Source organism: Streptomyces sp. NPDC033174 (assembly GCF_055577795.1).
Map to the genome: position 1 here is coordinate 55,160 of NZ_JBVIPQ010000003.1, position 54,232 is coordinate 109,391.

A 54,232-nucleotide genomic window follows, 5' to 3' on the forward strand; every position below is an offset into this window, starting at 1 on the left:
AGACGACCGCCGAGCGCGCCGTGGTGCGCATGCCGGACCAGGCCGACTACCACAATCACGTCGGTGGCCCGCACGCCGGAGCGATGTTCACCCTGGCCGAGTCGGCCAGTGGCGCGATCGTCCTCGCCGCCTTCGGTGCGCAGCTCGGTCGCGCCGTGCCGCTCGCCGTGAAGGCCGAGATCGGCTACAAGAAGCTCGCCATGGGCGTCGTCACGGCGACCGCCACGCTGGGGCGCCCGGTCGCGGACGTGGTCGCGGAGCTCGACGCGGGGGAGCGCCCCGAGTTCCCCGTGGCCATCGCCATCACCCGTGAGGACGGCGCGGTGACGGGCGAGATGACCGTCGTCTGGACGCTGCGCCCGAACGCCTGACGCCACACGGCGTACCGCCCCCGTCCCTTCCCCCCCCCCCGGCCGGGAGGAGGGGCGGGGGCGCCGTCGTTTCCGGGGCCGTGGTCCCTTCCCCGCCACCAGGTAGGCTTCATCGGCACGCGCGATGCCGCGGCGCCCATGGGTCCGACACGGGGAGGAACTGCCTTGCACGTCCAGGAGTGGCTCGAGACCGTACCCGCGGTCAGCATCTACATCCTGGTTGCGGTGGTGATCGGGCTCGAGAGCCTCGGGATCCCGCTGCCGGGCGAGATCGTCCTCGTCAGCTCGGCGCTGCTCGCCTCGCAGCACGGAGACATCAATCCGTATGTGCTGGGCGCGTGCGCGACGGCGGGTGCCATCGTCGGCGACTCGATCGGCTACGCCATCGGCCGCAAGGGTGGCCGGCCCCTGCTGGCGTGGCTCGGGGGCAAGTTCCCCAAGCACTTCAGCGAGACGAACATCGCCATGGCGGAGCGGTCGTTCGAGAAGTGGGGCATGTGGGCCGTCTTCTTCGGCCGGTTCGTGGCGCTGCTGCGGATCTTCGCGGGGCCTCTCGCGGGCGTTCTGCGGATGCCGTACTGGAAGTTCCTCATCGCCAACGTCTTCGGCGGCATCCTCTGGGCGGGCGGCACGACGGCCGTCATCTACTCCGTGGGCGTCGTCGCCGAGGCCTGGCTGAAGCGTTTCTCCTGGCTCGGGCTCGTGGTCGCCGTGCTCATCGGCCTCACGTCCATGCTGATCCTGAAGAACCGCGCCAAGAAGGCCGCCGCGCGGCAGGAAGCCGCCGCGGCGGCCGAGCCGGCGCCGGTCCCGGCCGCCGACTGACCGCACGCCGAGCGCGCGTATCGCTCCCGTACCGCCTCAGTCCTGGTGCGCGGCCCTGTGGTCCCGCACCAGCCCGAGGTACATCGCGGCGTTGAGCTTGATGCCCTCGCGCTCCTCGTCGGTCAGCTCGCGCCGCACCTTGGCCGGGACGCCGGCGACCAGCGAGCCGGGCGGGACGACCATCCCCTGCGGGACGAGCGCCTGCGCGGCGACCAGCGAACCGGCGCCGATCCGGGCCCCGTTGAGGACCGTGGCGCCCATGCCGATCAGGCAGTCGTCCTCGACCGTGCAGCCGTGCAGGACGGCGTTGTGACCGACCGAGACGCGCTCACCGACGGTCACCGGGAAGCCGGGGTCGACGTGGACGGTGCAATTGTCCTGGATGTTGGAATCGGCGCCGAGGACGATCGGACCGCAGTCGGCGCGCAGCACCGTGTGGTACCAGACGCTCGCACCCGCGGCCATGGTGACCTCGCCGACGACGACGGAGGTCGGCGCGGTGAACGCCTCCGGGTCGATCTTCGGCTCCTTGCCGCCCACGCCGCTGACCAACGCCCGCTCTGCCATCGCTCTGCTCCCTCGGATCTTCGTCTCGTCCGTACGACTTTCGCTGTCCGGTCGCGCCGTACGAACCGTAAGCGACGGGCCGGAGCGCCCGGACGTGGGGTGGGGTGAACATCACAGCACGCGGCGCCGATCATCCACGGCCCCGGCGACTACCGTGTGCGGGTGCCCAAGAACAAGAACGCGTTCTCATCTCTCACCGCCTGGCGGCGCCGGGTCCTCGCCCGTGCCGTGCAGGGCGGCTGGCGATGGGTGCAGAACACGGGCGCCGTCACCGCCGAGCACCCGGGAAAGCTGCGCTTCCGCCGCCTGGGAGCGGGCACGAGGCTGGCGTTCCCGCAGGGCACCGTCTTCGGAGAGGCCTGGATCGAGCTCGGCGACCACTGCATCATCGCCGAGCAGGTGACGCTGACCGCCGGGATGATGCCGGACCTCGACCTCGGGCCCGATCCGATTCTCACGCTCGGTCATGGCGTCGTGCTCGGCCGGGGCAGCCATGTCATCGCCGACAGCAAGGTGTCCATCGGCTCCGACACGTACTGCGGGCCGTATGTCTACATCACCTCGACCAACCACAGTTACGACGACCCGCACGAGCCCGTCGGCCGTCAGTGGCCGCGCGCGGAGCCCGTGGAGATCGGCCCGGGCTGCTGGCTCGGCACCGGAGCGGTGATCCTTCCCGGGGCCCGGCTGGGCCGCAATGTCGTGGTCGCCGCGGGCGCGGTCGTCCGCGGAGAGGTGCCCGACCACTGCGTGGTGGCCGGCGCGCCCGCCCGGGTGGTCCGCAGCTGGGACCCGGAAAACGGCTGGCAGCCGCCGCTGCGCACCCCGGCGCCGGTGCCGATCCCGGACGGTGTGACGCCCGAGCAGCTGGTCGCGCTGGCGGAGCTGGAGTCCCTGGAGTCCCAGGAGAGCTGATCAGCCGGTGGCCAGCAGGACGGTCCCCACCAGCGCCAGACCGGCGCCGGCCGCCTGCACGCCCCTCAGTTTCTCCTTGAGAACTCCGCGCGCGGCGAGCGCGGTGACCACCGGATAGAGGTTCGCGAGGACGGCGGCGACCGTGACCGGCCCGTGCTGGGCGGCGACGGAGTACGTGCCGTTCGCGGCGACGTCCGCGAGGCCGACGAAGGCGAGCGCCGGCAGCGCCCCCCACATGACCCGTGTGCCGCCCTCGGGCAGCGCCTCGGCGCCGCGCCGCACGGAGACGAGCAGCGCGCCACCGCCCACCACGACATTGGTGACGCGCTGGACGAACAGGGCCAGGAAGAGCCCGGTGAGAGTGGTCGAGGCCTCGGAGATCAGCGCCATCACCGAACCGAAGCCGAAGGCCGCGACGAGCGTCAGCAGCACCGCCCTGCGGCGCACCGGTGCGCCGCGCAGCTCGGGGCCGCCCGCGAGCACCACACCGGCGACCGCCACCCCGATGCCCGCGAACTGGAGCAGCCCGGGCCGGTCGCCGATCAGCAGACCGACCGAGACCGGTACGGCCACGCCGAGCGAGCCGAGCGGGGAGACCACGCCCATCGGGCCGAGCGCCAGCGCCTTGTAGAAGCAGAGCATGGCCACGGGGCCCACAGCGCCGGCCGCCACCGCGTACCAGAGCCGCGGCCCGGCCTCGGTCCAGCCGCCGGTGGCGATCACGATGGCACCGAGCACGGCCACGGCGATCAGCTGCGAGGCGACGACGACAGTCAGGGCGGGCATCCGTCGGGTGAGCAGCCCGCCACCGAAGTCGGCCAGCCCCCACAGCAGACTGGTGGCCAGGGCGAACAGTGCTGTCATGGTGGCCTCGCAGTACAGTGCGGTGAACGTTGGGGTGCACCACACCGTAGTTCAGTTTATTCAACCCTGTCATCCAAAATATTGGACGGAATGTGTCGGACCTGGACCAGCTCACGCAGTCGCTCGCCCGCAATCTGAAGCGATGGCGTCATGAGCGCGGCTTCACCCTGGACGCGCTCGCCGCCAGGGCCGGAGTGAGCCGGGGCATGATCATCCAGATCGAGCAGGCCCGTACCAACCCGAGCGTCGGCACCACCGTGAAACTCGCCGACGCCCTCGGCGTCTCCATCACGACCCTTCTCGACTACGAGCAGGGCCCGCAGGTCCGCCTCGTCCCCGCCGAACAGGCCGTGCGGATGTGGTCGACGCCCGCCGGCAGCCACACCACCCTGCTCGCCGGCACCGAGGCCCGAGGCCCCCTCGAACTCTGGGCCTGGACCCTGATGCCGAGCGAGGGCAGCGCCTCCGACCCCCACCCCGACGGCACCACGGAGCTGCTGACCGTCACGGCCGGTGTGCTGAGCCTGGTCGTCGAGGGGGAGACGTACTCCGTCCCGACCGGAACATCCGTGGTCTTCGAGTCCAACGTGCCGCACGCCTACCGCAACGACGGCACGGAGACGGTCGAGATGACGATGGCGGTGTCCATCCCGCCCGTACGCTGAGACGGCAACACAGCCCGGGCGCACCGCTGTTAGCGTTCCCGGCATGCGCGCACCCATCGGAGACTTCGACGACGCCACGCCCGCTCCGGACTGCCTGGAGCTGCTCACACCGCCCGTCGCCGCCGCCGTCCGCGGATGGCAGGGCACCGTCCCGGCCGACCAGCTGCTCTACGTGGACACCGACCCGGAGATCGCCGACACGGCGGCCTTCGTCGAGCACCACGGCGAGGAACTGCTCGCCCGGTCCGCGAACTGTGTCGTCGTGGCGGGCAAGCGCGGCGGCGAGACATCCCTCGCCGGCTGCGTCGTCCTCTCCCGGTCGCGCGTCGACGTCAACGGAGTCGTCCGCAAGCACCTCGGCGTCCGCAAGGTGCGGTTCGCGCCCATGGATACCGCGACGGGCGAGACCGGCATGGAATACGGCGGCATCACGCCCGTCGGACTGCCGGCCGATTGGCCGCTGCTCGTGGACGCCGCCGTCGTCGACACCGAATGGGTCCTGATCGGCAGCGGCCGGCGCCGCGGCAAGCTGATCCTCCCGGGCAAGGCCTTCGCGGGGCTGCCGGGTGCGGTGGTCCTCGACGGCCTCGGCGTGGGCTGACTCCCGCTCCCGGCCGCGCGGTCATGACCCTGACCCTGATCCTGATCCGGTTCGCTCACGCACGCCGCGCTCCGGCTCGGCCGCCGGCCCTCGGACCGCGGCGACCACGGGGGAATGACGCAGGGCCAGGGCCATCCGGACCAGATCCCGCGGCCCCTCCGACGGCTCGAACCCCGGTGGAGACGGATCGGCCGCGCTCATGAGCCTGCCCTCCGGATCGGCCGCCCGGGCACGTACCGCCACCGTCACCATCGCCGCGTCCGCCTCCGCCTGCGCACGGACCGGGTCCGAACCGGCCGCCAGGGCCGCCTCGAAGGCTTCCTGCCGGACCCGGGAGCTGAAGTACGGATACAGGGTCAGCAGGCCGTCGTGGATGTCGGACTCCCGCTGTGTGACCCGCAGTTCACCGGAAGACCACCAGAAGAGGCGTACGCCCCGCGCGTGGTGCGGGCAGGCCGGTGCCAACTCCTGCCACAGCGGCTCGAGCCGGCGGTAGGTGAGCCGCGCGGACCACGCGTCCGCGACCCGCTGGCAGGCCAGCGGCAGGCAGAAGCCGACGGCGCTGATCTGGGCACCCGCGGACGCCAGCACCGGCGCGGCGTACGTACTGAGTCCGTCCCAGTCGTGTCCGGCCCAGCGGGCGAACACGGCCGAGAACTTGGCCGTCAGATAGGCGATGTTGAAGAGATAGCCGACGACGATGATCACCAGACCGGTGCGCAGCCAGCCGCGGACCCGCCGCGACCACCGCCAGCACAGGATGGTCATCCCGAAGCCGGCGACCGTGAGCGCCGCGAGATAGAGCACGATCATCTCGCGGATGTACGGGGTGCGGGCGTAGTACGTGTCCAGGTCCCGCAGCCGTTCCACGGGCGCGTCCCCGAGGAGGAACACCACCCACAGCACGAGGATCACGACGCTGTAGCCGGCGATCCAGCGGCGGGAGACGCGTCGCGTCACCTCCGGCGGGCCGCCGCGCCAGTTGACGATCAGCACCAGGCAGGAGGCGCTGAAGGCGCTCAGCAGCGCGTAGACGAGCGGCGCCGAGACATTGGTGATGCCGGTGAGCCGGTTGACCTCCGCGATCGTCGGGGGAGCGGCGAAGAAGAAGACCATCCCGGCCAGCGCGAGCAGCGCGCAGACGGACCGCAACAGCGGATCCCGCCAGGCGCGCGTCAGCGCGGGCAGCTTGAAGGCGAGCGCGATGCCCATCACGGCGGCCGGTATGTAGTAGTCCGAACCGTCCATCGCTCAGCCCCGGGGCCCTCTGTACCCCAGGGAGGCCTCGATCCGGCCGGCCAGACCGTCCTGGCGCGCCGGGCCACGCAGTGTCGAACCGGTGAGCCAGGCCCGGCACTTGCTCGCCAGCATCAGCCCGAAGCTCTCCGCGTCGTTCTCCTCGTCCTGGTCGAAACGGGTGCGGGCCGCGACCTGCCGTACGGCCGCCGCGATGTCGGCGTCCTGCGACAGCACCCGGGACGCGACCGCCGCGCCCTGCACATGGTGGCTGCAGTGTCCGGCATTCATGTGCCACAACTCGTGGCCCAGGATGACGAGTTGATGGTCGGGAGCGGTGCGCTCCTCGATCACCACGAGATCCTGTTCGGCCATGTCCAGCCAGAGCCCACTGGCCGTCGCCGGCGGGAAGGCGGCCATCCGGTACTGGACCGGGCGGCCCCGGCGCCTGCTCATGCCGTCGCACAACGCCCCGTACAGATCGCCCGGCGCGGCCGGCGCCGCAAGGGTGAGTCCCGCGACGAGTTCGTCGCGCAGCCGCCGCATTTCCTTGCCCCTGCCCACTGCTCTCCCCAGGCTCACGACTCGGGCCGCTTGACGCTCTCCAGAAGCATGTCCAGCCACTCCGTCACCTTGTCCCGGTGCTGGTCGGTGGGCAGTTGCGCGGCCCGCCAGGCGATGCCGCGCACACCATGGTCCTGCAACAGCCGCTCCAGCCGGTCCGCGTCGCGCTCGGCGGCCGGGGGCGCCGAGCGGTCGGAGTCGGCGAGCCGCTGGAGGAGCTCCTGTTCGGTGCGTTGCAGGGCGCCGGCCAGCGCCTCGGGATCCTCGGCGGTCAGAAAACCGGCATGGACCGCGAAGAACCGCTGGATCGCGTCGCAGTGCTCCATCGTCGGGCGCCGGTCGCCGTTGATGAGCGCGCCCGCCTGCTGGCGGGACATGCCCGCGCCGTCGGCGATCTCCTGCTGGGTGTACCGGCGGCCGTTGGGCTTCAGCCTGGTGCGGCGCAGAAGGTCGAAACGTTGCAGAAAGCGGGTCTGCAAATCCGGTTCGCCCGCCGGCTGACCGGCGAGCAGCGCCTTGACGACATCAGCGGGCACACCCGAGGCCTCGGAGAGGCGGGTGATGTCGAAGACCTCCGCCGTGGGCAGGGAGACTTTGCCGGCGAGTTCGGTGACGCGGCTGACGGTCGCCGCGAGACGGTCCGTCGCCGTCGACACCGGGAAGCTGTCCGTCACCACTAGCTCTCCTTGTGTCCTGCGCAGCGGGCTTCACGGAGGCTAACGCGACTCTGCCGCAACCGGCCAGGCCTTGCCACAGCTGTGGCATTTTCCGCCGTTCATTGAGAGATGAACGGCTGGAAATGCCACGATAGTTGACGTCGTTGTGTCGGCCGTAGCACCATCGCGACGCGGCGTGAGCGTGGTTGCGAGCCCTGGTTCCGATCGTGGCCCGGCCGCCGAAGCGCCTGTGAGTCAGGGCGAGAAGGGTGACGACTGCATGATGCGAGACGCGGTGGCGGGACGTCCGGCCCGTGCCCGGCCGGCCCATCTGGCACTGGCCGCCGACCCCGACGCGGGGGAGTGGCACGACAGCCGGCCGAGAGACGCGGAGTACCTGCGGGACTACGCCACCATGATGAGCTCCGTCGCCCATCCGTCCGTCCTCTTCGACCACCGCTGGGACGTCGTCCTGACCAACCCGGCCTACGACGCCCTCTTCACGGACATCCGTTCGCACCCGACGGCGATGCCCCACGACAACATCCTTCGCTTCGCCCTCTTCCACCCCGACGCCGACACCGTGCTCGCCGAGCGGGAGACCAGCTGGTGTCTGCCGCTGATGGCGCGTCTTGCCTCCCGGCTCGAGACGCACGGTCAGGACCGGGGCCTGCAGGCCATTCGCCGCGACATCGCCGACGACCCGATCATGGACGCGGCCTACCGGCTCGGCCTCCCGCACTGGATTCGGGCGGTCGGCCCCGAGGGTGTGTCCTTCGACGGGTCCGTACGGCCGCTTCAGCACCGGGACCCCGGTTGGGGGCCGACCTGGTGCAGACTCCTGGACGAGACGTCCCGGAGTCTGCGGGACATGGGGTACACGCGGATCACCTTCGTCCCGCGGCCCCCCGGCGCCGACGCCACGGGCGACGCCGGTCCCCGGCACGAGCCGCGTCCCCGCGCCGCCGCGGTCACTCCGCTTCGGGTCGTTCCCGGCGGGTAGGGGGCGCGTGCCCGTGGCGTGAGCGGGGCAGCGCGGCGGGCCCGGCGGGTGAGCGGGGGTCGCGCGTAGGACCCGGCGGACTCAGCGCCCGCCCCGGGGTCCCTCGCCTGACGCACTCTCACCCGAGCTGCGGAATCTCGATCGCCGGGCAGACGTCCATGACCATGTCCAGGCCGGCCGCGCGGGTCCGCTCGTACGCCTCGTCGTCGATCACACCCAGCTGGAACCACACCGCCTTGGCGCCGACGGCCACCGCCTCGTCGGCCACCGCGCCTGCCAGGTCGCTGTTGACGAACACATCGACGACATCCACGGGGAAGGGGATGTCGGCGAGCGAGGCGTACCCCCGCTCACCGTGCACCGTCTCGGCCTTCGGGTGCACCGGCACGATCCGCTTCCCGAAGCGCTGCAGCACGGCCGCGACGCCGTACGCCGCCCGTCGCCGGTTGGACGACAGCCCCACGATGGCCCAGGTGTCCCCGGACTCCGTGAGGATCCTGCGGACGGTGTCCCTCTCCGTGATCTCCGTCTCGCCGCTCATGCTCTGCCTCCCGCTGCTCGCCCGTGTCTCCGACCTCACCAACGTGCGGCGGCCCTGTGGGATTCCCGGGCGGAGCCGCGCCTCTTCCGCCGACGTAGGGTGGCTGGATGCAGGAGCAGTACCGGACGATCGCCCGCGAGGGCGTGCACGAGACCGAGATCAACCGGTCGCGCTTCATCTGCGCGCTCGCGCCCGTGGCGAGCGAGCAGGAGGCACAGGACTTCGTCGCACGCGTCCGCAAGGAGCACCCGACCGCCACCCACAACTGCTTCGCGTATGTCGTCGGCGCCGACGCCGCTGTGCAGAAGGCGAGCGACGACGGCGAACCCGGCGGCACCGCCGGGGTGCCCATGCTCCAGATGCTGATGCGGCGAGAAGTCCGTTATGTCGCTGCTGTCGTGACCCGTTACTACGGCGGCGTGAAGCTCGGAGCCGGGGGACTGATCAGGGCGTACGGCGGCGTTGTCGGCGAAGCCCTCGACGCGCTCGGCACCCTCACACGGCGCCGCTTCCGGCTCGCCACGGTCACCGTCGACCACCAGCGGGCCGGCAAGCTGGAGACGATCTGCGGGCGACCGGGCGGTCCGTGCGTGAGGTGCGTTACGCCGAGGCCGTGACGATCGAGATCGGACTGCCCGACGCCGACGTGGACGCCTTCCGTGGCTGGCTGGCCGATGTCACCGCCGGCACCGCCGGGTTCGAGCTCGGAGGCGAGGCGTACGGAGACGGCTGAGGCGGCCGTCGCGGCGGGCGGCCGGAGCGGCGGGACCGCAGAAGCCGCACGGGATGTCCGACCCCACCGTTACCCTCAGGGATCATGAGATTCCTGCATACGTCGGACTGGCACCTGGGACGGTCGTTCCACCGGGTGAGCCTGCTCGACGCCCAGAGCGCGTTCCTCGACCACCTGGTGGCGACGGTCCGCGACCGCGAGGTCGACGCGGTCCTGGTGGCAGGCGATGTCTATGACCGGGCGGTGCCTCCGCTCACCGCCGTGGAGCTGTTCGACACGGCCCTGCACCGGCTGGCCGACGCCGGCGTCCCGACCGTGATGATCTCCGGCAACCACGACTCCGCGCGCCGGCTCGGCGTCGGCGCCGGACTGATCGGCCGGGCGGGGATACACCTGCGGACCGACCCGGCCGGTGTCGGCACTCCGGTCGTCCTCTCCGACGCCCACGGCGACGTGGCCTGCTACGGCCTGCCGTACCTCGAACCCTCCCTCGTGCGGGACGAGTTGGGCGCCACCAAGGCCGGACACGAAGCGGTCCTCGAGGCCGCGATGGACCGGGTCCGCGCCGACCTCGCCGGCCGGCCCCCCGGCACGCGTTCCGTCGTCCTCGCCCACGCCTTCGTCGCCGGCGGCGAACCCAGTGACAGCGAGCGCGACATCACCGTCGGCGGTGTCGCGGCCGTCCCCGCGGCCGTCTTCGACGGCGTCGACTACGTGGCCCTCGGCCACCTCCACGGCAGCCAGACCGTCACCGAGCGCGTCCGCTACTCCGGCTCGCCCCTCGCCTACTCCTTCTCCGAGACCACCCACCGCAAGACCATGTGGCTCATCGACCTGGACGCCTCGGGCGGGATCGCGGCCGAGCGCGTCGACTGCCCCGTCCCGCGCCTCCTCGGCCGGATCAGCGGCCGCCTCGACGACCTGCTGGCCGACCCCGCGCTCGCCCGTCACGAGGACTCCTGGATCGAGGCGACCCTCACCGACCCGGTGCGCCCCGCCGAACCCATGGCCCGGCTCACCGAACGCTTCCCACACACCCTGAACCTCCTCTTCGCCCCCGAGCGCACCGACGACGACCCCCTCGCCTCCTACGCGCAGCGCCTCAAGGACCGCAGCGACCGGCAGATCGCCGAGGACTTCGTCGCCCATGTACGCGGGGGCGCGGGACCCGACAGCGCCGAGCGCACCGTCCTGTACGGCGCCCTGGACGACGTGCGCGTCGACGCGGCCGAGCGCGAGGTGGCCAGGTGAGACTGCACCGGCTCACCCTGACCGGCTTCGGACCCTTCGGCGGCACCCAGGAGATCGACTTCGACCAGCTGGCATCGGCCGGGCTCTTCCTGCTCCACGGACCCACCGGCGCCGGCAAGACCTCCGTGCTCGACGCCGTCTGCTACGCGTTGTACGGGGCGGTGCCCGGCGCCCGGCAGAGCCCGGGGGCGTCCCTGCGCAGCGACCACGCGCCGGTCGGCACCGCCACCGAGGTCGTCCTCGAACTGACCGTGGGCGAGCGGCGCCTGGAGATCACCCGCAGCCCCGCCCAGCAGCGCCCGAAGAAGAAGGGCACCGGCTTCACCACGGAGAAGGCACAGAGCCGGCTGCGCGAGTACGACCCGGAGAAGGCGGCCTGGCAGGGCCTGAGCCGCTCCCATCAGGAGATCGGCGAGGAGATCACCCGGCTCATCGGGATGAGCCGGGAGCAGTTCTGCCAGGTGGTCCTCCTGCCTCAGGGAGACTTCGCGCGGTTCCTGCGCGCCGACGCCGAGGCCCGGGGCAAGCTCCTCGGGCGGCTCTTCGACACCCGGCGCTTCGCCGCCGTCGAGGAGCGCCTCGCCGATCTGCGGCGTGCGGCGGAGCAGCAGGTCCGGGAGGGCGACGAGCGGCTCCTCGCCCTCGCGCACCGCATGGCCCAGGCGGCCGGGCCGCTGGCCGGCGGCGCCGTCGAGCAGCGCCCCGGCGAGCCCGGACTCGCCGCGTCGGTGCTCCAGTGGGCGGCCGTGGCCCGATCCGACGCCCGCGAGGCCCTGGACATCGCCGATTCGGCGCTCACCGCGGCGGAGAGCCGGCAGGCCGCGGCCCGGCACCGGCTCGACGCCGAACGGGAGCTCGCCGGGCTCCAGCAGCGGCACGCCGAGGCCCGCCACCGGCGCGGGGAGCTGGACGCCCGAAAGGCCGAACGCGACGCCTGGCAGGCCCGCCTCGACCGGGCCCTCAAGGCCGAACGGGTCGTGCCCGCGCTCGATCTGCGCGACGAGGCCGAGCGCGAGCACCGGGCGGCGAGCGCCGCCCACTCCCGGGCCCGGGCCGGCCTGCCGCCCGAGCTGGCCGACGCGGGAGCGGAGCGGCTCGCCGCGCTGGAACGGCAGCACCGGCAGGACCTCGGCGGCCTCGAAGCCGCCCGCCGCGCGGAGCAGCGCAGCGAGCGCATCACCGACGAGCGGGCCGACCTGGAGCGCCAGGCCCGCGCCGACGAGGAGCTCCTCCAGGACGCGGCCGGGTGGCTGGCGGACTGGGAGACCACCCGCGGCAGCCTCCAGCAGCGCATCCTCGAAGCCCAGGAGGCGGCCACCCGCGCCGAACACCTCGTCGGCCGGCTCGAACCGGCCCGCCGCCGGCTCACGGCGGCCCGCCGCCGGGACGCCCTCGCCACGGACGTCGCCACGGCCGAGTCCCGCCTGGCCGACGCTCGGGAACAGGCCAACGCCGCTCACGAGACGTGGCTCGACCTCAAGTCCCGCCGCCTGCGCGGCATCGCCGCCGAACTGGCGGCGGGCCTCGTCGACGGCGCCGCCTGCGCGGTCTGCGGATCCCCGGACCACCCGGCACCCGCCCGCACGGAGGCCGGCCACGTGGACCGCGTGGCGGAGGAGGCGGCGTACGAGACCCACACCCGCGCGGCGACGGCAAAGGCCACGGCGGAACGCGAACTCGCGGTGGTACGGGAGGCGCTGACGACGGCACGGGCGGAGGTGCTGCACGCGCCCCGTCCGGACACCGCGAACGCGACGGCCGGAGCCCGCTCCGGCGCCGAGGCGGTCGCCCGTGAGGCGGCCTCACCGGATCCCGGTGCGATGACGGGAGGCGGGGCCGCGGTCGCGGACGTGCGGGGCGCCGACGCGCTCACCCGAGCGTCGGACGAGGACGGGTCTTCCGGTGCGCCCGTCGTCGTGGGCCCGCGGGGCGGCGACGCCCTCGCCGGTGCCGCGACGAGCCAGGACTTCGCCTGTCCGTCCTCGGAGGCGGATACCGCCACGGCCGACGCGTCGAAGAACCGGGCCGAGGCCGGTCACCCGGTCGGGGCTCCCCGCGGCGCCGACGCGGCCCATCAGCCCTCCGGTACGGATCCCTCGGCGCCCGGCGCCTCGCGCGGTGACGCAGGTGGCGGTGGAAGGCGCGTGCCGGGTCCTCGTCCGTCGGTGGTGGGCGGCGTCGCGGACGCCGAGCCCACCGTCGCCGAGCTCGCCGCCGAGGTCGCGCGGCTGGAGGAGGCGTACGCCGAGGCGCATGCCGTCGCCGCCGGAACCCATGGCGCGCGGGAGGCGCTCGCGCGGGCGGAGCGGGAGTACGAGCGGCGGGTGGCGGGGCAGCGGGAGGCGGAGCGGCGCGTCGCCGCGCGGACCTCGCAGCGGGAGGCTCTCGACCGCGAACAGGCCGCTCTGCGGGAAGAGCTGACGCGAGCCAGAGGACAGGCGGGCAGCGTTGCGGAGCACGCCGCCCTGCTGGAGCGCCGGATCGTGATCCTGGCCGACGCCGCCGAAGCCGTACGGTCCGTGGAGGTCACCGCCCAGCGCCTCAAGGACGCGGACGACCGGCTCGCCGACGCCGCCTTCAAGGCCGGTTTCGACACCCCGCGGGCCGCGGCGGAGGCCGTCCTCGACGACGCCGTCCGCCGCGAACTCCAGCACCGGCTGGACGCCTGGCAGGCGGAGGCCGCGGCGGTCGCCGACCGGCTCGCCGAACCGGAGACACGGGCCGCCGCCGAGCGTCCCCCTGCCGATCCCGGCGCCGCCCAGGCGGTTCTGGCCTCGGCCGAACGGGCCCTGAGGGACGCCGACTCGGCGCTCGGCTCGGCGCGTGACCGGTGTGCCGAACTGGCCCGGCTGTCCCGGCAGGCCGAGGCGGAAGCGCGCCGCCTCGGGCCGCTGCGGACGGAGTACGAGCGGGTGGCCCGGCTCGCCGGCCTCGCGGCGGGCACCTCCGCCGAGAACGAACGCAAGATGCGTCTCGAGTCGTACGTTCTCGCGGCCCGCCTCGAACAGGTCGCCGCCGCCGCCACCGCCCGCCTCCAGCGCATGTCCGCGGGCCGCTACACGCTCGTCCACTCCGACGCCCGCGCCGGAGGCAGGCGCGCCGGGCTCGGGCTGCATGTGGTGGACGCCTGGACGGGCGTCGAGCGTGACACGGCGACCCTGTCGGGCGGCGAGACGTTCTTCGCCTCGCTCGCCCTGGCGCTGGGCCTCGCCGATGTGGTCACCGACGAGGCGGGCGGGGTCCGGCTTGACACCCTCTTCATCGACGAGGGCTTCGGCAGCCTGGACGACCAGACGCTGGACGAGGTGCTCGACGTGCTCGACTCGCTGCGCGAACGCGACCGCAGCGTCGGCATCGTGAGCCACGTCCCCGACCTGCGGCGGCGCATTCCCGCGCAGCTGGAGGTGGTGAAGGAGCGGCACGGTTCGTCCGTGCGGCTGCGCACGTCGGCGATCAGCGGCTGATCGACCGGCGTGGCAGCGGCGAGGAGTACACGACGCTCGTCGTCACCGAACCCAGCGCCCCGATCTTCCCTGAGATCTCCTCCAGATGACTCATGGAGCGGGCGGCGACCTTGATCACGAAGCAGTCGTCGCCCGTCACATGGTGCGCCTCCAGGATCTCGTGCGTGGTCTCGAGGAGGTCGTGGAACGGCTTGTAGTTGCCGTTCGGGTAGCGCAGACGTACGAAGGCCAGGATCGGCAGTCCCAGCCGCTCGTGCTCCACGACGGCGGTGTACCCGGAGATCACCCCGGTCTCCTCAAGCCGCCGCACCCGCTCGGTGACGGCGCTCGCGGACATGGAGACCGTCCGGGCGAGTTCGGCGAAGCTGGCGCGGCCCTGTTCCTGAAGGGCCTCGAGAATGCGCCAGTCCGTGGCGTCCGGTGTATATCCGCTCATGCGTGACAGATAACAGGCGAATCCCCGGTCGATCAAGGGACGTCCCGGGGATCGGACCTGTCGTGGAGCCAGGCCGGTGTCAACGCACCACGACCGGCACCGGCCTGACGAACGCGCAGTCCGCGGCGCTCATCTCCGTCGCGGGGCGCGCCGCCCGAAGCACCACGTCGAGCGCCGCGTCGTCGTCGCACGCGTAATGCCCGCTCGCCCAGGCCGCGTTGGCCTCCACGACCGCCCACGCGCCGTCCACCCGGCCGACATCGACCACGACGGCCGACGGCAGCCGGGCCGGGCCGGTGAGCGTCTTCAGGCGCCCCGCGAAGTCCAGTACCTCTCCGCGCCGGGGATCACCGGCGAGCGGCGCCACGTCCAGCGCTCCGCCGACCGCGTAACGACTGCCGGTGACGACCTCCCCGTCCAGGAGGAACAGCCGGTACTCCTCCGTGAACGTCACGATGTCACTCACCAGCACCGGAGCGTCGTCGTCCACCGCGTCGGGGCCCGGCAGTCCGCTGCCGTCCGGATACACCCTCGCCGGGAAACTCTTGTCGTTGGGCGGCTTCACGAACGCCGGCCGGCGCAGCGCCCGCGCCTCGGCGAGCGAGGTGAACTCCACGCGCCGACCGGTCAGTTCGTACGGGAGGGACGCCAGCCAGCACTCGGGCGCCTCCAGCAGTGCGAGCCCGAGATCACCGGCGACCGTGTCGGCGAACAGGGGCCCCGCGTACAGGGCCGCCCCCGGCGCACCCCTCGACTCCTCGGGGACACGCCAGTCGCGCAGCGTCCTCACCCGCATCGAACGGCGGACGGCGGCGGCCGCGAGGGCATGGCCGGTCGCGGTGATCCTGGGGGAGAGGAAGAGAGTGCGCATGACAGGCAGCGTGCCGTGCCGGGAAGTCCCCGGCCACCGGTTTTCCCGCGACCCGGCACGATGTGCGGCGCGCCCTCCCGCCCGTGAGCCGGCACCTCGTACGGCGCGGCGCCGCCCGGCCGTCAGCCGTTCTCCTGCGCCCGGACCAGCATCTGGCCCGCCTCCGTGCGGTAGTACAGCACCGACCGCCCGGCCCGCCGGCGCCGCACCAGACGGGCATTGAGGAGGATCTTCAGATGGCGGCCCACGGACCCCAGGCCCTGGCCGGTCAGCGCCACCAGCTGCGTGGTGCTCTTCGGGGTGTCGAGAAGGACGAGCACGCCCGCCCGCGCCGGTCCCAAGAGGGCCCGCAGCCCCTCGGGCGGGGCCGCCGCCGAAGAGCCCCCGGTCAGCGCGCCGGAGCACGGGTACACCACCGCGTACCTCCGCGACGCCTCCCAGGACACCCAGCCGAGATCCGGCGTCACCGGAACGAACAGCAGCTGCGCGCCGGTGAGTTCGCGGGGCGGATAGTCCTGCGCGCTCACCTGGAGCCTGCTCCCGCCGAGCCAGCGGACCTTCCCGGGGCGCATGTCCTCGAGGGCTGCGGCCCAGCCGCCCTGGCTCAACTGGCCCATCCGCGCCACGACATCGGCCTCCATGATGCCCCGGCGGCGCGCCCAGGAGGGCAGTACCGTCCGCGTCCACACCCACTCCAGCAGGTCCGCCGCACGCTCCGCCAGGTCGGACCCGTCCAGCAGCGAGGGCAGTGGCCCGCCCAGCGACACCGTCAGATCCCGCCGTGCCGTCTCCGTGGGGGTCCGGCGCACCCGGGCCAGCTCCTCGTCGAAGGGCTGCTCGCCCTCGCCGAGCGGCGTCGGCGTGAGGAAGTCCGCGTTCCACGCGCGGCCGAGCCCGATCCGTATGAGCAGCGCGGCGACGGGATCGGCAGCCAGCCGCTGCCGGTACGCGGGCAGATGGGCGTCGAGCCACGCCCGCTCGCCGGGGTGCGCGGCCGTTCCCCGCTCCAGGGTCTTCAGCGCCGCGGCCGCCTCGGCGAGCGGTGAGACGACGAACCGGCTGCCCGCGAGGGTGTCGGCGTTGATCAGCCACAAGCTCATGGTTTCGCCTCCCCGCGAAACGGTAACGCCCCGGCCGGGGGTGCCCCGAGCGTGGGGCGATGCGCACCTATCAAGAGCTTTTCCATACGCGGGAGTTCACACCCTTCTTCGTGACCTCGACCCTGCAGGTGGCGGCGCAGACGGTGAGCGGTCTGGCGCTCGGCACGCTGATCTTCGCCGAGACCGGCTCGCCGTTGCTGTCAGCTCTGGCCCTCTTCGGCCCCGCCCTCGCCCAGCTGGTCGGCGCGAGCACCCTGCTCTCGGCGGCCGACCGCCTGCCGCCGCGCGCGGCCCTGACCGGCACGGCGGTCCTGTTCGGACTCGGTACCGCCGCCCAGGCCGTCCCCGGGCTCCCTCTGCCCGCCGCCTTCACCCTGCTGCTCGTCCTCGGCATGGCGGGTTCGCTGGGCGGGGGAGTGCGCTACGGACTGCTCGGTGAGATCGTCACCCGCGACGCCTACCTGCTCGGCCGTTCGCTGCTCAACATGTCCGCCGGCGCCTCCCAGATCGGCGGGTTCGCCGCCGGTGGCGTACTCGTGGCCACCCTGTCACCGCGCGGCACCCTGCTCGCCGGCGCCGCCCTCCACCTCGCCGCGGCCGCCGTCGCCCGGTCGGGCCTGTCCGGACGCCCGCCGAGGGCCGGAGGCCGTCCGTCCGTCGCCGAGACCTGGCGGAACAACGCACGGCTCTGGTCCTCCCCGCCCCGCCGGTACGTGTACCTCGCCCTCTGGCTGCCCAACGGAATGATCGTCGGCTGCGAGTCGCTCTTCATCCCCTACGCGCCCCGGCACTCCGGGCTCCTGTTCGCCTTCGGCGCGCTCGGCATGCTGGCCGGCGACGTCCTGGCGGGCCGGCTGCTGCCGAAACGATGGCGCCGGCGCCTGGCCACCCCCCTGCATCTGCTCCTGGCCGTGCCGTACCTGACCCTCGCGCTCAGGCCCTCGCCACCCGTCGCGGTCGCCGTGGTCACGCTCGCCTCGGTCGGGTTCGGCGCGACTCTTCTGCTCCAGGAGCGCCTGATGGCCCTGACCCCCGACGAGTTGAGCGGTCACGCGCTCGGGCTGCACAGCTCGGGGATGCTCGCGATGCAGGGCGTGAGCGCGGCCGTCGCGGGCGCCGTCGCCCAGCTCACCTCGCCCCCGGCGGCGATGGCCGTCATGGCGACCGCCTCCCTGGCGGTCACCCTGACGCTCGTACCGGGGCTGAGGACAGGCCCCGCCAGGGAGCCGATGGGCTCCCCGGGCCCGGTGAGCCGCCGTTCAGATCATCGACTGGGAGCGCGGTCGCCGGCGCCGAGCAGGGCGGTGAACAGCGCGGACACGTCGGCCCCCGCCGGGAGGCCACTCACCTGACCGTCCCCCACCTCGACGACCCGCCACCGCCCGTCCTCACGCAGGGCCAGGTCCGTGGTGACGAAGCGGCAACCGAGGCGGCGCACCGCCGGACGCACCGAGCCGAGGGGCGGGTCGGGAAGGCGGCCGGGGGTGTCCGGGTGGGCGGTGGTCAGAACCGGTTCGCCGTCCACCCACCACACGCGTGCCTCGCCACCGGCCACGAACGGCTCGTACTCCCGGACCACCAGGCCACCGGCGAGGGAGTCCTCCTGGAGTTCGAGGAAGCGCCGCGCGACCGCGCGGAACCGCTCCCGATCCGCCGTGCGCGGGACGTAACAGGCCTCGTCCCACTCGTGCTTACGGGACTTGACGTAGTCCTTGACGATCGCCGCCCGCGCCGCCAGCCCCTCGGCCAGCGCCGTGAGCGCGGAGTCCTCCACCGGTGCTCCGGCGCGCAGCGGCAGCCACACACTGCGGGGCGTCAGCGGCTCGAACACCCCGTACCAGCCCGGCAGTTCATGGGCCCTGCCGTACGCCTCCGCTTCGGTGAGCAGGCCGCTGCCGCGTGCCGAGAGGGCCCTGGCGAACTCCCCGTAACGCGCGGCGGGAATCATCCAGCCCCGGTACCAGTACGGCCCCGAACCCTTCGGGACCCGGGCCAGCGCCGTCGCCATGTCCCCGCCCACCAGCGCGTCATGGTCCACCAGCGCGACCGGGGCGCCCGCGCCGCGGACGGCCGCGACCTCCTCCGCGAAGAGGGGGTCGGGCCGTCCGCCGCGCAACGGGTCGGCGCAGAACAGCACCCCGGACGTCACAGCCGCGACAGCTCGTCCACGAGGTCGTCCAGGCCCAGCGGACCCTGCGAGAGGGCCGCCATGTGCCAGGCCTTCGCGTCGAAGGAGTCGCCGTGCGCCGCGCGCGCCTTCTCCCGGCCCAGCAGCCAGGCGCGCTCGCCCAGCTTGTAGCCGATCGCCTGCGCCGGCATCGAGAGATAGCGGGTCATCTCGCTCTCCACGAAGGCCGGCGGCCGGCTGCTGTGCCGCTGGAAGAACTCCTGCGCCAGCTCCGGCGTCCAGCGCTCGCCCGGGTGGAACGGCGAGTCCGCCGGGATCTCCAGCTCCAGATGCATACCGATGTCCACGATCACCCGGCACGCGCGCATCATCTGGCCGTCGAGGTAGCCCAGCCTGCGCTCGGCGTCCGGCAGGAAGCCCAGCTCGTCCATGAGCCGCTCCGCGTACAGCGCCCAGCCCTCCGCGTTGGCCGAGACACCGCCGATGGTCGCCTGGTAGCGGGAGAGCTGGTCCGCGACATGCACCCACTGCGCGATCTGGAGGTGATGACCGGGCACACCCTCGTGGTACCAGGTCGACACCAGGTCGTACACCGGGAAGCGGGTCTCGCCGTCGACCGGCAGCCAGGTGCGCCCCGGCCGCGAGAAGTCCTCGGACGGGCCGGTGTAGTACGGGGCGGCGGCCCCGCCGGGAGGCGCGATACGGGACTCCACCACCCGTACGCGCTCGGCGAGTTCGAAGTGCGTGCCGTCCAGCGCCTCGATGGCCTCGTCCATGATGCTCTGCAGCCAGACGCGGACCTCCTCGACGCCCTCGATGTGCGTGCCGTGGACATCGAGATGCGCGAGGGCCTCCCACGGCCCCGAGCCCGGCAGGATCTTCTCGGCTTCGGTCCTCATCTCGGCCAGGAGGCGGTGGTACTCGGCCCAGCCGTAGGCGTACGCCTCGTCGAGTTCCAGGTCGGTGCCGTTGAAGTAGCGCGACCAGCGCTTGTAGCGTTCGCGGCCCACGGTGTCCGGCGCATCCTTGACGGCCGGGGCGTACACGTCACGCATCCAGTCCCGCAGGGCGGTGACCGCCGCCGTGGCGCCGCGCGCCGCGGTGTCCAGTTCCGCGCGCAGCGACGCCGGGCCGGCCGCCGCGAACTCCTCGAACCAGCCCTGCCCCGTCCCGTCGGAGCCCGCCCACTCGGTGAGCTGCTCGATGAAGGTGGCCGTGGCCCGCGGGCCACCGCGCATCCCGCGCTCCAGACCCAGGTCGAGCGAGACGCGATAGCCCTCGAGCGCGTCGGGAACCGCGCGCAGCCGCTCGGCGACCGCCGCCCAGTCCTCTTCCGTCTCCGTCGGCATCACCGTGAACACGATCCGGACACTGTGCGCGGGGGACCGCATATTGCTGACCGCGCACAGGCCCTCGTCGGCCTCGTGGATCGCCAGCTCCGCAGTGAGCCGCTCACGCAGCAGCCGGCCACAGCGCCGCTCGGCGTCGCTGTCGGCCCCGGGCTGCCGCTCGGCCTCGTCGAGCCGGGCGAGCGTACGGCGGGCGAGCTCGGCCAGGGCTTCCTGGCCGGCCGGGGTGAAGTCGGGAAGCAGGCCGGCGCTCTTTTGCACTCCCAGGTACGTACCGGTGATCGGGTCGAGCTCGATGAGTGCGTCGACATAGGCGTCGGCGACCTGGCGGGGGAGGAGCAGCGGGCTGCTGGAAAGCTCTGACATGGGGCTCATCCTCGTACGTCGGGCGCCTCCGCGTCATCCACATGAAGCTCTCATTCGATCTCAGTCGGCTGACAAATGAGCGCCCGACGTGGGCGGGAGGAGCGGGCCGCAGTCCCACTGCTGGAAGATCAGCCGGGTCTCCACACGCGCCACCTCGCGCTGCGACGTGAACTCGTCCAGGACGAGTCGTTGCAGGTCGGCCGGGTCCGCCACGGCCACGTGCACCAGATAGTCGTCCGGGCCGGTGAGATGGAACAGCGCCCGGGACTCCGGGAGGGCCCGGACGCGCTCGACGAACGGACCGATCAGTTCGCGCCGGTGCGGACGCACCTGCACCAGGAGCAGCGCTTCGAGGCCCCGGCCGAGTTTGGCCGGATCCAGTCGTAGCTGGTGTCCGAGGATCACGCCCGTGCGCCGCAGTCGGGCCACCCGGTCCAGGCATGTGGAGGCGGCGACACCCACCTCCGCGGCCAGGTCCCGGTAGGTGCTCCGGGCGTCGTTCTGCAGAAGGCGAAGAATGTGCAGATCGACCGCGTCCAGTACGACAGAATCAGCCATCCGGCGAACGTAGCACGGGGTTCCACCGCTACCTTCCGGTATCCGTTCAGAGTGCCGCCATGGACACGGACATGGAGTACGGCGCCCCGACCACCCCCAGGGCTCTGGCCACAGAAGCAGTGCACGCCGGACGCGAGGACCTCGCGGCGCTCGGCCTGCACGCCGCGCCGCTCGACCTCTCGACGACCTACCCGTCGTACGACACTCGCGGCGAGGCCGCGCGGATCGACGCCTTCGCCGCCACCGGCGCCAGGCTGGAGGGCCCGCCCGTCTACGCGCGCCTCGACAACCCCACCACCGCGCGCTTCGAAGAGGCCCTCGCCCGGCTGGAGGGGACGGAGAGCGCCGTGGCCTTCGCCAGCGGCATGGCGGCACTCACCGCCGTCCTCCTGGCCAGGGCGAGCCTCGGACTGCGCCACGTGGTCGCGGTCCGGCCCCTCTACGGCTGCAGTGACCATCTTCTGAACGCCGGCCTGCTCGGCACCGAGGTGACCTGGACCGACGCCGCCGGGATCGCGGAGGCGATCCGCCCGGACACCGGACTGGTCATGGTCGAGACCCCCGCCAACCCGACCCTGGCCGAGGTCGACATACGGGCGATCGCCCACTCCTGCGGCTCCGTCCCGCTGCTCGTCGACAACACCTTCGCCACGCCCGTGCTCCAGCGGCCCGTGGAGGAGGGAGCCCGGATCGTGCTGCACAGCGCCACGAAGTACCTGGGCGGGCACGGCGACGTGCTCGGCGGGGTCGTGGCGTGCGACGAGGAATTCGCCCGGACGCTACGCCTGGTCCGCTTCGCCACCGGGGGCGTCCTCCACCCGATGGCCGGCTATCTGCTGCTGCGGGGGCTCTCCACCCTGCCGGTACGGGTCCGGGCGGCATCCACCACCGCCGCGGAGCTGGTCCGCAGGCTGGCCGCCGACCCGCGCGTCGCCCGTGTCCACTACCCGAAGATCGGTGGCGCGATGGTCTCCTTCGAGGTGTTCGGGGATCCGCACGCGGTCATCGCCGGCGTACGGCTCATCACTCCCGCGGTCAGCCTCGGCAGCGTGGACACTCTGATCCAGCACCCGGCCTCCATCAGCCACCGCATCGTGGCCGAGGGAGACCGGCGCTCGTCGGGCGTCAGCGACCGGCTGCTGCGGATGTCGGTCGGACTCGAGGACGTCGAGGACCTGTGGCGTGATCTGACCGCGGCGCTCAGCGCCTCGCCCGCCGGACGGGATGTCCGGGCCGGTCGACCCCACCATGGGGAGCGCGCTGTTCGCGTGGTGCGTACTGATCAGGCTGTTGGGTCTGCTGAGGGGTCCGCGACGGAGTCGACTCCAGTCGGGCGGTGATCACCAGGGTGCCCTCCTCGATCTGGTAGTCGAGGGGGAGCGACAGGCCGCGCATCGCCGCGACCATGCCGGTGTTGGACGCCTGGGTCACGGCGTAGACGCTCTCGCAGCGGGCCTCGACGGCCAGCGCCACCAGGCGGCCCAGCAGCTCCGAGCCGATCCCGCGCCGCTGCCAGTCGTCCTCGACGAGCAGCGCGACCTCGGTCTCGTCCCCGTCCCACAGGAGATGGCCGAGGGCGACGAGCCTGCCGGAAGCGGTCTGGACGGCGAGAGTGCGGCCGAAGCGCGGGCTGAGCAGATGGCTCAGATAGCGGTCGGCGTCGGCCACCGGGCCGTGGTAGCGCAGGCCCAGGGTCCGGTCCGAGCAGCGGTCGTGCATGGCGCGCGCGGCGGCCAGGTCGGACTGGTCGGCGCGGCGCACCGTGATCTCGTTGCCCTCGGGCAGCGTGAGCACGTCCTGGCTGCGGGGAATGCGCGGGCCCAGACGGGCGTCGAGCTCGACGAGCGCCCGGGCCCGCGCGAACTCGGTCGGGGTGAACGGCAGATACGGCCGCTCGATCGTGATGGCCCCGCCGTTCGGGTCGCGCAGCCGCATCACCGTCTCCTCCAGTACACCCTCCACCGGGGCGGTCTCCCCGGTGGGCCGTCCCGTGAGCGAGAGGGCGGGGAGCGAGTGGATGGTGCAGCGGCCCAGCAACTGCCTCAGCGCCAGCGGCAGTTCAGCCGCGTCCAGCGCCGTGCGGGTGGCGAGTCCCAGCAGCCGGGTCGGGGTGTCCACCAGATCGTGGGCGTCGGCCCGCTCGATCCAAGTGGAGCTGCCGCCGGCCGCCGAGATCTCCCGGGTGAGCTGCGTGGCCTGGAGGGCGGCGGGTGCGCGCAGCAGGAACTCGTCGACCGTGCCGTTTCCCAGCGGATGCGTCTGGAGGGTGAGGATGTCGACGCTGTGCTCGGCCATCGCGACGCACAGCGCGGCCAGACTGCCGGGTTCGTCCCGCACGGTGGTCCGCATCCGCCACAGTACGGTCTCCTCCTGTGGGTTCTCCCCGTGGCCGAGGGAGGGTGCCGGCAGCGGGACCGTGCCGCTGCCGCCGGTATGACCGGCCCCCGCGGCGGTCGGGGGTGCGTGGCTGTGGCGGCGTGCCCACCATGTGTGGAACGCGGCCGTGGCGATCAGGGCGATGGCCGAGATCACCAGCAGATAGGGGCCCTTCGGGCCGTGGACGACGGTGTTGGCGATCGCGTCGGCGACCGCCACGGCGGTGAAGAGGGCGGCCAGTTCGACAAGGTCCCGCCGCCAGTGGTGGTGGCGGCGGGCGCGCTTCGCGGACGTCACATCAGTCATGGATTCACTGTGACCCAGCGGTGTTGCGTGATCACGAACGCTTTGTGACTGACGGGTTAAGTACCCCTCTAGATGCTTAATGACTGATTTCAGCCGGATGTGGCGTCGCCTGATCACCCTGCTGTCGCAATGCGGCCAGAAGCCGCTTCGCCTGTGTGACCAGCTGTGACGACCCCCGTCGGCCCGCCGCCTCGGCGAGGCCGGGAACCGCGCCGCTCGCCCCGCACCGCTCGACGCAGTCGGCGGCGATGGCCAGTATCTCCCCCAGACCGCGCGGCAGGGTGTCCCCGCACAACAGCGCGGACAACGCCGCCCCGAGGACGGACCACACCGTGGCGTACGCCCCGGTCGCGGCGGCCGTCCGGGCCGCGTCGGCAAGCCGATTGGGCTTCACCGTGCCGTCGGCGACCAGCTCGGCGAGATCGCCGCCGATACGGCCCGCCTCCAACTGCCCCCGCGCGGCCAGGACCAGCAGCGCGTCGACGGCGACGAGCCGGGCCTCGGAGTTCCGGGCACCCAGTCCGTGGGCCAGAGCCCGGTGGAACGCGTGCCCGGCCCCGCCGCCCGCCTCCGCCAGAACGGAGAGCCACCAGGTGGCGTCCGGCGTGTCGTACTCGGAGTGCTGCCGGATGCCGGGCAGCAGCCAGGAGGCGAGGATGTCCCCGTCATGGGGCAGCACCGCCGGCCAGTACCTCTGGTCGCCGACCCAGTGGTAGCAGGCGAGCCCGGACTCGCCGAACTCCCGGCTCAGCCATCGCAGGACCGACAGGAACTCCCGCCGGATCTCACGGCTCTCCCGCGCCTGGGCCAGCAGATGCCGCATGGCTGGGACCCCGCTTCGACCGTGCACCCGGCCCGCCGTGTTCGCCCGGTCCGGGTCCGGAGCGCCGGTGATCTCCTGCCCCGCGCCCGCGTCCGCACCCGCGCCCGCCGCGCTGCCGTCCGTCGGCGCCGGCGTGCTCCGCGGCGCCGGAACCAGCGGCTCCGCCGCGCTCAGCCATGCCGCGAGACGCTCGCCCTCCACGGTTCCGAGCTCCGCGGCGACCGGTGCCACCGCGGGGTTCCGCTCCACCCTCAGCAGCGCCTGCTCGAAGTCCGCCGGCCCCGGTGTGACACCGAGCCGCTGGTACGCCCGCAGGCGCTCCACGAGTTCCTCCGGATCCAGGGCGCCCGTGTGCCACGTGGGGGTGGCGAGCAGGAACGGCAGCGGCCGGGTCCGCACGTAGTAGGCGGCTTCCCAGAGACGGGCGTTGACGGCGAGGGCGAGCCCCGCGTGTGCGCATCTGTAGGGCGGGCGCAGCCGAGTGCGGGCATTGTGGAGCGTCGTGACCGAGACCCGTCCCAGCACGGCGGCTGCCACGACTTCCAGCCCGTCCGGATCATGGGAGAAGCGCTCGTCGGGGCTCCAGTGCGGAGAGTCGCCGAGCCACCAGCGGTCGGCGAGAGCGCCGCGCAGCGCACCGGCCAGTGCCTCCGCGTCCTGGTACGTGTGCCGGACGAGTCCGTCCAGGGTCCTCTCGAACGCGCTGACGTCGGCGGACCGCACCACCACCACCAGCTGTTCCACGAGCTCCGCCACCGACGCGGCGGCGGGCTCCACGCGCCGGAGCCCGGGAACCGGCGGCAGATGCTCCTCGTAGGGAACCGACTCCTCGGTGGGGAGGAGCGCCTCACCGAACACCTCGACGGCGCTCTCCCGGTGCGCCGGGCTCAACAGGGACGCCGCATCGGCCAGTTCACTGCGCAGCGTCTCGTCCACGGCGGACAGGTGGCGGCCGACCAGCTTAAGCGCCCGCTCCTGCACGCCCGTGTCCTCGTGCCCGAACGCCTCCGCGAGCACCGGAAGCAGTTCGGCCGCGTCCGCCGGGTCCCTGCGCAGCGCCTTTCCGAGCAGCACCAGCTGCGCCCGCACCAGCTTCTTCTCCGTACGGAACAGCACCGACCCGGACACCTCCGCCAGTGCCCGCGCCGGAAGGTCCCCGGACTCGGAGAGCCGCGCGAGCACGGCCTGGGCGTGGGCCGCCACCGTCGACGGGGCGTCGGAGGCCATGCCGATCCAGTCGGCGATCCGCTCCCGCTCCTCCTGCGGGGTGAGCGCCAGCCGTTGCAGCAGTGCCAGGAAGAACTTCAGATCGCCGGCCCTTCCGCCCCGGAGCAGCCGCGCCACGGCCCTGTCCACGAGCATGGACCGCTCGACGAGCCCCTCCTCGGACAGGGTCACCAGTACCGAGGGCCACTGGTCGGACGAGACGGTGTTCAGTGACCCGGCGAGCGGGCGGGGGAGCTCCACCGTCTCGAAGAGACGGGGGACGAGGTCCGCGAGGTGCGGGTCCTTCCGCAGTTCCCTGAGCAGCCCCGCCCGGCGGGTGTCCCCGGCCCAGCCGTGCACGAAGGCGTCCGTGGTCGGGACAGGACAGCCGGCGAGCCGTACCAGCTCGCGGATGAACGGGTAGTCCTCCTGGCCGGTGGATGCCCGGGCCGCGAGCCGGTGGGCCACGTCGCCCAGCCACTCGGAGTCACGGCCCGAGACGACCTCGACCAGAATCCCGGTCGGCAGGCGGTCCCACTGGCGCAGATCCCGGGCGCCCAGCCAGGCGGCGGCTGCCGCCGCGCCGGTGTGACACCCGGCTCCCGCGATGATCAGTCCCCGGCCCACCTTGAGGCGCTCCTGCCAGCGGCCCCACTCCCAGCTCCGGAGTTCGGTGCGCAGCTCCTTCAACCGCACCAGGGCCGCCTTGCGTTCGGTGGGATCCAGAGGCACGAGAAGCGCGGGAAGGGCCTGGTGACGGCCTTCCCGAACGGCGGTGAGCAGCTTCTCCACCTGGCTGACGACCGTCATCGCGCACCTCCCGCGACGAGCGCGCCGCGCCGCACCATCCGTACCGCCAGGGCGTGTTTGCACGGACCGCGTCTTCCCTGGTAGTCGGCCCACCACTGGCACGTGCAGGAGAGGGCTCCGTTCGACTCCCGCACCTGGTGGCGCCGTTCGCCCGAGGCGACGGTGGCGAGGCTGCCGTCGAGCGTCACGGCGTCCGAGGATGCCAGCGCGCGGGCGGCCACCAGCCGGGGGTTGTGCCGTTCCGCGCGGTCGGCGTCGTACGGCAGCTCACGGTGGAAGTACGCCGCGTCCGCCACGTCGTACCCCACGCGGCCCGCGGTCCCCAGCCGGGTGAGCGCGGCGCGGACCCGGTCGACCGGCAGGCCGGCCCGCTCGCCCAGCTCGGCGAGGTCGATGCGCGGCTCCCAGGCCAGCAGCACGGACACCAACTCCGCGTCCTGCGCGGCCTCTTCGGTGGCGAGCGCCTCCAGCACCCCGCCTTCGCCCGAGAAGCCCCGAGAGGCGTCCGGCGACAGCGTGAGCGTGAGCCGCATGCCCGGCAGCGTCACCTCCCAGGCGCTCGCGGTCGCCGCCCCGTCCGGCACCGGCCCGTACACCTTCAGCGCGGTCGCGTGCCGCAGGACCCGCTGCAGGGCGGCGAGCCGCTCGGGGCCCGGCAGGCACACGGCTCCGGGAACCGGTCGTGTGGTCGGCCGCAGCGTCCTGGCGGACGGCACGACCCACAGCGGACCCCGCGATCCGCCCCGTGTGCGGGGCAGGGAGCGCAGGAAGCGGACCGCCTCGGACGCCGACAGTTCGGCCCGCAGATCGAAGGCGGCGGAGGCGACCTGCGCCTCGGCGAACCCACGGAGCCAGCGGTCGGGCAGGGGCACCTTCTTCTCCACCACCGCTCCGCCGGTCGTCGTGACGGCCAACTCGTCCGGACCCACCCGCAGATGCAGCGGATCGTCACCCGTCATCCGCGAGAGCGCCTCCCGCAGGGGGTTGTTCACATCCACATTGGTCGTGCCGTGACCGGTCTCCGCACCGTCGAGCCCCTCCCGCAGGACGTCCAGGCGGGCGTAGACCCCGCCGCAGCCCGAGAAGGACTCGAAGCGCAGCCGGTCGCCGTTGCCGGTCACCACCGGGTCGAGTGACGCCGGCCGCAGTCGCTGGTAGTAACGGGCGGCCGCCACGTCGGCGACCGCCAGCAACCCGCGTGCCGTTGTCTGGGGGGACGTCAGAAACCCCGCGAAGAAGCGGGGGTGGGCCTCGGCGCCGGTGGGTGTGAGCCCGCCCGATGTCTCGAGCCCCAACAGCCGTCCGGCCTGCGAGGACTCGAGTGCGGACATGCGGGAATAGGCGAGTGCCTGTACGGATCGCGTCATGGGAATGACGGTAGGGGGCACCACTGACAATCCTCGGACGGCTGTGCGTCAGCTCCCGGCGATGGCCCGCAGCGCCGTCAGATGCCGGGCGTAGACGTCACGCCCTGTGGCCGTCAGCGCCAGCCAGGTCCGCGGCCGGCGCCCCACCCGGCCCTTGTCCACCGAGACCAGCCCCGCCTCCTCCAGCGCGGCAACCTGCTTGGAGAGCGCCGAGTCGGACACCTCCACCAGATCCCGTACGAACGCGAACTCGGCCCTGTCCAGCGGCGCGAGGGCCGCCACCACCGACAGGCGCACGGGCGAGGTGAGCAGGGGCTCCAGCGCGTGACGCGGGTGACTGCCCGGCTTCGCGTCCGTCATGCGCCCAGACGCCCTTCGATCCAACCGCCCACCGCCAGGGGCGCCGTGCACACCAGCGTCGCCCCGACGGCGAAGGCGACGCTGTCGGGGAAGGCCGTGGAGCCCAGCGTGATCGCGAGCGCGTACAGCGCCCCCCAGATTCCGATGGTGAGGCCGTGCCGCAGACCGAAGGCGCGCCGCACCGCCCGCCTGCGCGCCGCGTAGAGACTCAGCCCCGACACGGCGACGACGTATACGGCCAGGGCGAGCGGCATGGCCACCGTGCCGTGCAGCAGCAGCACCGTGGGCACGAGTCCCAGCTGCGCGACGGCGAAGATCAGCAGATAGCGGCTGTACCAGCCGCTGTCCCGCCGTGCGGCCTTCTCCATCCGCAGGGTTCGCCCCAACGCCTCGGCTGCCTGCATGTGTTCGGACATCACGAGCCACCTGTTCCTCGACGACAACTACTTTCCACTATGGCAAGTAAATGCCGCCATTGCAACGGGAGATGGCGGAGGGGCTTGCAGGAGGGGCTCCCCGGGAAGGGCCCCCGGCAGTGGCCCCGAGAATGGGTCTCACTGGCCGACGCGTCCCGGCTGAAGCACCTTGCTGAACAGGACGGTTCCTCCCTCCGCCCGCAGCCGCACGGTCAACTCGGCGCTGCCGCCGTCGATGTCGACCTCGCCGAAGTACTGCGGCGTCTCCATCGGCGACAGATTCGCCCGCTCCGGCGCACGTACGAACACCCGCTCCGGCCCGAACGTGGAGTCCAGCGCGTTGGCCGGGAACCCGCCCGCCGCCAGCGGCCCCGAGACGAACTCCCAGAACGGCGCGAAGTCCTTGAACGCGGCCCGCTCCGGGGCGTAGTGCTGAGCCGAGGTGTAGTGCACGTCCGCCGTCAGCCACAGCGTCCCGGTGACACGGCGGTGCTTGATGAACCGAAGCAGCTCCGCGATCTGCAGCTCCCGGCCGAGCGGCGCCCCCGGATCGCCCTGCGCCACGGCCTCGAAGTCGGCCGAACCGTCCGGGACGACCAGACCCAGCGGCATGTCGGAGGCGATCACCTTCCACACCGCCCGCGAGCGCGCCAGCTCGCGCTTCAGCCAGGCCAGCTGTTCCGCGCCGAGGATGCCGGTGGTGTCGTCGGCCTGACGGCCCGGCGAGTTGGCGTTGCGGTGGGAGCGCATGTCGAGGACGAACACGTCGAGCAGCGGACCGTACCGCACCACCCGGTGCATCCAGCCCTCGTCACCGCGCGCGTGGAGCGTGGACACGGGGAAGTACTCGCCGAACGCGCGCAAGGAGCGCGCCGCGAGGACGTCCACGTCCTTCTCGGTGTAGCGCGGGTCGTCGAGGATCTGCCCCGGGTACCAGTTGTTGCGCACCTCGTGGTCGTCCCACTGCACGATCGTCGGCACCTGGGCGTTGAACGCGCGGACGTTGTGGTCCAGAAGGTTGTAGCGGAAGTTGCCCCGGTACTCGTCGAGGCTCTCCGCGACCTTCGACTTCTCCTCGGTGGTGATGTTGCGCCAGACCCTGCCGTCGGGCAGCGTCACGCTCGGCTGGATCACCCCGTCCGCGTAGATCGTGTCCCCGCTGCACAGGAAGAAGTCCGGGTCGAGCCGGCGCATCTCCTCGTACGCGCGGAACCCGCCGATGTCCGGGTTGATGCCCCAGCCCTGCCCGGCGATGTCGCCCGACCAGAGGAAGCGCACACCCGCCCGGCGCCGCGCGGGAGCCGTACGGAACGTTCCGGCCACCGGCTCCCCGGTACGCCGCGGGTCGTCCGGATCGGCGAGCGTCACGCGGTAGTGGATCTGCTCACCGGGAGGCAGTCCGCGCAGCGCCGTCGTCCCCGTGAAGTCGCTGTCCGCGCCGAGCAGCGGGCCGTACCACCGCCGGGCGCCCCGGAAGGACTCGCTCGCTGCGGTCTCCACGACCATCCGCGCCGGCCGGTCGGACCGCACCCACACCAGGCCGGACGACGAGGTCACATCGCCCGTCTGCACACCCCACGCGGCACGCGGCCGCCCCGAAAGGGCGAGAGCCGGCGCCGCCCCGCCCAGAGCGGCGGCTCCCCCGAGGGAGAACGCCGCCGAGGCGGCCAGGGTGCCGCGCAGGACGCTGCGGCGGGCGGGCGACGGGCTCGGCGGGCTGTACGACATCGGTGCGCCTCCAGGAGGAATCGGTTCACGCTGCCGGGACGTGTGGTTCGGGCGGCTGTGCCATGCCTAACGGCCGGTGACGGCGCGCACACCAACCCCACATGAACAACGGGCTCCGACCGCGCAGGAACACGCCGGCCACGCCTCCGCCACGGGGTCGACGTCGCAGGGCGGAGGACCAGCGACCGATCGACCCGTCCGAAGCCGCGGGATACGGTCGGACCGGTCCCATCACACCGACCAGGGGGAAACTCATGCCCATAGGCGGCCAGTCGCACATCCGTATCGCCCGTCCCTCAAGAGACCTGGAGGCGGCCGAGCGGTTCTGGAAGGACGGCCTCGGCCTGACCGTCATCCACCGCGACGAGGGCACCGCCGAACCCGGCCACCACGCCCTGCTCATGCTGGGCTGGCCCGACGCCGGCTGGCACCTCGAACTCGTCCACGCCTCGCCCGCCGAGCCGCGCCCCACCGAGGAGGATCTTCTCGTCGTCTACCTCGAAGAGGCGGTCCCCGACGAGCTCGTGGCCCGGCTCGAGGAGCACGGCGGCAAGCGCGTGACGTCCCCCAACCCTTACTGGAACGAATGGGGCGTCACCGTCGAGGACCCCGACGGCTACCGGCTCGTCCTCTCCGTACGGGGCTGGTCCAACAGCGGCTGACCGCCGCCGCGCGGGGCGTCCGCGTGCTCACCTTTACCGCGCACGGCGCCCGCCAGCAGGCGCACGCCCCGCGCGATGTCCGACGGCGTCAGATGCGCGTAGCCCAGCACGAGCCTCAGGTACCCGTCCGTGAGGACCCGCGTCCCGTACTCCTCCAGCGGTCGCACCGCCACCCCGGCCGCGGCCGCCCGCCGCACCAGGAGCGGCGCCGGGCCGCCCTCGGCGGGCACGCGCGCGATGATGTGCAGCCCGGCGGCGATCCCGCTGACCTCCGTACCGGGCAGATGCTCCTCCAGCGCCGCCACCAGGGCGTCCCGGCGCTCCCGGTAGGCGCGCTGACAACGCCTCAGCTGACGGTCGTAGCCGCCCCGGGTGACGAAGTCGCAGAGCACCGCCTGATCGAGGGCCGGATTGCCCAGGTCCATGGTCCGCTTGCGCTCCACGACGTCCTCGACCAGTTCCTCCGGCGCGAGCAGCCAGCCGAGGCGCAGCCCGGGCGCCAGGGACTTGCTCACCGAACCGGTGTACGCGACCCGTTCCGGATCGAGGCCCTGGAGCGCGCCGACCGGGGCCCGGTCGTAGCGGAAGTCCCCGTCGTAGTCGTCCTCCACGACGAAGCCGTCCACCGACCGTGCCCACCGCAGGAGTTCGGCGCGCCGCCGGGCCGAGTACCCGATCCCGGAGGGGAACTGGTGCGAGGGAGTGGTCACGACCGCCCGTAGGCCGGACTCGGCCAGTGGCCCCGGCAGCAGCCCCTCGGCGTCCATCGGCAGCCACACGGTCTCCACACCGGTCGAGGCGAACAGCCTGCCGTGCTCCGGGCTCCCGGGGTCCTCCACTCCGACCGCCCGCACCCCGCGCGCGTGCAGCACGAATCCGAGCAGGGTCATCGCCTGGGCCACGCCCGAACACACCACGAGCCGCCCGGGATCGGCCACCACCCCTCGGCGCCTGGCCAGCAGCCCGGCCAGCGCCTCGCGCAGCTCCGCCAGCCCGCGCGGATCCGGATAGCCCAGTGCCCGGTGCGGCAGCCGGGACAGGACGGCCTTGTGCGCGGCGGCCCACGCGGCACGCGGGAAGAGTGAGAGATCGGGGGTCCCCGGAGTGAAGTCCACCAGCGGACGCGAAGCGGGCGGAGCAGGGTCGGGCGCCCCCTCGGCAGCCGCCCGTACGGCGTCGCCCACCCAGGTGCCGGCTCCCCGCCCGCTGCGCAAATAGCCCTCGGCGACGAGCTGTTCGTACGTCTCGGTGATCAGTCCGCGCGACACCCCGAGGTCAGCCGCCAGCTCCCGGCTGGCCGGCAGGCGTGTCCCCGCCACCAGACGACCCGAGCGCACCGCCTCACGCAGGGCCGACTGGAGCGCCCGGCCACGCCGGCGGGCCGGAGCACCGGCCGCGGGCAGCAGCAGCTCCCACGCGGGGCTTCCGCCGTCCCCGCCCGCCGGTGGATTGGTCCCCGATGACGTCATGGAAGTGGACCTTAAACGGGACCGGAGCGCTGCCTAGCGTCGGGACCATGAACGCGAACCTTCTGCGTGGAACCCTCCTCGTGACCCTCGCCTACGCCCTCGTCGGCGCCTCCTTCACCGCCAACAGCCTTCTCGGCGACTACCCCTACGCGGGCGGCCAGGCGCTGCGCTACGGCGCCGCCTTTCTGCTCCTGCTCCCCTTCCTCGGCCGGGGAGGCCTCGCCCCGCTGCGCGACCTGAGCCACCGTCAGTGGGGGCGTCTGGCCGTCGTCGCCGCCGTCGGGATGGTCGGCTTCAATCTGTCCGTCCTCGCGGCCGAGCGGAGCGCCGAACCGGCCGTGCCGGGAGTGTTCGTCGGCTGCGCGCCAGTGGTCGTCGCCGTCCTCGTGCCGCTGATGAACAGGCGCAAGCCGGTCCTCCCGGTGCTCTGCGGGGCCCTGTTCGTCGCCGCGGGCGCGTTCACGGTGCAGGGCTGGGGCCGTACCGACCTGTCCGGCATGGTGTGGTCGCTGGGCGCGCTCGTCGGTGAGGTGGGCTTCACGGTGCTCGCCGTGCCGGTTCTGCGGCCCCTGGGGCCGCGCCTGCTCACTGCGGCGGTCTGCGGCATCGGAGCCGTGGAGTCCGCGCTCCTCGGGTTCGTGCTCGACGGGACGGCGTTCCTGCGGATCCCGGCCATGTCCGAGGCGCTGGCGCTCGGTTGGCAGGCGGCCGTCGTCACCGTGGTCGGCTTCGTTCTGTACTACACGGGCATGCGCCGGATCGGTGTGGAGCGGGCGGTGCTGCTGTCGGGTCTGATCCCGGTGGCCGCGGCGCTGACCGCGCCGCTGGCCGGCACGGGCACCTACGGCGTGGCCCAGGCGACGGGCAGCGCGCTGGTGGGCGCCGGAGCCGCGCTGGGCTCCGGCGCCTTCGGCAGGCGTCCCCGGGGAAAGTCAGCGGCTGCCGTCGAGGATCACCCGGGCGACCAGGGCCGGATCGTCGTTCATCGGCACATGGCCGCAACCGGGCAGCCGGACCAGCCGGGCACCGGGGACGGTGCGCTTGGCGCGTATCCCCTGGCGGCGCAGCAGCAGCCGGTCCCGGGTGCCCCAGGCGACCGTGACCGGAACGCCGGGCACGTCGTCGGTGAACCGCACGCTCCCGCCGGCGGCGAGCGTCTCGTGGAAGCCGGTGGCACCGCGCAGCGCGAGGGTCTCGGCGACGGCGGCCTCGGGTGAGCGGCGGCCGGGACGGGCGTAGATGGTGCTGGTCAGCGCCGTACGGCCGGCGGCGGTCCGGGACAGCCGTTCGATCAGCGGCAGCGGCATCGCGAAAGCCGCGGCCCGCATCGCCCGCAGCGTCCCGAAGGCGTACCGCCGCTCGCCCTCCGACCAGAAACCGGCCGGGGACAGCGCCGTCACCGACCGGACGAGCTTCTCCTTGCCCAGCTCCAGGGCCAGGAGCCCGCCGAGGGAGTTCCCCGCGACATGCGGCCGCTCGATGCCCAGCGCCTCGCAGAGCCCGGCGAGTACGGGCACGACCGTCCCGAGGTCGTAGGCGAACCCGTCGGGCAGGGCCGGTGAGGCGCCGAAGCCGGGCAGGTCGATCGCGACGACGTCCCGCTCGGCCGCCAGGATCGACAGGACCGGCTCCCAGGCCTGCCAGTGGTGGCCGATCCCGTGCAGCAGCAGCAACGGCTCGCCTGCGCCCCTGCGTTCGTACGTCACGGAGACCGTGCGCGGTCCCCGGGGGGACGCGGTGGTGAACGAGACCTCTGCCGGCATACGACTGCTCCCTGTCTTAGACACCCTGTCAGCAACAATTACCGTTCAGTAGCAACGAGTTCAAGAGGGTGGCCGCAACGGGTCGGGAACGCTCGCGGACGGACTCGCGGGGCAAGAGCCGCCGGGACCTCTCCCCGTCCCCTCCCGCCCCATGACTGTGGCCCGCGCCGCACTCTCCGGGCCTGGACACCTCCCCGCGCGCGGGATGGGATGGGAGCGTGACCACCGACTCCGCGACCGACGTCTTCCAGCAACACCGCCCCGTCCTCATCGGCGTGGCCTACCGCATGCTCGGCCGCGCCACCGACGCGGACGACGTCGTCCAGGAGGCATGGCTGCGATGGTCGGCCGAGCGGCGGGAGGACGTCCGCGAGCCGCGCGCCTATCTCGTACGGATCACCACCCGGCTGGCCATCGACCGGCTGCGCCACGTGCAGTCGCGGCGCGAGTCCTACGTCGGGCCGTGGCTGCCCGAACCGATCGTCACCGACTTCGGCCCGTCCGTGCCCGACACGGCCGAACGCGCCGTGCTCGCCGACTCCGTGTCCCTCGCCGTCCTGGTCGTCCTGGAATCCCTCTCGCCGCTGGAGCGGGCCGTGTTCGTGCTCCGCGAGGCCTTCGGCTTCCCGTACGGGGAGATCGCCACCGTCCTCGACCGCTCCGAGGCCGCCGTGCGCCAGCTCGCCGGACGGGCCCGGCGCCATGTCGACGAGGGCCGGCCCCGCTACGACGTCGACCCGGCCGAGCGCCGCGACCTCACCGAGCGCTTCCTCGCCGCCGCGGGCGGGGGCGACCTCGGCGACCTGCTCAAACTGCTCGCCCCCGACGTGCGGCTCGTCGGCGACAGCGGCGGAAAGTCCAAGGGTCCGCTGCGGATCATCGAGAGCGCGGACAAGGTCGGCCGGTTCCTCCTCGGGGTCGCGGGTACCGTTGCCGGCTTCGAGGTCCGGCTCGTCGAGCTCAACGGCGCCCCCGCGATGCTCGCCCTGCGGGACGGCACACCGGACACCGTCCTCCAGCTGGAGGTTCACGACGGTCGCATTCAATGCCTCTATGTCGTTCGTAATCCGGACAAGCTCCACGCGGTCGCCCCGTAGGAGCGTCATCCTCCCGGAAGCCCCGCGTTCCGTCCCGGACGCGGGGCGCTTTGCTGCGCGCGCCTCACCGGAGCGCGAACGTCCTGTGAACGATCAAGGCCGATGGGCCGCTTCGCCGGCCGCCGGACAGAGGATTGGTCTTGACCAAGGGGGAGGACCGTCTTATGGTCGGCAGAGTTAGTGCAGGAACCTTTAATAAACAAGGGCGCGGAAAGCCGCCGGGGACACGGCGATTGCGGAGGATCAGGGTGGGGACCACGCAGCTGGAATCGGTGCCGGAGCCGAAGTACTGGCATCTCAAGACCGTGATCAGTGAGGCGCTCGACTCGGACTTCGCGGTGGGCGAGATCCTGCCCAACGAGCGTGAACTCGCCGCTCGTTTCGGGGTCGCCCGCGCCACGCTCCGGCAGGCGCTGGAGCAGCTCGAACTGGAAGGCCGGCTGCAGCGCCGGCGCGGCGTCGGCACCACCGTCGCCCCGCCCCGCATGGGCGTCGACGTCTCCACCACCCAGCACCAGTGGCCGGGTGCCGCCGAGGAGACCTGGCAGTCCGTCGACTGCGCCGACGCCACGCCGCCCGTCGCCGTCGCACGGCTCCTCGACACCGATCTCGACGAAACCGTCCATGTCGTGCGTCGCCTGCGCGTCTCGCACGGACAGCCTGTCGCGGCCGAGCTGCTGTACGTACCGACGGGCTCGGTCCCCCACCTCCCCCCCGTCGCCGGCCCCTCCGGACCCGCCCGCGCCCGCGGTGTCCTGCGGGAACTGCAGCGCCTCGCCCTCGACGGCCAGGACCGCGCGGTCGAGCTCGGCTCGGCTCGTGCGGACGACGCCAAGGAGCTGGAGCGCCTGCCCGGCGCGCCCGTCCTCGTCGTGACGACCCGGTATCTCTCCGAAGGCCGTACGGCCGCCGTGTCGGTGGCGACCTACCGGGCCGACACCTGCCGCCTCACCTTCGGCGACTCGGGCGACCTGGTCATGGCGTCCTGAAGCACCCGCGTCCGCGCACGTCCACGGCCCGTCGCCGGCAGCTCCCCGAGCTGCTCAGCGGCGGGCCGTCACCGTTCCCTCGACCGCGAAGAGCTGCTCCTCGACATGGTCGAGCGCGAGACGCAGCGCGCCGGTCCCCACCGCGGCCTCGCCCAGCAGTGACAGCGCCACCCGCGGGGGCCGCAGACAGAAGCGAGCCAGCTCGTCGCGCAGCGGCTGCAGTACGCCGTCGAGTCCCGCGGCCCAGCCGCCGATCACCACCAGCTCGGGGTCGAGCGCCAGCACCAGGGCCGCCACATCGTGAACCAGCCGCTGGATGAACCGGTCGACCGCCGCCTCGGCCCGGGAGTCGCCCTGCCGCGCCAGCGCGAAGACCGCCGCCACGGCCTGTTCGTCGAGCGGGTGCAGCGGCTCGTCCGTGGTCGACAGCAACGTCTCCGGCGTCACCCCCCGCCCCAGCAGGTGCAGCGCGCCGATCTCGCCCGCCGCGCCGCCGTAGCCGCGGTGCAGCCGGCCTCCGATCAGCGAACCGGCACCCGGGCTGAGACCCGCGAGGACGAAGACGATGTCGTCGGAGTCGGTGGCGGCACCCTTCCAGTGCTCCGCCACCGCCGCCGCGTTGGCGTCGTTCTCCACCAGGACCGGACAGCGGAAGGAGCGGCGCAGCCGCTCGCCGAGCGCGAGACCGGTCCAGCCGGGCAGCGCGGTGCCGAGTTTGATGGTTCCGTCCGCCTCGACGATCCCCGGTGTGCCGACACCGACGGCCCGGAGGTTGCTGCGGGCCACCCCGGCGCGGCGCAGGACGTCGGCGACGACCGTACGGACCCGCTCCAGCCGCTCGTCCGCCGACGCCGTCTCCGACACCTCACGGGAGCCCGCGCCGATGATCCGCCCGTCGAGCCCGGAGAGCAGCGCGGCGACCCGGTGCGGTCCGATCTCGATGCCCAGCAGATGCCCCGCCTCGGTCCGGAACCGGAACCTCCTGGCCGGCCTGCCCTGCCGCCTGGTCTCGCCCTCCTCGGGCGCCGACTCGACGACGAGGCCGCCCTCCATGAGCCCCTCGATCACCCCCTCGACCGTCGGCCGCGACAGGCCGGTGATCCGGGTCAGATCGGTGAGCGTGGGGGAGTCGGCGGCCCGCAGCGCATGAAGTACCACCGCGGAATTGATCCGCCGCAACAGCGACGGGTCTCCGCCGGTCAGCCGGCCCACGGTGTGTCCTCCCAGCTCGAGCGCGTGTCTGCCGGATGGTACTCAATGGCCGGGAGCGCGGCGAGTGCCGCCCGTGCCCCGTGGTGCGTCGGTCCGGCGCCATGAATCCGGGCCCGTACGCGGCGATGACCGCCCGGGTACGATTCCGGGCCCCAACTCCGGCGCCGTGGCGCTGACATGGGGCTCAGCGGCCCGCACCCGTCGGCCCCGCGGCCGCTTCCCGGCCCGGGAACGGCAGTTGTCAGTGGCGGCCGCTTTACTGGAGCCATGACCACCGCACGCCATGTGGCGACGATCGACCTGCTGCGCTCCCGGGCCTTCCCCGCGGAGCACGGAAGATCGGAGCTGGGGGACAGCGGCCCCGGCTACCACATCGCCGAACTCGCCACGAGCGAGGACTTCTGGGATGACGACGGCACCCGCCGGTTAGAGGTCTGCGACCAGTACGAAGCCGACCGCGACGCGCTCGCGCTGGTGCTCGAGGAGCGCTGGGGGCCTCCGCAGGTGTTCAGCCTCTGGTCGGTGCAGGAGCGGAGCATGGAGGGCGAGGAGATACCCGAGCCCTGGGGAGTCCTGAGCAACCATGTGCCGGATCTCCACCTGTGGCGGGTCGACGGGCTCTGGATGGCCCTGGGGGTCTCGCAGTGGGACAAGGAGCTGCCGTTCCAGCTGCTGGCCGCCGTCACGACCGTCGACCCGCCGTAAGGGCCTGTCTTTCGGATCTTGCCGGGCTCGCGTGCCCCAAAAGACAGGCCCTGGGCCCGTCCGTAAAGTCCCGTCTGCCCGGCGACCCGCGTTGCGGACCCTCGTCAGGGCCCGTCGGCCCCGGCCGCCTCGCGGAGCCTCGCGTACTCCTCGGCCATCGTCGCCGCGGTCCAATGGGCGTTGAGACCGCTGGGGTTGGGCAGTGCCCAGATCCGGGTGGCGCCGACCGTCCGCTCCTGGGGGCCGACCGCCGCCCTGCGGTCGCCGAACGCGGTGCGGTACGCCGTGACGCCCACCACCGCCAGCCAGCGCGGCCGCAGCAGCTCCACCTTGGCGGTCAGCAGCCGGCCGCCCTCCCGGAACTCCTCGTCGCTCAGCTCGTCGGCCCGCGCCGTCGCCCGCGCCACCACATTGGTGATGCCGAGGCCGTACGTGAGCAGCTCCCGTTCCTCGGACGGCTTCAGCTGCCGTGGAGTGAAGCCGGACAGGTGCAGGACCGGCCAGAAGCGGTTGCCGGGACGGGCGAAGTGGTGGCCCGTCGCGGCCGACATCAGACCGGGGTTGATGCCGCAGAAGAGAACGGACAGGCCGTCCGCCACCACGTCGGGGACGACGCGGTCGCGGGCGGCCTGGAGTTCCTCGGGAGTGAACCGGGTCATGCGCGGATCAGAGGATCGACCCGGGCGTGTAGCCGGCGGCCTCGGGGTGCTGCTTGGCGATCTCCTCGATCCGGGAGACCACGGCAGCCACCTGGTCGGCGGCGGCGCCGGTGAAGGAAAGCTTGTCCGCCATCAGCGCGTCCAGCTGCGCCCGGTCCAGCGGGATCCGCTCGTCGGCGGCCAGCTTGTCCAGCAGCTCGTTGCGCTCGGCGCCCTGCTCGCGCATGGCCAGCGCCGAGGCGACGGCGTTCTCCTTGATGGCCTCGTGCGCGACCTCGCGGCCCACGCCCGCGCGCACCGCGCCCATCAGCACCTTGGTCGTGGCGAGGAAGGGGAGGTAGCGGTCCAGTTCACGGGCGACGACCGCGGGGAACGCGCCGAACTCGTCGAGGACCGTCAGGAAGGTCTCCACGAGACCGTCGAAGGCGAAGAACGCGTCGGGCAGGGCGACCCGCCGGACGACCGAGCAGGAGACGTCGCCCTCGTTCCACTGGTCACCGGCCAGCTCGCCCGTCATCGAGGCGTAGCCGCGCAGGATCACCATCAGGCCGTTGACGCGCTCGCAGGAGCGGGTGTTCATCTTGTGCGGCATCGCGGAGGAGCCGACCTGGCCGGGCTTGAAGCCCTCGGTCACCAGCTCGTGTCCCGCCATCAGACGGATCGTCTTCGCCACCGACGAGGGCGCGGCCGCGAGCTGCACCAGCGCGGTGACCACGTCGTAGTCGAGGGAGCGGGGGTAGACCTGGCCCACCGAGGTGAAGGCGTGCGCGAAGCCGAGGTGACCGGCGATCCGCTGCTCCAGCTCCGCCAGCTTGGAGGCGTCGCCGCCGAGCAGGTCCAGCATGTCCTGCGCGGTGCCGACCGGGCCCTTGATCCCGCGCAGCGGGTAGCGGCCGAGGAGGTCCTCGAGGCGGCCGTAGGCCACGAGCAGTTCGTCGGCGGCCGTCGCGAAACGCTTGCCGAGGGTCGTGGCCTGGGCGGCGACATTGTGCGAGCGGCCGGCCATGACCAGCTCCGCGTACTCGGCGGAGAGCTTGCCGAGCCGGGCGAGGACGGCGACCGTGCGGTCCCGCATCAGCTCCAGCGAGAGCCGGATCTGCAGCTGCTCGACGTTCTCGGTGAGGTCACGGGAGGTCATGCCCTTGTGGACGTGCTCGTGGCCGGCGAGGGCGTTGAATTCCTCGATGCGCGCCTTCACGTCATGGCGCGTGACCTTCTCGCGCTCGGCGATCGATGCCAGGTCGACCTGGTCGAGGACACGCTCGTAGTCGGCGAGGGCGGCGTCCGGAACCTCGATCCCGAGGTCCTTCTGGGCACGCAGCACGGCGAGCCACAGCTGGCGCTCCAGCTTCACCTTCTGCTCGGGGGACCAGAGGACGGCGAGCTCCGCGGAGGCGTAGCGGCCGGCCAGGACATTGGGGATGCGGGGCTTCGCAGTCACAGCAGTCACGTGACCAGATTCTACTGGCGGTTTCTGCAGGCCAGCGCCACGGTCCGGTTTGTTGTTTGCTACGAGAGCGGGCCGCCGGCCGCGAGGGCAGTGCCCGCGCGCTACGGGCGCGGACGCTCGGACGGTCGCGTCGAGGGCGGCTCGTAAGGCAGCAGGTCCGGGCGCTTCGCCGGGAGTCCGTCGCCGGACGACCGGCCCGTCAGCCGGCGGCCGATCCAGGGTCCCAAGTGCTGCCGGGCGAACCGTACATCGCCCACGCGCCGCGTCATCCACCCGGGCCGTATCCCCTGTGGCAGCTCGGCCCGCCAGTCGTCCTCCGGTTCGAGGCCGAGCGCCTGCCAGACCGCCTCGGCCACCCGCCGGTGACCCTCGGCCGTGAGGTGCAGCCGGTCCACGTCCCACAGCCGCTGGTCCCCGAGCACCCGCGCGCCGTACAGGTCCACGACGACCGCGTCATGCCGCTCGGCCAGCTCGTCGACGAAGGAGAAGAGCTCCTCCATGCGCGGCCGGAAGCGCTCCATCACCGGGCCGTCGCGCCCGGGACTGCGCATCAGCACCAGCCGCTCGCACGACGGGGCCAACCGCTCCACCGCCTCCTCCAGCAGCCCGCGCACACGTCCCATGTCGCAGTTGGGCCGCAGGGTGTCGTTGAGCCCGCCGACCAGCGTCACCACGTCGGCCCGCATGGCGGCGGCGGCGTCCACCTGCTCGGCGACGATCTGGCCGATGAGCTTTCCGCGTACGGCGAGGTTCGCGTACCGGAAGTCCGGCGTGCGCGCGGCGAGCCGGGCGGCCAGCAGATCGGCCCATCCGCGGTAGGTGCCGTCGGGCAGCAGGTCCGACATTCCCTCGGTGAAGCTGTCGCCCACGGCGACCAGACTGGTGTAGGTGGCATTCATCGTCATGGCGGGCCGATCATACCGCGCGGTATGGAGGGGGCGTCCGCCGATGGCGAGCTGCTGCCGGAGGGCTGTCGCGGGGCTGGATTCCGCAGTATGTCCAATACATGTTCACCGTGGATTTCTGGAAGGCCACCGCCGAACGCGCGGTCCGCACCTTCGCGCAGTCACTCGCCGCCGTCCTGATGGCCGGAGCGACCAACCTCTTCGACGTCGAATGGCGGGCGGCGCTCGCCACCGCCGGTCTCGCGAGCCTGCTCGCCGTGCTCACCGCCCTCGGAGCCGGCGGACTGGGACGGCGCGGCCCCGGTCTCACCGAGACCACGGACCGGGCCGTCACCCCCGCGCCGCCGCGCTCACAGAAGCACGCCAAGGCGCCGGGCACCTAGGCGGGCGCCCCAACAGGCGCACAGGGCGCCTGGAGCGTCGGATCAGGCCGAGGGCCGCCCCACCAGTTCGCGCAGCACGTCCTCCATCGTCACCAGGCCGGCGAGCTTCTCGTCGCCCTCCTCGTCCACCACCGCCGCCAGGTGCGTACGGCTGCGGCGCATCGCCGTCAGTACGTCGTCCATGAGCGTGGAGGCGCGGACCCGGGCGATCGGGCGCAGGGACGACACCGGGAACGGCAGATCGCGCGGAAGGACGTCCAGGGCGTCCTTCACATGGAGATAGCCGAGGATCCGGCGGTCGGAGTCGACGACCGGGAAGCGGGAGAAGCCCGACTCCGCGGCCAGTCGCTCCAGCTCCTCCGGCGTGGTCCCGACACGGGCGTACACCACCCGCTCCACAGGCATGACGACGTCCCGCACCGGGCGGCGGCCCAGCTCCAGGGCGTCGTGCAGACGCTCGGCGGCGCGGTCGTCCAGCAGACCGGCGTCCCCCGCGTCCGTCACCATCCGGGCCAGTTCGTCGTCGGAGAACGTCGCCGACACCTCGTTCTTCGTCTCCACCCTGAGCAGCTTGAGCAGCAGGTTGGCGAAGGCGTTGATGGCGAAGATCACCGGGCGCAGGGCGCGGGCGAGAGTCACCAGTGGCGGGCCGAGCAGCAGCGCCGACCGGGTCGGCTCCGCCAGCGCGATGTTCTTCGGAACCATCTCGCCCAGCAGCATGTGCAGATATGTCGCCACGGCCAGCGCGATCACGAACGAGATCGGATGGACCAGGCCGTGCGGCACACCGACCACGTCGAACAGCGGCTCCAGCAGATGGGCGATCGCCGGCTCGGCGACGATGCCCAGTACCAGGGTGCACAGCGTGATGCCGAGCTGCGCCGCGGCGAGCATCGCCGAGACGTGCTCCAGGCCCCAGATGACGCTGCGCGCCCGCCGGTTCCCGGCCTCCGCCTCCGGTTCGATCTGGCTGCGGCGCACGGAGATCAGGGCGAATTCGGCGCCCACGAAGAAGGCGTTGACGACCAGCGTCAGAAAGCCGATCAGCAGCTGGATCACGGTCATCGTCGCGCCTCCCCGGCTCCGTCGGTACGGGAGAGCGGCGCGTGCATCAGCACCCTGGCCGCCCGCCGCCCGGAGGCGTCCACGACGTCGAGCCGCCAGCCGGCCATCTCGACGCAGTCCCCGACGGCCGGGATCCGGCCCAGTTCATGGGCGATCAGACCGGCGAGCGTCTCGTACGGGCCGTCCGGCACGCGCATCCCGATCGTCTCCAGCTGGTCGGTCCTCGCCGCGCCGTCCGCCGACCAGAGCTCCCGCCCGTCCGCGTCCTCACCCGCGCGCGCGAGGTCGGGAGTCTCGTGCGGATCGTGCTCGTCGCGCACCTCGCCGACGACCTCCTCGACGATGTCCTCCAGCGTCACGACACCGGCTGTGCCGCCGTACTCGTCGATGACGACGGCCATGGTCCGCTTCCCGGACAACCGGTCCAGGAGCCGGTCGACCGTCAGCGTCTCCGGGACGAGCAGCGGCTCGCGCAGCATCTCCGAGACCCGCTTCCAGGGCCGGTCGGCTGCCGGTATGGCCAGGACGTCCTTGATGTGGGCGATGCCGACGACGGAGTCGAGGCTGCCCCGGTAGACGGGGAAGCGGGACAGGCCCGTCGCGCGGGTCGCGTTCGCGACGTCCTCGGCCGTGGCCTGCACCTCGAGCGCCGTGACCTGGACGCGGGGCGTCATCACGTTCTCCGCGGTCAGCTCGGCCAGATTCAGGGTCCGTACGAACAGCTCGGCGGTGTCCGCCTCCAGTGCGCCCTCCTTGGCGGAGTGGCGGGCCAGGGCGACCAGTTCCTGCGGGCTGCGCGCGGACGCCAGCTCCTCGGCCGGCTCCAGGCCGAGCCGGCGCACGATCCGGTTGGCGGTGTTGTTGAGGTGGCTGATCAGCGGCTTGAACGTGGCCGTGAACACCCGCTGCGGGGGTGCCACCACCTTGGCGACGGCCAGCGGGGAGGAGATGGCCCAGTTCTTCGGGACCAGCTCGCCGACGACCATCAGGACGACGGTGGACAGGGCCGTGCCGATGACCAGGGCCACCGACGAAGCGGCCGAGGGGGACAGGCCGAGGGCCTCCACCGGACCGCGGATCAGCTTGACGATCGACGACTCGGAGAGCATGCCGACGACCAGATTGGTGACGGTGATGCCGAGCTGAGCGCCGGAGAGCTGGAAGGTGAGGGACCGGACGGCCTTGAGGGCGCTCGCCGCCCCCCGCTCGCCCCGCTCGACGGCCCGTTCCAGCTGGCCGCGCTCGACGGTCGTGAGCGAGAACTCCGCCGCGACGAAGGCACCGCACGCCAGCGAGAGCAAGAGCGCCACGGTGAGCAGGAGCACTTCGGTCATCGGTTCACCTCCGTCCCATGATCGGACAGGGGAAGGAGGAGTGCGCGATGTCGGCTACTGGGAGGCTCGCCCATGGGCGGACGCTCACACCTTTCGATCGGGGGAGAAGGAACGAGGAGAAAGACCATGGTAAAGGACGGGCAAAATGGCGCGAGGGCAGGCCCCGTGATCCCGGGGCCGAGCGGTGCGGCCCGCTGGAGTGCGGCCCGTCGCCCGGCCTCGGGGGGCGGGTCGGCGGCTTCACCCGGCACTTCCCCTGCGGTTCAGGCGTGTACCCGCCGACCCGCCGGCCATGCTGGGAGCCTGTCGTGCCGCGGGATTGCCGGGGCTAGCGGTTCCGCGCTAGCTTGAGGGGGTGGCGAAGACTCAGCTGAACGTACGCGTGGACGAGACCACCGCCGAGGCCGCGCGCCGGCGGGCGCAGCAGCGCGGGGTCAGCGTCAACCGCTATATCGAGGAGCTCGTCCAGCAGGACGCGGGCGAGGTGGGCCGCACCTTCGTGGAGGCCGCGGCCGATTTCATGAAGCAGTACGAATCGGTGTTCGCCGAAGAATTCGGCACGGAGCGGAACGGCCAAGGGCCCGGGGACCGGGGCCCCGGCGCCGGCCGGGGCGAGCGGTGACGGTGACTCCGACCGGATGAACCTCTCGATCGACCTCGCCTGGCTGCTCATGGTCGCCGAGCACCAGACGCCCGGAGACCCCCAGGTCACCGACTGGGGCGCGCTCGTCGCCGCGGTGTCCCGGCACGACGCCGAGATATTCGGCGTCCCCGTCTACGGCGACCCGCACGCCCGCGCCGCCGCCCTGCTGCAACTGCTCCTCCATGTGCCGGCCCTCGAACACTCCAACGCGATGTTCGCCTCCGCCGTCGCCTACGGCTATCTCGTCGCCTGCGGGCTCAAGGTCGTCACCTCGCCCGAGCAGGTGCGGGACCTCGCACGGCTGGTCAAGGACGGCACGTCGGACGTACGGGCCATCGCCGACGAACTGCGGCAGTGGAGCCACTGACTGCCCGGCCGTCGACCCCTTCGCCCGCAAGGCCCACCATCAGGGAGAATCCCCGCCGGCCGGAGGCCGCCGCCGGCTGCTCTCACCACCGGCCGGGCGCTCGCCGTCGAACGGGCGGCGCGCCACGCCCAGCACGCACGAGGACGAAGGCATCTGCGGTCCCCGCTCCGGAATCCGTAGGCGCCGGTACGTCACGAACTCGAACCCCGCCGCCGCCATCGCCGCGAGCGGGTCCCGCGCCGTGTGACAGCCCCCGAACAACAGCGGCCACACCGTGCGGTCCAGCGTCCGCTGAGCCGTCGCCATCGCACGCCCCGGCGCCACCCCGTGTTCGAAGAAGCGCAGCTCACCGCCCGGCTTGAGGACCCGCCTGATCTCGGCGAGTGACCTCGGCAGGTCCCGCACCGAACACAGCACCAGCGAGGCCACGGCCGCGTCGAACGCCTCGCTCTTCACCGGCATCGCCTCCGCCGCGGCCGGCACCACGTCCACCGGAACACCGGCGCGCAGCGCGGACTCGACGGCCAACTGGCGCAGACGCCGCTCCGGTTCGAGGGCGACGACCTCGGAGACGGTCCCCGGATAGTGGGCGAAGTTCAGACCATTGCCCGCGCCGATCTCGATGACCCGGCCCGACAGACCGGTCAGCAGCTCGTCGCGGACGGGGGCCACGCCGCCCTTGGTGTCCGCCGCCACGCTGAAGCGCGCGTAGAAGCGGGCGAAGAGCGGGTGATGGACGGCGTCCCGGGGGACCTCGCTACGGCGCATGAGCATCGCAGCCTCCTTCGACAAGGGCCGTACGGGGATGTACGGAGCCGACGGCTACCCTCATTGTCCCCCGGTCGCGACGCGATCAGGCGCCCACGAAGCAGAACTCGTTCCCCTCGGGGTCCCGCAGCACCTGGAAACGGCCGTGGTCGTCGGTGACGATCCCCTCGACGCGGACCGCGCCGAATCGCTCCGCCTCCTGCGCCGCGACGTCGACGTCCCCCGACTCCAGGTCCAGATGGAGCCGGTTCTTGGCCGTCTTGCCCTCCGGTACGCGCTGGAAGGCGATCCGGACGAACCCGGGCGGTTCGACGTACGACCAGTCGGCGCTCCGGTCCACCGGAGCGCCGCCCAGCAGGGCGGCCCAGAACCGCACCAGCGCCGCCGGGTCCGCGCAGTCGAAGACGATCTCGCTGACATGTGCTCGCATGATCACCAGCGTACGGAAGCCGTGAACTCCTCCGCGCGCCACACGCCGCCCAGCTCCGGTCCCAGCCAACCGGCCGCCGCTGCCCGGAAGTCGGCCGGCGGGAGCGCACCGGCCCCCGCCGGGACGGCCCCGAGCAGCGGCGCACCCGCGGCCTGCGGCAGGTCCTCGAGGTTGCAGCGGGCCGCCAGGTCCGGCTCGTCCGGCCAGCTTCCGACCACGACACCCAACTGGTCGATGCCCCGGCTCCGCAGCGCCTCGCCGGTCAGCGTGGTCGTGTTGAGCGTGCCCAGCCCGGCGGGCACCACGACCAGCACCGGCGCACCGAGCAGCCGGGCCGCGTCGGCGAGTGTGCCGCCGTCCTCGTCGAAGCGCACCAGCAGGCCGCCCGCGCCCTCCACGAGGACCAGGTCGTGCTCGGCCGCGAGCTTCTCGGCGGCGTCCGCGACCTGCCGGGGGCCGACCGGCGCCATGGCGGCCCGTCGGGCGGCGGTGGCGGGCGCCAACGGCTCCGGGAAGCGCGCCAGTTCGAGGGCCGTCACGGCCCCGGAGAGCCGGACGACCTCGTCCGCGTCGCCGCGCTCGCCCGGCGCCAGGCCGGTCTGCGCGGGCTTCAGCACGGCCACTGACCTGCCCTGGGCCGACGCCGCGGCGGCGACCGCGGCGGTGACGATCGTCTTCCCGATCTCGGTGCCCGTACCACTGACGACGATGACGGTCATGTGCTCGCTGTCCTTCCTGTACGTGTTCGTGTGGAGGCGCCCGTTCCAGGCGGGCGCGCCGCAGACACCGTGTTCATGAGGCGGCGCGCCCGGGGGACGGCTCAGCCCGCGGCCGCGGCCGCGCACACCGCCGCGCAGATCCGGTCGAGATCCTCGTCTCCCGTCACATACGGCGGCATCGTGTAGATCAGGTCGCGGAACGGCCGCACCCACACGCCCGCCCGCACCGCGGCTTCCGTCGCCGCGGCCATGTCCACCGGGTGGTCCAGCTGGACGACACCGACGGCGCCGAGCACCCGGACGTCCAGGACGCCCGGCAGCCCGCGTGCCGGCGCCAGGCCGTCGAGCAGGGACGCCTCGATCCGCTTGACCTCCCCCGTCCAGTCCTGGGACAGCAGCAGATCGATCGAGGCGCAGGCCACGGCGGACGCGAGCGGGTTCCCCATGAACGTCGGCCCGTGGGCCAGCACCGGTACCTCGCCGCGCGAGATGCCGTCGGCCACCCGCTCGGTGCACAGCGTCGCCGCCATCGACAGATACCCGCCGGTCAGGGCCTTGCCCAGACACATCACATCGGGGGACACCGACGCCAGCCCGGCCGCGAAGAGGCTGCCGGTGCGGCCGAAGCCGGTGGCGATCTCGTCGAAGACCAGCAGGACGTCGTGCGCGTCGCACGCCTCGCGCAGCACCCGGAGGTACTCGGGGGAGTGGAACCGCATTCCCCCCGCGCCCTGCACCACCGGCTCCACGATCACCGCGGCCAGCTCGTCCGCGTGCCGTCCGATCGTGGTGCGCAGCAGCTCCGCGTACGACTCCTCGTACGCGACCGGGGGCGCGTCCACGAAGATCTGCCGGGGCAGGGCGCCCGACCACAGCTCGTGCATCCCGCCCTGGGGGTCGCACACCGACATCGGCTGCCAGGTGTCGCCGTGGTAGCCGCCGCGCCAGGTCAGCAGCCGCTGCTTGGCGGGACGGCCCACCGAGCGCCAGTGCTGCAGGCACATCTTCACGGCCACCTCGACGGCGACCGAGCCGGAGTCGCTGAGGAAGACATGCCGCAGCGGCTCCGGGGTGATCTCCACCAGCCGGGTGGCCAGGCGCACGGCCGGCTCATGAGTGAGCCCGCCGAACATCACATGGCTCATCCGGCCGAGCTGGCTGCGCACGGCCTCGTTGAGCACCGGGTGGTTGTAGCCGTGCACGGCGGACCACCAGGACGACATGCCGTCGATCAACTCGGTCTGCCCGTGGGCGGGTTCGGCCAGCCGGAGCCGGACCCCCGACGCGGACTCCACGACCAGCGGATCCGTACGGCCCGGCATGGGCCCGTACGGATGCCAGACATGGGCCCGGTCGAGGGCGATCAGCTCGGCCGGGTCGAGACCCGGTTCGGCACTACGCATTGGGTGCGAGGTCCGTACCGGCGCCCCGGCGGCGTACCGCGACCAGATCCGTCCGCGCGGAGGGCACCTCGGCAGCGGCCTCTTCGGAGGAACCGCACACCGAACCGGAACCACAGCCGCCGCCCGAACCGCAGCCCTCCGCCGCCTCGGCGTCCGCCGTGGCCCTGCGGTGCTCGGGCAGCGTCGTGGTGTCCGCGCCCTCCACCTCGAAGCCGGCGTCCGCGATCATGTCCAGGTCGGCCTGGCCGGCCTGTCCCTCGCTCGTGAGGTAGTCACCCAGGAAGATCGAGTTCGCCAGGTTCAGCGCGAGCGGCTGCATCGAGCGCAGATGCACCTCACGGCCACCTGCGATCCGCACCTCCACGTCGGGGCAGACGAACCGGACCATCGCCAGAATGCGCAGGCAGCGCTGCGGGGTGAGGTTCCACTCCTTGGCGAGCGGCGTGCCCTCGAAGGGGATCAGGAAGTTGACCGGCACCGAGTCGGCGTCGAGCTCGCGCAGCGCGTAGACGACGTCGACCAGGTCCTCGTCGCTCTCGCCCATGCCCGCGATCAGTCCGGAGCAGGCGGACAGGCCCGCGGCGTGCGCCTTCTGCACCGTGTCGACACGGTCCGCGTACGTGTGGGTCTTGGTGATGTCCCCGTACGTCGCCTCGGAGGTGTTGAGGTTGTGGTTGTAGGCGTCGGCGCCCGCGTCACGCAGCCGCTCCGCCTGGCCGTCGGAGAGCAGGCCGAGGCAGGCGCACACCTCGACGCCCTCGTTCTGCTCCTTGATCGCCTCGATGGTCTCACCGACCCGGTCGACGTCCCGGTCCGTCGGGCCGCGGCCGCTGGCGACCAGGCAGACCCGCTTGGCGCCGCCGGCCACCCCCGCGGCGGCCGCCTTCGACGCCTCGTCCGGCTTCAGCCAGGTGTACTTGAGGATCTCCGCCTTGGACCCGAGCCGCTGCGAGCAGTACGAGCAGTCCTCGGGACACAGGCCGGACTTCAGATTGACCAGGTAATTGAGCTTCACCCGCCGCCCGAACCACTGGCGGCGGACCTTTCCGGCCGCGGCCACCACATCGAGCAGATCGTCGTCGGAGGTCGCCAGCACGGCGAGCGCTTCTTCACGGGTCGGCAGCTCGCGCCGCAGCCCCTTCTCCACCAGCGTGTTCAGCAGGTCCATGAGAGCCGATCCTCGCCTACGGCACGCCCCCGGGCCAAGGAGGAACTGAACAACAGACCGCGTTTCAGGTGTGTGTATGGCCACACTCTGACCTCGGCCCGGGCCGGTTAGGGTCTGTGCGCTGCCTACAAAAGGGATCCGCGATATGCACCGGGCTCCATTCGACTGGACCGACGCCGAGGCGCGCCGCCGCGCGGAGGCCGGGCTCGTCCGTACGCTCCGTCCCCGCGCCGCCGAATCGGACCTGCTGGATCTCGCGAGCAACGACTACCTCGGCCTGACCCGCCACCCCGCGATCACCGGGGCGGCCGCCGAGGCCGCGCGCCGCTGGGGCGCGGGGGCCACCGGCTCCCGCCTGGTCACCGGAACCACCCGGCTGCACGCCGAGCTGGAGAGCGAGCTCGCCGAGTTCTGCGGGTTCGAGGCGGCTCTGGTGTTCTCGTCGGGGTACGCGGCCAACCTCGCCGCCCTGACCGCGCTCAGTGGGCGCGGCTCGCTGATCGTCTCCGACGCCGGTAACCACGCGTCCATCGTGGACGGCTGCCGGCTCTCGCGCGCCGAGACCGCGGTCGTGCCGCACGCCGACCCCGACGCCGTACGCAAGACGCTCGACGCCCACCGCGGCCGCCGGGCCCTCTTCGTCAGCGACTCGGTGTTCTCGGTGGACGGCGACCGGGCGCCGCTGGCCGCCCACGCCGCCGCCTGCCGCGACCACGGCGCCGCGCTCGTCGTGGACGACGCGCACGGGCTCGGGGTACTGGGCGACGGCGGCCGGGGCGCGCTGCACGCCGCCGGTCTCGCGGGTGACGAGGACGTCGTCGCGACGCTCACCCTCTCGAAGTCCCTGGGCAGCCAGGGCGGTGCCGTACTCGGCCCGGCGCGGGTCATCGAGCATCTGGTGAACGCGGCACGGACCTTCATCTTCGACACCGGACTCGCTCCGGCCGCGGCCGGAGCCGCGCTGGCGAGCCTGCGGCTGCTGCGCGGGGAGCCGGGCCTCGCCGCGCGCGCGCGGACGGTCGCCACGACCCTGCACGGCCTCCTCACGGACGCGGGCCTGACCGCCGTCCGTCCCGACGCTGCCGTGGTCTCGGTGCGCGCCCCCTCGCCGGAGGCGGCGCTGCGATGGGCCGCGGACTGCCGCGAGGAGGGTCTCGCGGTCGGCTGCTTCCGTCCCCCGTCGGTGCCGGACGGCATCTCCCGGCTGCGGCTGACCGCACGCGCCGACCTGACGGGCGCTCAGATCGATGCGGCGGTCGCCACGATCGTGCGTACGGCTCCGTCAGCCCAGTGAGCGGGTGAACGAGGACCAGGCCACCGCCGAGAAGCGCAGCGGTGGCCTGGCGGTGTTCTTGGAGTCCCGTACGGCGAGCCGTCCGTCGTCGAGCCGGGCGGTCTCGACGCAGTTGTTCATGCCCACGCTGCGGCTGCTGCGCCGCCACCGTAAGCCTTCGGGCAGGGGGTGCTCCTGCTGTGCGAGGTAAGCAGACATTGGGGGGTGCCTCCCTACGCGCCGTCACTGATCCCGGCGATGAGTGCCAACGAATCGTCGGTCGAAAGGGCGTGCTCCTGCATGGCGCGGAACGCGGCGCTGTACGCGTCGAGATCCTCATTCCGCTCCAGATAGAGGCTACTCGTCAAGTGGTCGAGAACGACCACATCCAGATCAGAAATGTTCGGAAAGGAGAAAATAACGAAAGGGCCGGTGAGTCCTGCATAGCCGCCGACCGTGAACGGCAGGATCTGCAAACGGACATGAGGCAGCACGGCCCACTCCATCAACTGCCGCAACTGCGCCCGCATCACCCCAGGTCCGCCCACCTGCCGCCGCAGCACCGCCTCGTCGAGCACCGCGCTGAACTCCAGCGGGGGATCGGCCCGCAGCACCTCCTGACGCGTCAGCCGGACCTCCACCAGTGAATCGACCGTCGTCGCCGTGCTGTTGTCCAGCACCGACAGCGTCACCGCCCGCGCGTACTCCGGCGTCTGCAACAGCCCCGGCACCACCGAGGTCTCCAGCGTCCGGACCGTCCGCGCCTGGGACTCCAGACTGATGAAGTCGCGGTACTGGGGCGGAATCACACCGCGGTACGCGTGCCACCATCCCGTCCCGCCTCCGTCCGCCGCCCCCGCCAGCGCCTCCAACAGCGCCCGCAGACGCGGCTCGACGATCCCGTAGGCGTCGAGCAGCCGCCTCACGTCGACGGCTTGCACCCCACTGGTCCCCGTCTCGATCCGGCTCACCTTCGACTGGTGCCAGCCGACCAGACGGGCGGCCTCGCGACTGGTGAGCCCCGCGTCCAGACGCAGGCGGCGCAGCTCCTCGCCGAGCTTGCGCCGGCGCACCGCGGGACCGTGCCGCATGCCACGCATCGGCCCACTCCCTTCCGCTCGGTTCCTTTAGCGCCCGACGCGTCAGTGTGCCGCCCGAATGCGGTCCCGCGTCGCAGAGTTCACCGCTTCGGGCGACAGATATATGCATATCTTGGTGGATCGACACCCAGGGCGGCACCATCAGTGGCACTCTGGCGCGAAGCGCAATCCGAGGCCGTCGTCGCAGACCATCCGCCACATGGCGGAGTCGGGCCCCGGTGGGAAAGGGACAGCGTCGCCATGGCAGACCACCAGGAAGCAACCGTCACTCTGCCGAGCGATCCCGCCTCGGTCTCCGCCGCCCGGAGATACGTGGCGGACGTCATCTCCGCGTGGGGGCTACCGGACGGGACGGAGGCGGCCGACACCGTCCGGCTGATCGTCTCCGAGCTCGCCACCAACGCCGTGCAGCACACCTTCGGCCAGTCGCCCACCTTCACCATCGACGTGCGCCTCGAGCGCGACGAGCAGCTGCACATCGGCGTCACCGACAGCCACCCGCGGTGGCCGCGGCGGCTGCCCGCGGCCGTCCAGCAGGACAACGGGCGCGGGATGGTGATCATCCGCTGGCTGACCTCGGAGTGCGGAGGGCGGATCTCCGTGGTCCCCACCGAGGAGGGCGGCAAGACCGTCTGGATCGCCCTCCCGTGGACCGTCCCCGCCCAGGAGCCGACGGCGCCGCTCGGCGGCTAGGAGGTCCTGTCCGATGGGTCAGGTAACTCGCCTGGATATCCATCGTTGCGCTCGGTGTGGGGCGGGTGATCTTGCTGAAGCCCATGCATCAACGCCTTGACGAGGCTCTGGGACGCTCGCGCGGGGGGACTGACTTGCCGGGCTCGCGTCTTTCACGGCAGGGTCACCCTGGCTACGATTCGGCTGTCGCGCCGTTGACGATCCGCCGGGCAGTCCTCAAGCTCGATCGTCCTGCAGCTGAGGGCTCAGCCGCACCTCAGTGAGCTCTTGGCCGGTCAGCACCTTGTCTCGCAACTGACGAAAGCCGTGCAGCGCATCCTCGTCGTGGACGGTACCAAGCGCCTCTTGAATTGCCTCTTTTATGATCGGGAGGTCTCGCGCCCAGTTACGAACGTGCCAGTGGATCATCTCGTCCAAGAAACGGCATGATGGAGTCTTTTCTCCTTCATCACGGACAATGACCTCTCGCCCTGCCCAGATACGTTCAAAGCACCACAGCAACGTGAAGTAGGCAGAGCGCGCTGCAACGAGATCACTCGCCTGCTCGCGATACCTGACCAAAGTCCCCAGGACGTCACGGGCTGCCTGTACGTGACCCGATGTCAGATCCGCGTGCAGAGAACGCGCAAGCTCCAAGCTGGTTCGACGCCTCTGGTTTCGATAGGCCGCAAAGGACAGAGCCACTGCCCCAACGGACACAAGCAGAGCCAACACGCTCATCGCAGTCTGCACTGCGCACCCTCCCGCCCTCGTTGCCGAGCCAGCCGCACGGCCCAAGGTAACCACCAGCTATCTCAGCTGACAGCGCCCTTGCCGAGAGAAGCTACCAAGCGGATGGGACAACCAACCCTGGTGACCCATCGGACACGTCGCAGGGCCTGCCGGGGGGCGAGGCCGGGTCAGCGCACCCTTCCGTACCAGACGCTCGAGGTCCAGATCGGGTCCAGCTTCACCCACGACCCGGTCTTCGGTGAGTGCCAGATCTTTCCGTGACCGGCGTAGAGACCCACGTGGTAGACGCTCCGGCCGTAGTGGAAGAAGACCAGGTCACCCTTGCGCCGGTCCGAGGCGGGAATGTGCTGGGTCCGGTTGTACTGCTGCTGCGCGGTGCGGGGGAGCGCCTTGCCGACCCTCTTGTACGAGTAGAGCGTCAGCCCCGAGCAGTCGAAGCGCCACGGGCCCGCCGCGCCGTACTTGTACGGGGACCCCTTCTTGGACACGGCGATGTGCAGCGCCTGCGCGGCGTGCGCGGACGCGGCCGTCGCATCGGGCGCGGCGCCCGGGGCGAACAGCGTGCCGCCGACGGCGGCGAGCGTGAGGGCCGACACTGCTCCGGCCCGGGACAACAGGAACGGGACATGAATCTGCGCAGTCATGCGCAACCCTTCGTCAGCCGCCTGTGAAGGATGACCTGTCGGGTTCGGACTGGCGAAGTTGCCCGGCCGCTGACGCGGCTTCACCCCGAGGAACGGCCCCACTGCCCGGCCGTCCCGTACTGCGCGGGTCCTCCACTCCTGCC

At 72.4% G+C, this 54,232-nt stretch carries 53 protein-coding genes, 3 pseudogenes and 1 riboswitch (1 of these 57 only partly in view); of the genes and pseudogenes, 21 read left to right on the top strand and 35 right to left on the bottom strand.

The window, feature by feature from the left end; translation table 11 throughout:
- Together ACZ5VC_RS10350 and ACZ5VC_RS10355 are read left to right on the top strand one after the other, a co-directional pair.
- Positions 1 to 371: the 3' portion of a DUF4442 domain-containing protein gene (locus tag ACZ5VC_RS10350; RefSeq protein WP_469120199.1), read on the top strand. It extends 67 nt beyond the left edge of the window; the window shows 371 of its 438 coding nt (coding positions 68-438); the start codon falls outside the window, past its left edge; its stop codon occupies positions 369 to 371.
- A 165-nt stretch (positions 372 to 536) separates the two neighbouring features.
- The gene (locus ACZ5VC_RS10355) at positions 537 to 1,196 is read left to right on the top strand and encodes a DedA family protein (protein ID WP_469119651.1); all 660 of its coding nucleotides are present in this window, start codon (positions 537 to 539) and stop codon (positions 1,194 to 1,196) included.
- Positions 1,197 to 1,232: 36 nt separating this feature from the next.
- Here ACZ5VC_RS10355 and ACZ5VC_RS10360 read toward each other — a convergent pair whose 3' ends face one another.
- Positions 1,233 to 1,763 carry a gamma carbonic anhydrase family protein gene (locus tag ACZ5VC_RS10360; RefSeq protein WP_469119652.1) on the bottom strand — a complete coding sequence of 177 codons (531 nt, stop codon included), beginning with the start codon at positions 1,761 to 1,763 and terminating at the stop codon, positions 1,233 to 1,235.
- Between the two features lie 162 nt (positions 1,764 to 1,925).
- On the opposite strand from ACZ5VC_RS10360, the gene ACZ5VC_RS10365 reads away from it, so the two are divergent.
- Complete coding sequence (locus ACZ5VC_RS10365) at positions 1,926 to 2,678, top strand: acyltransferase (RefSeq protein ID WP_469119653.1); 753 nt, start codon at positions 1,926 to 1,928, stop codon at positions 2,676 to 2,678.
- Here ACZ5VC_RS10365 and ACZ5VC_RS10370 read toward each other — a convergent pair whose 3' ends face one another.
- Complete coding sequence (locus ACZ5VC_RS10370) at positions 2,679 to 3,542, bottom strand: EamA family transporter (protein WP_469119654.1); 864 nt, start codon at positions 3,540 to 3,542, stop codon at positions 2,679 to 2,681. It abuts the gene before it with no gap.
- A gap of 92 nt (positions 3,543 to 3,634) precedes the next feature.
- On the opposite strand from ACZ5VC_RS10370, the gene ACZ5VC_RS10375 reads away from it, so the two are divergent.
- Both ACZ5VC_RS10375 and ACZ5VC_RS10380 read left to right on the top strand, forming a co-directional pair.
- Positions 3,635 to 4,207, top strand: coding sequence for a helix-turn-helix domain-containing protein (locus ACZ5VC_RS10375; protein WP_469119655.1), 573 nt, complete (start codon positions 3,635 to 3,637; stop codon positions 4,205 to 4,207).
- 43 nt (positions 4,208 to 4,250) lie between these two features.
- The gene (locus ACZ5VC_RS10380) at positions 4,251 to 4,808 is read left to right on the top strand and encodes a YbaK/EbsC family protein (RefSeq protein WP_469119656.1); all 558 of its coding nucleotides are present in this window, start codon (positions 4,251 to 4,253) and stop codon (positions 4,806 to 4,808) included.
- Positions 4,809 to 4,829: 21 nt separating this feature from the next.
- Here the strand turns inward: ACZ5VC_RS10380 and ACZ5VC_RS10385 are convergent, their stop codons facing one another.
- From ACZ5VC_RS10385 to ACZ5VC_RS10395, 3 genes are read right to left on the bottom strand one after another with little or no spacing between them, the layout of a single operon-like run.
- Positions 4,830 to 6,056, bottom strand: coding sequence for an MAB_1171c family putative transporter (locus tag ACZ5VC_RS10385; RefSeq protein WP_469119657.1), 1,227 nt, complete (start codon positions 6,054 to 6,056; stop codon positions 4,830 to 4,832).
- A 3-nt stretch (positions 6,057 to 6,059) separates the two neighbouring features.
- The gene (locus ACZ5VC_RS10390; RefSeq protein ID WP_469120200.1) at positions 6,060 to 6,590 is read right to left on the bottom strand and encodes a toxin-antitoxin system, toxin component; all 531 of its coding nucleotides are present in this window, start codon (positions 6,588 to 6,590) and stop codon (positions 6,060 to 6,062) included.
- Between the two features lie 32 nt (positions 6,591 to 6,622).
- On the bottom strand, positions 6,623 to 7,285 hold the full coding sequence (locus ACZ5VC_RS10395; protein WP_469119658.1) for a helix-turn-helix domain-containing protein: 663 nt from the start codon (positions 7,283 to 7,285) through the stop codon (positions 6,623 to 6,625).
- Positions 7,286 to 7,547: 262 nt separating this feature from the next.
- Here ACZ5VC_RS10395 and ACZ5VC_RS10400 point away from each other — a divergent pair, with 262 nt between their 5' ends.
- Positions 7,548 to 8,267 (top strand): MmyB family transcriptional regulator, encoded by a 720-nt coding sequence (locus tag ACZ5VC_RS10400; protein WP_469120201.1) that lies wholly within the window; start codon positions 7,548 to 7,550, stop codon positions 8,265 to 8,267.
- Between the two features lie 118 nt (positions 8,268 to 8,385).
- Here the strand turns inward: ACZ5VC_RS10400 and ACZ5VC_RS10405 are convergent, their stop codons facing one another.
- Positions 8,386 to 8,808 carry a CoA-binding protein gene (locus tag ACZ5VC_RS10405; protein WP_469119659.1) on the bottom strand — a complete coding sequence of 141 codons (423 nt, stop codon included), beginning with the start codon at positions 8,806 to 8,808 and terminating at the stop codon, positions 8,386 to 8,388.
- Positions 8,809 to 8,915: 107 nt separating this feature from the next.
- Here ACZ5VC_RS10405 and ACZ5VC_RS10410 point away from each other — a divergent pair.
- The 3 genes and pseudogenes from ACZ5VC_RS10410 (at position 8,916) to ACZ5VC_RS10420 (ending at position 14,256) form a co-directional block, all read left to right on the top strand.
- Positions 8,916 to 9,541 (top strand): annotated as a pseudogene (locus ACZ5VC_RS10410) (YigZ family protein).
- A gap of 84 nt (positions 9,542 to 9,625) precedes the next feature.
- Positions 9,626 to 10,792 carry an exonuclease SbcCD subunit D gene (locus tag ACZ5VC_RS10415; RefSeq protein WP_469119660.1) on the top strand — a complete coding sequence of 389 codons (1,167 nt, stop codon included), beginning with the start codon at positions 9,626 to 9,628 and terminating at the stop codon, positions 10,790 to 10,792.
- Positions 10,789 to 14,256 (top strand): AAA family ATPase, encoded by a 3,468-nt coding sequence (locus ACZ5VC_RS10420; RefSeq protein WP_469119661.1) that lies wholly within the window; start codon positions 10,789 to 10,791, stop codon positions 14,254 to 14,256. Before ACZ5VC_RS10415 ends, ACZ5VC_RS10420 begins: the two co-directional genes overlap by 4 nt.
- Here ACZ5VC_RS10420 and ACZ5VC_RS10425 read toward each other — a convergent pair.
- From ACZ5VC_RS10425 to ACZ5VC_RS10435, 3 genes are all read right to left on the bottom strand, one after another.
- Positions 14,246 to 14,692 (bottom strand): Lrp/AsnC family transcriptional regulator, encoded by a 447-nt coding sequence (locus ACZ5VC_RS10425; protein ID WP_468707524.1) that lies wholly within the window; start codon positions 14,690 to 14,692, stop codon positions 14,246 to 14,248. The two genes, ACZ5VC_RS10420 and ACZ5VC_RS10425, sit on opposite strands and share 11 nt — an antisense overlap.
- Before the next feature lie 79 nt (positions 14,693 to 14,771).
- On the bottom strand, positions 14,772 to 15,563 hold the full coding sequence (locus ACZ5VC_RS10430; protein WP_469119662.1) for an ATP-grasp domain-containing protein: 792 nt from the start codon (positions 15,561 to 15,563) through the stop codon (positions 14,772 to 14,774).
- 122 nt (positions 15,564 to 15,685) lie between these two features.
- Complete coding sequence (locus ACZ5VC_RS10435) at positions 15,686 to 16,663, bottom strand: transcriptional regulator (RefSeq protein ID WP_469119663.1); 978 nt, start codon at positions 16,661 to 16,663, stop codon at positions 15,686 to 15,688.
- Positions 16,664 to 16,722: 59 nt separating this feature from the next.
- Between ACZ5VC_RS10435 and ACZ5VC_RS10440 the strand changes: the two genes are divergently transcribed.
- Entirely contained in the window at positions 16,723 to 18,015 is a 1,293-nt protein-coding gene (locus ACZ5VC_RS10440; RefSeq protein ID WP_469119664.1) for an MFS transporter, read from the top strand.
- Here ACZ5VC_RS10440 and ACZ5VC_RS10445 read toward each other — a convergent pair.
- From ACZ5VC_RS10445 to ACZ5VC_RS10455, 3 genes are read right to left on the bottom strand one after another with little or no spacing between them, the layout of a single operon-like run.
- Positions 17,928 to 18,812, bottom strand: coding sequence for an ATP-grasp domain-containing protein (locus tag ACZ5VC_RS10445; protein ID WP_469119665.1), 885 nt, complete (start codon positions 18,810 to 18,812; stop codon positions 17,928 to 17,930). The two genes, ACZ5VC_RS10440 and ACZ5VC_RS10445, sit on opposite strands and share 88 nt — an antisense overlap.
- Entirely contained in the window at positions 18,809 to 20,506 is a 1,698-nt protein-coding gene (locus ACZ5VC_RS10450) for a DUF885 domain-containing protein (protein ID WP_469119666.1), read from the bottom strand. Before ACZ5VC_RS10450 ends, ACZ5VC_RS10445 begins: the two co-directional genes overlap by 4 nt.
- 60 nt (positions 20,507 to 20,566) lie before the next feature.
- Positions 20,567 to 21,064, bottom strand: a complete 498-nt coding sequence (locus tag ACZ5VC_RS10455) for an Lrp/AsnC family transcriptional regulator (RefSeq protein WP_469119667.1) — start codon at positions 21,062 to 21,064, stop codon at positions 20,567 to 20,569.
- Between the two features lie 59 nt (positions 21,065 to 21,123).
- Between ACZ5VC_RS10455 and ACZ5VC_RS10460 the strand changes: the two are divergent.
- Positions 21,124 to 22,305, top strand: a pseudogene (locus ACZ5VC_RS10460) (trans-sulfuration enzyme family protein); the annotation flags it as partial.
- On the opposite strand, the gene ACZ5VC_RS10465 reads toward ACZ5VC_RS10460, so the two are convergent.
- The 6 genes from ACZ5VC_RS10465 to ACZ5VC_RS10490 all read right to left on the bottom strand — a co-directional run bounded on the left by ACZ5VC_RS10465 (position 22,265) and on the right by ACZ5VC_RS10490 (position 30,456).
- Positions 22,265 to 23,746 (bottom strand): GNAT family N-acetyltransferase, encoded by a 1,482-nt coding sequence (locus tag ACZ5VC_RS10465; RefSeq protein ID WP_469119668.1) that lies wholly within the window; start codon positions 23,744 to 23,746, stop codon positions 22,265 to 22,267. The pseudogene ACZ5VC_RS10460 and the gene ACZ5VC_RS10465 sit on opposite strands and share 41 nt — an antisense overlap.
- Positions 23,747 to 23,822: 76 nt before the next feature.
- Complete coding sequence (locus tag ACZ5VC_RS10470; protein WP_469119669.1) at positions 23,823 to 26,585, bottom strand: DUF7824 domain-containing protein; 2,763 nt, start codon at positions 26,583 to 26,585, stop codon at positions 23,823 to 23,825.
- Positions 26,582 to 27,952, bottom strand: a complete 1,371-nt coding sequence (locus ACZ5VC_RS10475; protein ID WP_469119670.1) for an SWIM zinc finger family protein — start codon at positions 27,950 to 27,952, stop codon at positions 26,582 to 26,584. The genes ACZ5VC_RS10470 and ACZ5VC_RS10475 overlap by 4 nt, the downstream gene beginning before the upstream one ends.
- A 48-nt stretch (positions 27,953 to 28,000) precedes the next feature.
- Entirely contained in the window at positions 28,001 to 28,312 is a 312-nt protein-coding gene (locus tag ACZ5VC_RS10480; RefSeq protein WP_469119671.1) for a winged helix-turn-helix domain-containing protein, read from the bottom strand.
- Entirely contained in the window at positions 28,309 to 28,728 is a 420-nt protein-coding gene (locus ACZ5VC_RS10485; protein WP_469119672.1) for a hypothetical protein, read from the bottom strand. Before ACZ5VC_RS10485 ends, ACZ5VC_RS10480 begins: the two co-directional genes overlap by 4 nt.
- Positions 28,729 to 28,866: 138 nt before the next feature.
- Positions 28,867 to 30,456 carry an alkaline phosphatase D family protein gene (locus ACZ5VC_RS10490; protein ID WP_469119673.1) on the bottom strand — a complete coding sequence of 530 codons (1,590 nt, stop codon included), beginning with the start codon at positions 30,454 to 30,456 and terminating at the stop codon, positions 28,867 to 28,869.
- Between the two features lie 254 nt (positions 30,457 to 30,710).
- Between ACZ5VC_RS10490 and ACZ5VC_RS10495 the strand changes: the two genes are divergently transcribed.
- Positions 30,711 to 31,118 carry a VOC family protein gene (locus tag ACZ5VC_RS10495; protein WP_469119674.1) on the top strand — a complete coding sequence of 136 codons (408 nt, stop codon included), beginning with the start codon at positions 30,711 to 30,713 and terminating at the stop codon, positions 31,116 to 31,118.
- Here the strand turns inward: ACZ5VC_RS10495 and pdxR are convergent.
- Positions 31,073 to 32,587, bottom strand: coding sequence for a MocR-like pyridoxine biosynthesis transcription factor PdxR (pdxR, locus tag ACZ5VC_RS10500; protein ID WP_469119675.1), 1,515 nt, complete (start codon positions 32,585 to 32,587; stop codon positions 31,073 to 31,075). The genes ACZ5VC_RS10495 and pdxR overlap by 46 nt on opposite strands.
- Before the next feature lie 47 nt (positions 32,588 to 32,634).
- Here pdxR and ACZ5VC_RS10505 point away from each other — a divergent pair.
- Positions 32,635 to 33,039 (top strand): annotated as a pseudogene (locus ACZ5VC_RS10505) (EamA family transporter); the annotation flags it as partial.
- A 480-nt stretch (positions 33,040 to 33,519) separates the two neighbouring features.
- Here the strand turns inward: ACZ5VC_RS10505 and ACZ5VC_RS10510 are convergent.
- A complete protein-coding gene (locus ACZ5VC_RS10510) occupies positions 33,520 to 34,350 on the bottom strand; it encodes an alpha/beta fold hydrolase (protein ID WP_469119676.1) in 831 nt (276 codons plus the stop codon).
- 218 nt (positions 34,351 to 34,568) lie between these two features.
- On the opposite strand from ACZ5VC_RS10510, the gene ACZ5VC_RS10515 reads away from it, so the two are divergent.
- A complete protein-coding gene (locus ACZ5VC_RS10515) occupies positions 34,569 to 35,447 on the top strand; it encodes an RNA polymerase sigma-70 factor (protein ID WP_469119677.1) in 879 nt (292 codons plus the stop codon).
- Positions 35,448 to 35,695: 248 nt separating this feature from the next.
- Complete coding sequence (locus tag ACZ5VC_RS10520; protein ID WP_469119678.1) at positions 35,696 to 36,436, top strand: GntR family transcriptional regulator; 741 nt, start codon at positions 35,696 to 35,698, stop codon at positions 36,434 to 36,436.
- 54 nt (positions 36,437 to 36,490) lie between these two features.
- Here the strand turns inward: ACZ5VC_RS10520 and ACZ5VC_RS10525 are convergent, their stop codons facing one another.
- Entirely contained in the window at positions 36,491 to 37,648 is a 1,158-nt protein-coding gene (locus ACZ5VC_RS10525; protein ID WP_469119679.1) for an ROK family transcriptional regulator, read from the bottom strand.
- A gap of 267 nt (positions 37,649 to 37,915) precedes the next feature.
- On the opposite strand from ACZ5VC_RS10525, the gene ACZ5VC_RS10530 reads away from it, so the two are divergent.
- The gene (locus ACZ5VC_RS10530; RefSeq protein WP_469119680.1) at positions 37,916 to 38,353 is read left to right on the top strand and encodes a hypothetical protein; all 438 of its coding nucleotides are present in this window, start codon (positions 37,916 to 37,918) and stop codon (positions 38,351 to 38,353) included.
- A gap of 104 nt (positions 38,354 to 38,457) precedes the next feature.
- Here ACZ5VC_RS10530 and mug read toward each other — a convergent pair whose 3' ends face one another.
- The 3 genes from mug to ACZ5VC_RS10545 form a co-directional block, all read right to left on the bottom strand.
- Complete coding sequence (mug, locus tag ACZ5VC_RS10535; RefSeq protein ID WP_469119681.1) at positions 38,458 to 39,012, bottom strand: G/U mismatch-specific DNA glycosylase; 555 nt, start codon at positions 39,010 to 39,012, stop codon at positions 38,458 to 38,460.
- A gap of 7 nt (positions 39,013 to 39,019) precedes the next feature.
- Positions 39,020 to 40,462 (bottom strand): adenylosuccinate lyase, encoded by a 1,443-nt coding sequence (gene purB, locus ACZ5VC_RS10540; RefSeq protein ID WP_469119682.1) that lies wholly within the window; start codon positions 40,460 to 40,462, stop codon positions 39,020 to 39,022.
- Between the two features lie 101 nt (positions 40,463 to 40,563).
- Complete coding sequence (locus ACZ5VC_RS10545; RefSeq protein ID WP_469119683.1) at positions 40,564 to 41,367, bottom strand: SGNH/GDSL hydrolase family protein; 804 nt, start codon at positions 41,365 to 41,367, stop codon at positions 40,564 to 40,566.
- Between the two features lie 101 nt (positions 41,368 to 41,468).
- On the opposite strand from ACZ5VC_RS10545, the gene ACZ5VC_RS10550 reads away from it, so the two are divergent.
- Positions 41,469 to 41,750: a holin gene (locus ACZ5VC_RS10550; RefSeq protein ID WP_469119684.1), complete on the top strand. Its 282-nt coding sequence runs from the start codon at positions 41,469 to 41,471 to the stop codon at positions 41,748 to 41,750.
- Positions 41,751 to 41,792: 42 nt separating this feature from the next.
- Here ACZ5VC_RS10550 and ACZ5VC_RS10555 read toward each other — a convergent pair whose 3' ends face one another.
- On the bottom strand, positions 41,793 to 42,815 hold the full coding sequence (locus tag ACZ5VC_RS10555; protein ID WP_469119685.1) for a hemolysin family protein: 1,023 nt from the start codon (positions 42,813 to 42,815) through the stop codon (positions 41,793 to 41,795).
- Positions 42,812 to 44,149 carry a hemolysin family protein gene (locus ACZ5VC_RS10560; protein ID WP_469119686.1) on the bottom strand — a complete coding sequence of 446 codons (1,338 nt, stop codon included), beginning with the start codon at positions 44,147 to 44,149 and terminating at the stop codon, positions 42,812 to 42,814. Before ACZ5VC_RS10560 ends, ACZ5VC_RS10555 begins: the two co-directional genes overlap by 4 nt.
- 355 nt (positions 44,150 to 44,504) lie before the next feature.
- Here ACZ5VC_RS10560 and ACZ5VC_RS10565 point away from each other — a divergent pair, with 355 nt between their 5' ends.
- A complete protein-coding gene (locus ACZ5VC_RS10565; protein WP_469119687.1) occupies positions 44,505 to 44,771 on the top strand; it encodes a toxin-antitoxin system HicB family antitoxin in 267 nt (88 codons plus the stop codon).
- A 16-nt stretch (positions 44,772 to 44,787) separates the two neighbouring features.
- The gene (locus ACZ5VC_RS10570) at positions 44,788 to 45,159 is read left to right on the top strand and encodes a fic family toxin-antitoxin system, toxin component (RefSeq protein WP_469119688.1); all 372 of its coding nucleotides are present in this window, start codon (positions 44,788 to 44,790) and stop codon (positions 45,157 to 45,159) included.
- A gap of 39 nt (positions 45,160 to 45,198) precedes the next feature.
- Here the strand turns inward: ACZ5VC_RS10570 and ACZ5VC_RS10575 are convergent, their stop codons facing one another.
- The 5 genes from ACZ5VC_RS10575 to bioB all read right to left on the bottom strand — a co-directional run bounded on the left by ACZ5VC_RS10575 (position 45,199) and on the right by bioB (position 49,647).
- Positions 45,199 to 45,933, bottom strand: a complete 735-nt coding sequence (locus ACZ5VC_RS10575) for a class I SAM-dependent methyltransferase (RefSeq protein WP_469119689.1) — start codon at positions 45,931 to 45,933, stop codon at positions 45,199 to 45,201.
- Positions 45,934 to 46,012: 79 nt separating this feature from the next.
- Complete coding sequence (locus ACZ5VC_RS10580) at positions 46,013 to 46,357, bottom strand: VOC family protein (protein ID WP_468707553.1); 345 nt, start codon at positions 46,355 to 46,357, stop codon at positions 46,013 to 46,015.
- 2 nt (positions 46,358 to 46,359) lie between these two features.
- Entirely contained in the window at positions 46,360 to 47,076 is a 717-nt protein-coding gene (gene bioD, locus ACZ5VC_RS10585) for a dethiobiotin synthase (RefSeq protein ID WP_469119690.1), read from the bottom strand.
- Between the two features lie 101 nt (positions 47,077 to 47,177).
- Entirely contained in the window at positions 47,178 to 48,479 is a 1,302-nt protein-coding gene (locus tag ACZ5VC_RS10590; protein WP_469119691.1) for an adenosylmethionine--8-amino-7-oxononanoate transaminase, read from the bottom strand.
- Positions 48,472 to 49,647: a biotin synthase BioB gene (gene bioB, locus ACZ5VC_RS10595; protein WP_469119692.1), complete on the bottom strand. Its 1,176-nt coding sequence runs from the start codon at positions 49,645 to 49,647 to the stop codon at positions 48,472 to 48,474. Before bioB ends, ACZ5VC_RS10590 begins: the two co-directional genes overlap by 8 nt.
- A 145-nt stretch (positions 49,648 to 49,792) precedes the next feature.
- Between bioB and ACZ5VC_RS10600 the strand changes: the two genes are divergently transcribed.
- Complete coding sequence (locus ACZ5VC_RS10600; RefSeq protein ID WP_469119693.1) at positions 49,793 to 50,941, top strand: 8-amino-7-oxononanoate synthase; 1,149 nt, start codon at positions 49,793 to 49,795, stop codon at positions 50,939 to 50,941.
- Here the strand turns inward: ACZ5VC_RS10600 and ACZ5VC_RS10605 are convergent.
- A complete protein-coding gene (locus ACZ5VC_RS10605; RefSeq protein WP_469119694.1) occupies positions 50,930 to 51,139 on the bottom strand; it encodes a DUF397 domain-containing protein in 210 nt (69 codons plus the stop codon). The genes ACZ5VC_RS10600 and ACZ5VC_RS10605 overlap by 12 nt on opposite strands.
- A 14-nt stretch (positions 51,140 to 51,153) precedes the next feature.
- Entirely contained in the window at positions 51,154 to 52,011 is an 858-nt protein-coding gene (locus ACZ5VC_RS10610; RefSeq protein WP_469120202.1) for a helix-turn-helix domain-containing protein, read from the bottom strand.
- Positions 52,012 to 52,260: 249 nt separating this feature from the next.
- Here ACZ5VC_RS10610 and ACZ5VC_RS10615 point away from each other — a divergent pair, with 249 nt between their 5' ends.
- A complete protein-coding gene (locus tag ACZ5VC_RS10615; RefSeq protein WP_468707559.1) occupies positions 52,261 to 52,713 on the top strand; it encodes an ATP-binding protein in 453 nt (150 codons plus the stop codon).
- 216 nt (positions 52,714 to 52,929) lie between these two features.
- On the opposite strand, the gene ACZ5VC_RS10620 is transcribed toward ACZ5VC_RS10615, so the two are convergent.
- Positions 52,930 to 53,130, bottom strand: coding sequence for a hypothetical protein (locus ACZ5VC_RS10620; RefSeq protein ID WP_469119695.1), 201 nt, complete (start codon positions 53,128 to 53,130; stop codon positions 52,930 to 52,932).
- A 482-nt stretch (positions 53,131 to 53,612) separates the two neighbouring features.
- A complete protein-coding gene (locus tag ACZ5VC_RS10625; protein WP_469119696.1) occupies positions 53,613 to 54,089 on the bottom strand; it encodes a C40 family peptidase in 477 nt (158 codons plus the stop codon).
- 3 nt (positions 54,090 to 54,092) lie between these two features.
- Positions 54,093 to 54,225: riboswitch (cyclic di-AMP (ydaO/yuaA leader) on the bottom strand.
- Positions 54,226 to 54,232 lie beyond the last annotated feature (7 nt).

Coding starts and splice junctions, on each gene's coding strand:
- ACZ5VC_RS10360 (WP_469119652.1), bottom strand. CDS start 1,763: ATGGCAGAGCGGGCGTTGGTCAGCGGCGTGGGCGGCAAGGAGCCGAAG.
- ACZ5VC_RS10605 (WP_469119694.1), bottom strand. CDS start 51,139: ATGTCTGCTTACCTCGCACAGCAGGAGCACCCCCTGCCCGAAGGCTTA.
- bioD (WP_469119690.1), bottom strand. CDS start 47,076: ATGACCGTCATCGTCGTCAGTGGTACGGGCACCGAGATCGGGAAGACG.
- ACZ5VC_RS10625 (WP_469119696.1), bottom strand. CDS start 54,089: ATGACTGCGCAGATTCATGTCCCGTTCCTGTTGTCCCGGGCCGGAGCA.
- ACZ5VC_RS10390 (WP_469120200.1), bottom strand. CDS start 6,590: ATGCGGCGGCTGCGCGACGAACTCGTCGCGGGACTCACCCTTGCGGCG.
- mug (WP_469119681.1), bottom strand. CDS start 39,012: ATGACCCGGTTCACTCCCGAGGAACTCCAGGCCGCCCGCGACCGCGTC.
- ACZ5VC_RS10425 (WP_468707524.1), bottom strand. CDS start 14,692: ATGAGCGGATATACACCGGACGCCACGGACTGGCGCATTCTCGAGGCC.
- ACZ5VC_RS10440 (WP_469119664.1), top strand. CDS start 16,723: ATGCGCACCTATCAAGAGCTTTTCCATACGCGGGAGTTCACACCCTTC.
- ACZ5VC_RS10455 (WP_469119667.1), bottom strand. CDS start 21,064: ATGGCTGATTCTGTCGTACTGGACGCGGTCGATCTGCACATTCTTCGC.
- ACZ5VC_RS10580 (WP_468707553.1), bottom strand. CDS start 46,357: ATGCGAGCACATGTCAGCGAGATCGTCTTCGACTGCGCGGACCCGGCG.
- ACZ5VC_RS10435 (WP_469119663.1), bottom strand. CDS start 16,663: ATGAGCTTGTGGCTGATCAACGCCGACACCCTCGCGGGCAGCCGGTTC.
- ACZ5VC_RS10470 (WP_469119669.1), bottom strand. CDS start 26,585: ATGACGGTCGTCAGCCAGGTGGAGAAGCTGCTCACCGCCGTTCGGGAA.
- ACZ5VC_RS10415 (WP_469119660.1), top strand. CDS start 9,626: ATGAGATTCCTGCATACGTCGGACTGGCACCTGGGACGGTCGTTCCAC.
- ACZ5VC_RS10380 (WP_469119656.1), top strand. CDS start 4,251: ATGCGCGCACCCATCGGAGACTTCGACGACGCCACGCCCGCTCCGGAC.
- ACZ5VC_RS10400 (WP_469120201.1), top strand. CDS start 7,548: ATGCGAGACGCGGTGGCGGGACGTCCGGCCCGTGCCCGGCCGGCCCAT.
- ACZ5VC_RS10530 (WP_469119680.1), top strand. CDS start 37,916: ATGACCACCGCACGCCATGTGGCGACGATCGACCTGCTGCGCTCCCGG.
- ACZ5VC_RS10560 (WP_469119686.1), bottom strand. CDS start 44,149: ATGACCGAAGTGCTCCTGCTCACCGTGGCGCTCTTGCTCTCGCTGGCG.
- ACZ5VC_RS10490 (WP_469119673.1), bottom strand. CDS start 30,456: ATGTCGTACAGCCCGCCGAGCCCGTCGCCCGCCCGCCGCAGCGTCCTG.
- ACZ5VC_RS10485 (WP_469119672.1), bottom strand. CDS start 28,728: ATGTCCGAACACATGCAGGCAGCCGAGGCGTTGGGGCGAACCCTGCGG.
- ACZ5VC_RS10550 (WP_469119684.1), top strand. CDS start 41,469: ATGTTCACCGTGGATTTCTGGAAGGCCACCGCCGAACGCGCGGTCCGC.
- ACZ5VC_RS10370 (WP_469119654.1), bottom strand. CDS start 3,542: ATGACAGCACTGTTCGCCCTGGCCACCAGTCTGCTGTGGGGGCTGGCC.
- ACZ5VC_RS10465 (WP_469119668.1), bottom strand. CDS start 23,746: ATGACTGATGTGACGTCCGCGAAGCGCGCCCGCCGCCACCACCACTGG.
- ACZ5VC_RS10545 (WP_469119683.1), bottom strand. CDS start 41,367: ATGACGATGAATGCCACCTACACCAGTCTGGTCGCCGTGGGCGACAGC.
- ACZ5VC_RS10450 (WP_469119666.1), bottom strand. CDS start 20,506: ATGTCAGAGCTTTCCAGCAGCCCGCTGCTCCTCCCCCGCCAGGTCGCC.
- pdxR (WP_469119675.1), bottom strand. CDS start 32,587: ATGACGTCATCGGGGACCAATCCACCGGCGGGCGGGGACGGCGGAAGC.
- ACZ5VC_RS10430 (WP_469119662.1), bottom strand. CDS start 15,563: ATGCGCACTCTCTTCCTCTCCCCCAGGATCACCGCGACCGGCCATGCC.
- ACZ5VC_RS10555 (WP_469119685.1), bottom strand. CDS start 42,815: ATGACCGTGATCCAGCTGCTGATCGGCTTTCTGACGCTGGTCGTCAAC.
- ACZ5VC_RS10480 (WP_469119671.1), bottom strand. CDS start 28,312: ATGACGGACGCGAAGCCGGGCAGTCACCCGCGTCACGCGCTGGAGCCC.
- ACZ5VC_RS10610 (WP_469120202.1), bottom strand. CDS start 52,011: ATGCGGCACGGTCCCGCGGTGCGCCGGCGCAAGCTCGGCGAGGAGCTG.
- ACZ5VC_RS10405 (WP_469119659.1), bottom strand. CDS start 8,808: ATGAGCGGCGAGACGGAGATCACGGAGAGGGACACCGTCCGCAGGATC.
- ACZ5VC_RS10615 (WP_468707559.1), top strand. CDS start 52,261: ATGGCAGACCACCAGGAAGCAACCGTCACTCTGCCGAGCGATCCCGCC.
- ACZ5VC_RS10570 (WP_469119688.1), top strand. CDS start 44,788: ATGAACCTCTCGATCGACCTCGCCTGGCTGCTCATGGTCGCCGAGCAC.
- ACZ5VC_RS10385 (WP_469119657.1), bottom strand. CDS start 6,056: ATGGACGGTTCGGACTACTACATACCGGCCGCCGTGATGGGCATCGCG.
- ACZ5VC_RS10475 (WP_469119670.1), bottom strand. CDS start 27,952: ATGACGCGATCCGTACAGGCACTCGCCTATTCCCGCATGTCCGCACTC.
- ACZ5VC_RS10590 (WP_469119691.1), bottom strand. CDS start 48,479: ATGCGTAGTGCCGAACCGGGTCTCGACCCGGCCGAGCTGATCGCCCTC.
- ACZ5VC_RS10600 (WP_469119693.1), top strand. CDS start 49,793: ATGCACCGGGCTCCATTCGACTGGACCGACGCCGAGGCGCGCCGCCGC.
- bioB (WP_469119692.1), bottom strand. CDS start 49,647: ATGGACCTGCTGAACACGCTGGTGGAGAAGGGGCTGCGGCGCGAGCTG.
- ACZ5VC_RS10495 (WP_469119674.1), top strand. CDS start 30,711: ATGCCCATAGGCGGCCAGTCGCACATCCGTATCGCCCGTCCCTCAAGA.
- ACZ5VC_RS10510 (WP_469119676.1), bottom strand. CDS start 34,350: ATGCCGGCAGAGGTCTCGTTCACCACCGCGTCCCCCCGGGGACCGCGC.
- ACZ5VC_RS10575 (WP_469119689.1), bottom strand. CDS start 45,933: ATGCTCATGCGCCGTAGCGAGGTCCCCCGGGACGCCGTCCATCACCCG.